Origin of the sequence: Streptomyces sp. NRRL B-1140 (genome assembly GCF_001280065.1) — a bacterium.
GTDB lineage: Bacteria > Actinomycetota > Actinomycetes > Streptomycetales > Streptomycetaceae > Streptomyces.
The window spans coordinates 57,672-112,741 of sequence record NZ_LGEA01000097.1; the positions used below are offsets into that span (position 1 = coordinate 57,672).

A 55,070-nucleotide genomic window follows, 5' to 3' on the forward strand; every position below is an offset into this window, starting at 1 on the left:
TTCTGCCGGCGCGGGTGGCTGTAGTCGATCGGGCCGCCGGCCGGGGGCGCTGACGGCTGGGTGACGGCGTCGGGGCCCGGCGTGGCGCCGGGATAAGACGGCTGCTGAGGACCGGGCTGCAACGGACCGCCGGGCGTCTGACCGCCGTAGGGGGACATCGCAGAGCCGGGACCGGGCTGGGGCGCGGTGCCGCCCTGGTCCGGGCCGAGGGCGGGAGCCGCTGCCTGCCGGGAGCGGTCGCCGTCCGCCGTGCGGGGCGGGGGCGCCTGTACCGAGCGGGCCAGCCCCTGGGCGACCGCGTCGTTGATGCCGCCGGCGAGCTGCCGGGCTTGCGGCAGGCCCTGGTCGGTGAGGAGTTCGGCGAGGCCGCCCGCGTAACCCTGGCCCACGGCGCGCACCTTCCAGGCGCCCTGCCGCCGGTAGAGCTCCAGGGCGACGACGGCCGACTCCGCCTCCAGACCGGTGATGGTGTAGCTGGCGACCTCCCCGCCGTCGAGACCGGTGACGGCGACGAAGGGGGCGGCCACGGCGCCGAAACGGACCGGTCCCGTCCCGCCGAGGGGCAGGGCGAGCAGCACGCCGACCCGGTGGACGGCCTCGGGGACGGCGTCGAGGTCCACCGCGAGGCGGTGGTCGGCGGCTGCCTGCCGGGGGACCTCGAGACCCGGCTGGGCGGGTGCGCCCGGATGGGCCACCCACTCCACACCGTGGATCCGGCCGTTCTCGTCACCGAGTGCGGCCACGGCCACGACCGGCGTACCGGCCGAGATCCGGATCTCGAGACGGGCCTGGGAGAGCGGGTGGTTCTGCCCCCGCACCAGCTCGGCCGTCATCGCCCTTGGTCCCCCTGTGTCGTTGTGCGGAGTCGGGTGCTGCTCCCCGGGCCCCGTGACTGCGGGGCCCGGCTGGGCTCAGAGCACCGGCAGGATCGCCGGCATCAGGTCCTGGAAGGTGCGGCCGTTGGCCGGGTTGCCCAGGGCCGTCATCGTCCAGCCCTGGCCGGAGCGGTGGACCTTGGCCATGATCTGGGCCGTGTACTGGCCGCCGCCGGCGAGCGTGTAGCGGGCGAGCTCCTGGCCGTTGGACTCGTCGACCAGCCGGCAGAACGCGTTCTGCACTTCCTGGAAGGTCTGGCCCGTGAAGGAGTTCACGGTGAAGACGATCTGGTCGATGTGGACCGGGACCCGCGCCAGGTCGACGAGGATCGCCTCGTCGTCGCCGCCCTGGCCGACACCGCCGACGAGGTTGTCACCGGTGTGGCGCACGGAGCCGTCGTCGCTCACCAGGTGACGGAAGAAGACGACGTCGACCGGCTGCTTGTCCGCGAACAGGACGGCGGAGGCGTCGAGGTCGATCTCTCGCGTGCGCGAGCCGAACAGGCCGCGCCGGGGAGCCGCCTGCCAGCCGAGACCCATGCGAACCGCGGTCAGGCTGCCACCGTCGTTCTTCTGCAGACTGATGGCCTGACCCTTGGTCATGTTGACGGTCACGCGCTGATTCCCCTCTCGAACGTCCCCTGTTGCCGCGTGGTCGCGGTTGACCAGCACCTTACGCAGGGGCACTGACCGTGCCGTACCCCGCTCCGCACTTTGTGTCGGTCTTGCAACACTGCGCGTGCGCGGCACGCTGTCAGGCCAGGCCGGCCTCCTTCATCTGGCGCAGTTCCTTCTTCATCTCGGAGACCTCGTCGCGCAGCCGGGCCGCGATCTCGAACTGGAGCTCCGCGGCGGCGGCCCGCATCCGCGCGGTCAGCTCCTCGATCTGCCCGGCCAGTTCGGCCGCGGGACGGTCGGTCGGCATGGTCTCCGCGGCCTTGCCCTTGCCCTTGCCCTTGGCGGACTTGGCATCGCCCGCCGCCTTGCCGAGGGACGGCACGGGCGCCTTGGTGCCCCCTCCGTCCTTCTTGGCCTTGCGGTAACCCGAGCCGAGCAGCTGCTCGGTGTCGATGTCCTCGCGGGCGATCTGGGCGACGATGTCGTTGATCTTCTTGCGGAGCGGCTGCGGGTCGATGCCCCGTTCCGTGTTGTACGCGATCTGCTTCTCGCGGCGCCGGTTGGTCTCCTCGATCGCCTTCTCCATCGCCGGGGTGATCTTGTCGGCGTACATGTGGACCTGACCGGAGACGTTGCGCGCGGCGCGGCCGATGGTCTGGATCAGGGAGGTGCCGGAGCGGAGGAAGCCCTCCTTGTCGGCGTCCAGGATCGCCACCAGGGACACCTCGGGCAGGTCGAGTCCCTCGCGCAGGAGGTTGATGCCGACCAGCACGTCGTACTCGCCGGCGCGCAGTTCACGCAGCAGTTCGACCCGGCGCAGGGTGTCGACGTCGCTGTGCAGATAGCGCACCTGGATGCCCAGTTCCAGGAAGTAGTCCGTGAGGTCCTCGGCCATCTTCTTGGTGAGCGTGGTGACCAGGACGCGCTCGTCCTTCTCGGTGCGCTGCCTGATCTCGTGCACCAGGTCGTCGATCTGGCCCTCGGTGGGCTTGACGACGACCTCGGGGTCGACGAGACCGGTGGGGCGGATGATCTGCTCGACGAAACCGTCCGAGCGGGACATCTCGTAGGTGCCCGGAGTGGCCGACAGGTAGACCGTCTGGCCGATGCGCTCCTGGAACTCCTCCCACTTCAGGGGGCGGTTGTCCAGGGCGGAGGGCAGCCGGAAGCCGTGGTCGACGAGGGTGCGCTTGCGGGAGGCGTCGCCCTCGTACATCGCGCCGATCTGCGGAACGGTGACGTGGGACTCGTCGATGACGAGGAGGAAGTCGTCCGGGAAGTAGTCCAGCAGGGTGTTGGGCGGGGAGCCGGGCGAGCGGCCGTCGAAGTGCATCGAGTAGTTCTCCACGCCGGAGCAGCTGCCGATCTGGCGCAGCATCTCGATGTCGTACGTGGTGCGCATGCGCAGGCGCTGGGCCTCCAGCAGCTTGCCCTGCTTCTCGAGCTCGGTCAGGCGCTCGGCCAGTTCCTTCTCGATGTCGTTGACGGCCCGCTCCAGGCGCTCGGGGCCCGCGACGTAGTGGGAGGCCGGGAAGACGTAGAGCTGCTCGTCGTCGCTGATGATCTCGCCGGTGAGCGGGTGCAGGGTGGACAGCGCCTCGATCTCGTCGCCGAACATCTCGATGCGGACGGCCAGCTCCTCGTAGACCGGGAAGATCTCGATGGTGTCGCCGCGCACGCGGAAGGTGCCGCGGGTGAAGGCCATGTCGTTGCGCGTGTACTGGATGTCCACGAAGCGGCGCAGCAGCTCGTCGCGGTCGATCTCCTCGCCGACCTTGAGGGGGACCATGCGGTCCACGTACTCCTGCGGGGTGCCCAGGCCGTAGATGCAGGAGACCGAGGCGACCACGACGACGTCACGACGGGTGAGCAGCGAGTTCGTCGCGGAGTGTCGGAGGCGCTCGACCTCCTCGTTGATCGAGGAGTCCTTCTCGATGTAGGTGTCCGACTGCGGGACGTAGGCCTCGGGCTGGTAGTAGTCGTAGTACGAGACGAAGTACTCGACGGCGTTGTTCGGCAGCAGCTCGCGGAACTCGTTCGCCAGCTGGGCGGCCAGCGTCTTGTTCGGCGCCATCACGAGCGTGGGGCGCTGGAGCTTCTCGATCATCCACGCGGTGGTGGCGGACTTGCCGGTGCCGGTCGCACCGAGCAGCACGACGTCCTTCTCGCCGGCCTCGATGCGCCGGGCCAGGTCGGCGATGGCTGTCGGCTGGTCGCCGTTCGGCTGGTAGGGGCTGACGACCTCGAAGGGCGCCACCGTGCGTTCGATCTTTGAAACGGGCCGCATGGGTTCCACCGTACGACCCCCCACTGACAACGGGCTCTGATCAGCGGTTCTGCGGGGTGCGGGACCCCCGGTGCTCCACGGTGCGGCGGGGGCGGAAGCGCAGGCGCCGGGCGGAATGGCGGACGTGGATGTGGGCGGGGACGCCGGGTTTGTGCTCGGCGGGGGCGACGGTGGGCTTCCCCATGACCATCAGCGGGTCGAACATCACCACCACGCCCGCGAGGAGCAGGAAGGCGAGCGGGCCGATCAGCATGGGCGCGAGCAGTGTCGCGGGCGAGTCCCCCGTGGCGGGCTCGGCCGTGCCGTGCAGGTGGACTCTGAGGGCGGCCATGCCCGTGTAGTGCATGCCGCTGACGGCGAGCCCCATGACGAGGCTGGCGCCCACGCTCCACAGGAAGCCCCTGATCTGCCCGGCGGCCCACAGGGCGGCGGTGGCGGCGCCCATGGCGATGACGACGGAGATGCCGACGGTGACGGTGTTGTACTCCAGCTTCCCGTCCAGGCTCATGCTGGCCATGCCCAGGTAGTGCATGGAAGCGATGCCCAGGCCGGTGATGGTGCCGCCCGTGAACAGGGCCGTGCCGCGGGCCCCCTTGTAGCCGACGATGAAGATCCCGATGCCCACCATGATGATCGCGACGGCCAGACTCGCGAAGGTCATCGCCTTGTCGTAGTGGATCGGGGTGCCGCGGACGGTGAATCCCATCATGGCGACGAAGTGCATGGTCCATATGCCGGAGCCGATGGCGGCGGAGCCGAGGGCGAGCCAGCCCGGACGCCAGGACTGGGCGACGAGCATGGATCTCGTGGTGCACCGCAGGCCCAGCGCGCCGCCGAGGCAGGCCATGAAGTAGGCCACCAGGGGTGTGACCAGGCCGTAGCTGAATCCGTCGACCGTGCCCTGCATGCGCGGCTGCCCTTCCCGCCCTCGTACGTCCCGGAATTCCTGATGTGCGCCCCCTCCCAGGACCGCACCAGCGGTCAGGGTTGACGCAGAGAGTATGACCCCCACCGGAATGGTCGAACGACTTTCCGGCAAAGAAACACGGCCTTGCCGCAGTTGTGCGGTACCAGTGAGCGGAGTTGAGCCTTCTCCGTTCGGCGTGTGGCCATCTCGCACCCCTCTCGCGTTGACCCTCTGCTGTCACAGTTGTGCTGTCTGTGATGTTGCCGTTCGCTCGTCGCGAGGAGTACGCATGCACGCGCGCGCTGTTGCCGCCTCGACCACCGCACTCCTGGGTACCGCCGCTCTCCTGTTCCCCGTCTCCCCCGCGCAGGCCGCGGGCGGTGACGCGCCCCCGCTGGTCATCGGGCACCGGGGGGCGTCCGCGTACGCGCCCGAGAACACCCTGGCCTCCCTCGACGCAGCCGCGGAGCTGGGCATCCGCTGGGTGGAGAACGACGTGCAGCGGACGCGGGACGGAGAGCTGGTCGTCATCCACGACGACAACCTCCGGCGCACCACCGACGTGGAGGAGGTGTATCCCGACCGGGCTCCCTGGAGGGTGGAGGACTTCACGGCAGCGGAGATCGCCCGTCTGGACGCGGGCAGCTGGTTCGGTCCCGCGTACGCGGGTGTGCGCGTGCCGACGCTGGAGCAGTTCGTGCGCCGCCTGGAGAGTCATCGTCAGAAGCTCCTCCTGGAGATCAAGAATCCGGAGCTGTACCCGGGCATCGAGCGGCAGACGTTGAAGGTCCTCAGCAACGAGGGCTGGCTCGACCGGTCGCATCTGGCGGGCCGGCTGATCGTGCAGAGCTTCAGCGCGGACAGCGTGCGGACGGTGCACGAGCTGAAGCCCGGTGTGAAGACCGGCCTCCTGGGGACGCCACGGTTGCCGGACCTGCTCGACTGCGCCGAGTTCGCCGACCAGATCAACCCCTCCTACGGCTCGCTCACCCCGGCATACGTGTCCTCCGTCCAGGCGTTCGACGGACCGCACGGCAGGCCGATGAAGGTTTTCGCCTGGACGGTCGACGACGCGAAGACGGCCCGGCGGGTCGCCGGTTACGGCGTCGACGGGATCATCACGAACAGGCCGGACGTGGTGCGAAGGGCCGTGGGCGACTGATCGGCGTTCCGCCCCGGAGGGCGTTGTCAGTGGCGGGTCCTACTGTGGGCGCATGGACAGCCGAGAGCAGGTCGAGCCGCACGTCGTGTGGACGGTCGTCGACAGCGGGATCGGGCCGCTGCTGCTGGCCGCGAGCCGGGAGGGGCTGGTCAACGTCGTGTTCCACGCCACGGACGCGGTGCGGGACCGGGCCGTCGAGCGGCTGGCGGCGCGGCTGGGCACCGAGCCCGTCGAGGCGCCCGGCTCGCCGCTGCTGGCCGAGGCGATACGCCAGTTCGAAGCGTACTTCGCGGGTGGGCGGCGCGACTTCGAGCTGCCTCTGGACTGGTCGCTGATCTCCGGCTTCAACCGGGCCGTCCTGCGTGAACTGGCCTCGGGCGTGCCGTACGGCCAGGTCGTCGGATACGGCGACCTGGCCGGACGCGTCGGTCAACCGGGCGCCGCCCAGGCTGTGGGCATGGCGATGGGCGCCAATCCGCTGCCGGTCGTGGTGCCCTGTCACCGGGTGGTGGAGAGCGACGGCGGCATCGGCGGCTTCGGGGGTGGCCTGGAGACCAAGCGGAGGCTGCTCGCCCTGGAGGGTGTGCTTCCCGAGCCGCTCTTCTGAGAGCCGCCGCTCCCGTGCGAGCCGAGGGGCTCGGTCAGTCGTAGTGCCGGGCCTCGAAGACGTTCCCGTCCGGGTCGCGGAAGTAGAAGCTGCGGGCGGCCTTGCCCTGGGCGCCGAAGGAACCGTGCGCGAGGTCCGACATCGGCACGGAGCGTTCTTCGAGGCGGCTGAGGAGGGCGTCGAAGTCGCCGCGGGGCAACGACAGGCAGACGTGGTTGACCGGGTGCCCCGCGCTGTCGGCTGAGCCGGGCAGCATCGTCATGCGTTCCGCGTAGCTCAGCGGCATGAGGTCGAGGATGGTCTCGCCGTTGACGCGCACGGAGGGGAAGGGCGCCTCACCCGCCGCGAATTCCGCGAGCCGGACCGATTCCAGGCCGACGGCCTTCTCGTAGAAGTCCGCGGCGGCGAGCGGGTCGCGCACCCAGAGCACGACGTGGTCGAGACGAGGTGTGTGGTCGGTCATCCCCCCAGGCTCGTGGGGACTCCGGCGGCCCGCAAGGGTTTGGCCCGGTCCGCCGCCCGCCAGAGATGAGGGAAGACGACTGACCGGCTGACAGGAGGCAGGCGCGTGGTGCTGGTGGTGTCCGAAGAAGTACGGGAGGCGATCGACGCGCGCCGGCCCGTGGTGGCCCTGGAATCCACGATCATCGCTCACGGGCTGCCGCGGCCGCGCAATCTCCGGGTGGCGCTGGAGCTGGAGACGGCCGTACGGCAGGAGGGCGCGGTGCCCGCCACGATCGCCGTGCTGGACGGGCGCCCGTGTGTGGGCCTGGACAAGGAGCAGCTGGAACGGGTCGCCAACGAGGACGGGATCCGCAAGCTCGGCCACCGCGACCTGCCGCTCGCGGTGGCGTCCGGGGTGAGCGGGGCGACCACGGTGTCGGCGACGGCGCTGCTGGCGGCGCTGGCGGGTGTGCGGGTCTTCGCGACGGGTGGACTCGGCGGGGTGCACCGGGAGTGGACGGCGACGCAGGACGAGTCGGCCGACCTGGGGCTGCTGGCGCGCACGCGCGTCACGGTGGTGTGTGCCGGGGTGAAGTCGATCCTGGACGTGCCGGCGACCCTGCAGCGGCTGGAGACACTGGGGGTCGCCGTGGCCGGTTACGGCACCGGCCGGTTTCCCGGCTTCTACCTCTCGGACTCCGGGCATCCGGTGGACTGGACGCTGGAGACGCCCGGGCAGGTGGCGGAGGCCATGCGCGCCCAGGACGCGCTCGACGGGCCGGATTCGGCCCTGATCGTCGCCAACCCCGTGCCCGAGGACGAGCAGCTGGACCCGGAACTGCACGCGCGGGTGCTCGCGGAGGCACTGCAGGCGTGCGCGCAGGCGGGCATCACCGGCCAGGCGGTCACTCCCTTCCTGCTCGACCACCTGGTGCGGCACACCGACGGCGCCTCCCTGAGCGCCAATCTGGCGGCGGTCCGGGGGAACGTTCGCCTGGCGGCACGGATCGCGGCGGCCTGGGCCCGGGGATGACGGCGGCCGCCGAAGCGGGGCCGGGAGGCAAGCCGGGCTCCGGGCGCACGGCCGACACGGGGCTGCTGGTCGTGGGCGACGTCATCACGGATGTCGTCGCGCGGCATCGAGGGCCGCTCGCGGCCGGCACGGACACGGCTGCCTCGATCCGCACGGTGGCCGGCGGGGCGGGCGCCAATGTGGCCTGCTGGGCGGCCCACCGGGGAACTGCGGACGTGCGGCTGCTCGGACGCGTCGGGGCGGATGCGGCGGCCTGGCACGAGCGGGAGCTGGTCGCCCAGGGGGTGCGTCCGCGGCTCGTCGTCGACCCGCTGGCGCCGACCGGCACGGTGATCTGCATGGTCGACGGGGGCGCTTCGGCGGAACGGACGTTCCTCACCGACAGCGGCGCGTCGGTACGTCTCGGGCCCGCCGACTGGTCGGACGCGCTCCTCGACGGCGTGGCCCGGCTGCACCTCTCGGGTTACCTGCTGTTCTCCGGCCCGAGCCGGGCCCTGGTGTCGGTGGCTCTCGATGCCGCACGTGCGCGGGGCGTGCCCGTGAGTCTGGACCCGGCGTCGGCCGGCTTCCTGGCGGAGCTGGGCGCCGAGCGGTTCCTCGAGCTCACCGAGGGCGTGGACGTACTGCTTCCCAGCCGTGACGAGGCGTGTCTGCTCACGGGGCTGGCGGATGCGGCCGCGGCGGCGGCCGAGCTGAGCCTGCGGGTGCCGCTGGTCGTCGCCAAACAGGGTCACGAGGGGGCACTCGTGGCCCGCTCGGGGAGGGTGAGCGCCCGCGTCCCGGCCGTCCCCGCGACACCGCGGGACACCACGGGGGCGGGTGACGCCTTCACCGGCGCGTTCCTCGCCGCCCTGCTCGCGGGCGCGGGGCCGGAGGACGCGGCCGCGGAGGGCTGCCGGGCGGGCGCGCGAGCGGTGGAGCAGGTGGGCGGCAGGCCGCCCGTGCCGGGCTGAGGACCGCACCCGCTCCGGCTACTCCTTGCGCCCCCACGCCGAGATCATCGGTGCCGTCGTCAGATCGAGCGCACCGGATGTGACGTTGTCCAGATGGCGGTCGATGTCCTGGTCCGTGGCGAGGCCTGCGGTGACGAGCTGGTCGCGGATCTGGCGGATGGTGACCGACTCCAGGGCCGCGCAGGCGGGCGAGGCGAGCGGGAAGTAGGCATCGGCGTGGACCCGGGTCAGTCCGGCGTTGCGGAGCAGCCGCGGCAGGGTGCGGCCGCAGGGCAGGTCGGTCCCGCGGTCGGCGAGCAGTCGGCGGAAGGCCTGCCGCAGCCGGTTCGCGAGCTGCTGCTCGGGGCCGTGCTCGTCGGGGCAGAGCAGGGGCTGCAGCGCGGGGTCGGCGTCCTCGACGAGGAGGCGTCCGCCTGGGCGCAGTGCCGCCGCCATGGATCGCAACGCCCCTTCCCGGTCGGTCACGTGGACGAGGGCGAGGCGGGCGTGCACCAGGTCGAAGCCCTCCCCCGGTGGCTCCTGCGCGCCGAGGTCGTGGAGCCGCACCTCGACGGGTGGCCGGGCGACGGAGGCGAGCCGGGAGGTGTCGGTATGCGTCGCGACGACGCGTCCCGTCGGGCCGACCTTCTTGGCCAGCCAGGACACCACGGAGGTGCCTGCGCCGACCTCCCAGCACCGCCAGCCGGATCCGATGCCGAGAGCTTCGAGGTGCCGGAACGTGGTGGGGTCGAAGAGGGCGGCGAAGGCACTGAAGTGCTCCGCGGCCTCGGTCTGCCGGTTGGCCAGGAGGTACCCATCGGTTCGCGTCATACGACGATCATCCCATTTGTCCGACTTGCCGTTACTCGTCGACGCTCCGGCACGGAGCACCGCGTCGGCGCGCGGCACGGCGTCGGATGCTGACGGCACGCAGCACGGCTTCTGACGCTGTCGCAGCGGGCACCAGTGACGCTTCCGTTCGAGAACCGTCCGGGCGGGACATGCGTCCCTACGGCAGGACCGCGGCGACTCCGCGGGTCGTCCGTCCACAGGCGGGAACGAAGCGGAATGGGCTTCGCCGACCTTGTCCACAGGCTTACCCGCAGCTCACGCGGGCCTGGCAGACTGGCGCGCCAAGGCGCAGGAACGGCGCGAGAAGTTCCATGCAAGGAGAGCCGGATGTCCATGGCGGGGAATCTGAGGAGGGTCACGGGCCTCGGCGGGGTCGGTGGCCTTCGCAAGGTGGCACGGCTGGCCCGGCGGCGTCCGCGCGTCGATCTGAGTCACCCGGCCCGGTCCCCGCTGGGCTCCTCGGTGGTGAACTGCGTGACGTACCGGGACGGCGTCCGCACCTCCGCGCGCGGCGATCTGGTGGACACCGTGGAGCGGGTGCGCAAGAGCCGGGAGGGTTTCGTCTGGCTCGGTCTGCACGAGCCCACGGACCAGGAGTTCGCGGGCATCGCCGAGCTCTTCGACCTGCATCCGCTGGCCGTCGAGGACGCGATCGAGGCGCATCAGCGGCCCAAGCTGGAGCGCTACGGCGAGACGCTCTTCGCGGTGTTCAAAACCGTCTGCTACGTCGAGCACGAGGAGCTGACGGCCACCAGCGAGGTCGTGAACACCGGCGAGATCATGGTGTTCGTCGGCGCGGACTTCGTGATCACGGTGCGGCACGGCCGGCACGGCTCACTGGGCCCGCTGCGCGAGGAGCTGGAGTCCGATCCCGGCCAGCTCGCCAAGGGCCCGTCGGCGGTGCTGCACGCGCTCGCGGACCACGTGGTGGACGACTACCTGACGGTCACGGACTCGGTGCAGGCGGACATCGACCAGGTCGAGACGGACGTGTTCTCGGAGGCCGGGGCGCGCACCGACCCGGGGCGCATCTACCAGCTCAAGCGGGAACTGCTGGAGCTGAAGCGGGCGGTGGTTCCTCTCAGCCGGCCGCTGGAGGATCTCGCCACCCGGCCGATCCGGGCGGTCGACCCGGAGATACAGGCGTACTTCCGCGACGTGTCGGACCATCTGCTGCGGGTGAAGGAGCAGATCGCCGCCTTCGACGAACTGCTCAACTCCATCCTCCAGGCGCACCTCGCGCAGGTCACGGTCGCGCAGAACGAGGACATGCGGAAGATCACGGCCTGGGCCGCCATCGTCGCGGTGCCGACGATGGTCTGCGGGGTCTACGGCATGAACTTCGACCACATGCCGGAGCTGCACTGGCGGTACGGCTACGGCATGGTCCTCGGCGTGATATCCGTCGCGTGCCTCGCTCTGTACCGGGGGTTCCGGCGCAGCGGCTGGCTCTGACACGGGCCCGGGGCCTGCGAGGGACCCGAGGGCGCGGTGCCCGCGGGGTGGTCCGGGCGGTCAGTGCATGGCGGTCGTGGCGTACACGCTCTCGGCCCAGGAGGCGATCTGGTCCTTCGCGAGATGCCGGGCCAGGTCGGCCTCGCTGATCATGCCGACCAGGCGCTTGTCCCGGATGACGGGCAGCCGGCGGATCTGGTGCTCCTGCATCTCGTGCAGCACCTCGCCGACATCGGCGTCCGCGTCGATCCAGCGGGGCGTGCCCTTGGCCATCTCGCCCGCGGTGATCCGGGCGGGGTCGTGGCCCATGGCGACGCAGCCGACGACGATGTCGCGGTCGGTGAGGATGCCGCAGAGCCGCTCGTTCTCGTCGCTGATGGGCAGGGCGCCGACATTGAGTTCGCGCATGAGCTGTGCGGCACGGTCGAGTGTTTCGTGAGCGGGGATCCACTGGGCGCCGCGGTGCATGATGTCTCCGGCGGTGGTCATGGTGTACCTCCCGGTGCCGGACGGCCGGCGCGGAGCGGGACGCACCGCGAGTCCCGGCGCCCTTCATTCTCGCCGCGCAGCGGGATGCCCGCACATGGAAGCCCGGCGGCCTGCGGCTCGGCTCCGAGCACGACTCGGCACGCCTCAGCCGTTCCACGCCGGATGACGCGGGTCGTCGGCTCGTACCAGGATGTCCGCCGTCTCCGCCGGATCCGTCTCGTGCTCGTAGCGCTCGAAGGCGGGGAGGGTCCAGTGCTCGCCCTCGGGGGTGCGGCGGCGCAGGGCGCCCGGGGACAGCAGGACGTGAACGCTCAGATCGAAGGGGAACCAGTGCCGGAGGAGGAAGGGGCCGTGCAGCAACAGCACACCGCCGGGCGGGAGTTCGACGTAGGGGCTGCGAGTGGCGCGGTCGGCGGCCGGGTCCCACAGGTCGGGCAGGACGCGGCCGTCGCCGTCGGCGTCGAGCGGGCCGAACACCTCGCGCCACAGGGCGCCCGTGTCGTACCAGCCGCCGTAGTAGGCCTCGACGTCCTGGTGGCCGTACTCCAGCCGTACGGAGGCGGGGCGCAGAAAGCCCTCGGTGCCCACGACGAGGGAGGAGCGGCCGCGTATGCGCAGTGCCTCGCCGACGCGGCGGGCGAGGTCGCCCGGGCGGGCGGCCGGGGCGCCGTCGAAGGCGATGCGCGGCCAGGGGCTGCCGTCGGCGGGCTCCAGATCGAGCACGCGATCGGCGAGCAGGTCGCCGAGCCGTTCCCAGGTGATCGCTTCGAGTCGCACACGGCCCATGATGCGTCAGGCGGGGACAGAGGCGCCCCGCCGTCCGTCGCCTCGGCGGAGCAGTGGGGGGATCGCCTGGATCCGTCCTGAAGTGCGCAGTTCGGGCTGCCGCCGCGGGGAATGAAACACGTATGGTCCCCCGCGCCTCGCTCCCGCCCCGCACCGGGCTCCTCGTCTTCCAGCCCCTCAAACGGCGCTCCTGCGCCGAGTGCCGACGGGGACCCCTACCGCTGCTGGTCCTGGAGGACGGCGTCCCGCGCTGCCTGGACTGCGCCGACCTCGCGCACCTGGTGTTCCTCCCGAGTGGCGACACCGCGCTGACCCGCAGATCGCGGGAGGAGAGCGCGCTGTCGGCGGTGGTCGTACGGTTCAACCGGCGCAAGAGCCGGTACGAGCGGCAGGGCGTCCTGGTCGAGGAGGCGGCGCTCGCGCGGGCCGAGCAGCGGTGCCTCGCGGATGCCGAGGCGAGACGGCGGCGCCGGGTGCGGGACGCGCGGCGGCGGGCGGCTCAGGACGCCCTGTTCGCCCAGGCGTTCGCGACGGAGATACTCCGGCTCTTTCCGGGATGCCCGTCCGGTCGAGCGCGGTCCATCGCCCTGCACGCCTCGGAGCGGGGCAGCGGACGGGTGGGCCGCAGCGCGGCGGGCCGTGCGCTCACCGAGGGGGCGGTGACCTCGGCGGTCGCGGCGTCCGTACGGCATCTGGACACGCCGTACGACCGGCTGCTGATGAGTGGTGTGCCGCGCCACGAGGCGCGGCGGCGGATCGCGGCGGCGGTGGCGACGGTGCTGCGGGGGTGGGCCGAGGAGGGACTCGGCTCCGCGGGGTGATGTGGGGCGGTCGGCAGGTCGTGACAGGTACCGCCCGGCGGACAGCGGGGCGGGGGCCGTTCGGCGGACCGTGGGCGTGTGCTCACGGCCCCCTGCGGCCCGGCCATGATCACTGTGCTCGTACGGGATTTCGCTTGTGCTGAGGAAGGGTGCCGGGCAGGATCCCGGCTCGACGGGCGGGAGAAGGACATGATCGACGGACCGTACTTCGTACTGACGGTGCTGGGGGTGCTCGGGACCGGCCTGGTGGCCGGGGTGTTCTGCGGGTTCTCGACCTTCGTGATGCGGGGCCTCGGCACGCTGCCGCCCGCGCAGGGGGTCGCCGCGATGAACGCGATCAACGCGGCCGCGGTGGCTCCGCCGTTCATGATCGTGTTCCTCGGATCCGCGGCGCTGTGCGCGGTGATCGCCGTGGTGACGTTCGTGCTGTGGCCGGACGAGGGCACGGTGGAGCTGCTGGTCGGCAGCGCCCTGTATCTGTTCGGGTCGTTGGGGCTGACCATGGTCGCGAACGTGCCGCGCAACGACGCACTGGCGGGGCTGGAGCCGGACACACCTCCGGCGGCGGCGTACTGGGCGGCGTATCTGCGGGAGTGGACGCTGTGGAACCACATCCGCACGGCCGCCTCGGCAGGGGCGGCCCTGGCGTACGTGCTCGCGCTCACCTGACACCGGCGGCTCACCGGAATCCGGTGTCACACGGCGACAGGCACCGGCCGGGAGGCGGACGTATCGTGGCGAGAAGAGTGCCGCACGACGAGTGAGAAGTGTGCCGCCAGACGCCGTACGGCCCGTCCCCCGCGCACGCAAGGAAGCCGGCCATGGCCGATCCCAAGGGTTTCATGACCACGCCCCGCCAGGACTGGCCGCGCAGGCCGGTCGAGGAACGCGCGCGGGACTGGGACGAGGTCTATGTCCCCGGGGCACTGCTGCCCATCATCAGCGAGCAGGCCGACCGTTGCATGGACTGCGGCATCCCCTTCTGTCACGACGCGTGCCCGCTGGGCAATCTGATCCCCGAGTGGAACGACCTGGTCTCCCGGGAGGACTGGCGGGCGGCCTCCGACCGGCTGCACGCGACGAACAACTTCCCGGAGTTCACCGGCCGGTTGTGCCCGGCTCCGTGCGAGACCGGGTGTGTCCTGGCGATCAACCAGCCGGCCGTCACGATCAAGAACGTCGAGTGTGCCATCGCGGACCGGGCCCAGGAGGAGGGCTTCGCACCGCCGAGGCCACCGGAGCGGCTGTCCGGCAAGACGGTCGCGGTGATCGGCTCGGGCCCGACGGGGCTGGCCGCGGCCCAGCAGCTGACGCGGGCCGGGCACACGGTCGCCGTGTACGAGAGGGACGACCGGCTCGGCGGGCTGCTGCGGTACGGCATCCCGGCGTTCAAGATGGAGAAGCGCCATCTGGAGCGCCGGCTGGAGCAGATGCGGGCCGAGGGGACGAAGTTCCGGACGTCCACCGCGGTCGGGCGGGACATCGGGGCCGAAGAGCTGCGGACCCGTTATGACGCCGTCGTGCTCGCCACCGGGGCGACCGCGTGGCGTGAACTGCAGGTGCCGGGGCGGGAGCTGACGGGGATCCACCAGGCGATGGAGTACCTGCCGCTGGCCAACCGGGTGCGTGAGGGTGATCTGGAGACGTCTCCGCTGTCGGCCGCGGGGAAGCACGTGGTCATCGTCGGCGGTGGCGACACCGGGGCGGACTGCCTGGGCACGGCGGTCCGGGAGGGCGCGGCGTCCGTGACCCAGCTGGACATCTACGCGCTGCCGGGCGCGGAGCGCGACGAGGAGACCGAGCCCTGGCCGACGTACCCGATCCGGGTCTACCGGCTCTCCGCCGCTCATGAAGAGGCCCGCGACCTGCGGACCGCGCCGGTCGCCAACGCGGACGCGCGGCTCTTCGCGGCGTCCACACTGCGCTTCGACGGCGACGCGCAAGGGCATGTGCGATCGCTGCACCTGGTCGAGGTGGACGCGCGGCGCCGCCCGGTGGAGGGCACCGGGCGGACGCTCCCCGCCGACCTCGTCCTGCTCGCCCTCGGCTTCTCCGGGCCCGACCGGGAGGACGGGCTAGTCGACCAGCTGAGGCTGGAGATGGAGCCCCGCGGGACGATCGCGCGGGACTCCCGGTTCGCCACGAACGTGCCCGGGGTGTTCGCCGCGGGCGACGCGGCACGGGGGCAGTCGCTCATCGTGTGGGCGATCGCCGAGGGACGGGCGGTGGCGGCCGCCGTCGACCGTCATCTGACGGGCAGTTCGAGGCTGCCGGCACCGATCGGGCCCCACGACCGGCCCATGGCGGTGTAGTCCGGCATCGATCCGGCCGTACGACCGGCCCATGGCGGTCCGCCCTGCTCGGCGGACGATCATCGCCCGCCTGCCCGAGGAGCGCTGCCCTTCCGACGCACGATCACCACCCGTCCCACGGACGCTCCGCCCCCGCCCCAGCCAGCCCCGCCCACGGAAGGATCACCGCTCGTCCGTCCCCGCGACCTTCGCCGTCGACAGCGCCACCCGGTTCCACGTGTTGATCGTGCAGATCAGGGCGATGACCTGGGCCAGTTCCCGTTCGTCGAAGAGCGTGGCCGCCTCCGCGTAGACGTCGTCCGGGACGCCGGCGTCGGCGACGAGCGTCAGCGCGTCCGTGAGGGCGAGGGCCGCCTGCTCCCGCTCGGAGAAGAAGTGACGGGCCTCGCGCCACACGGCGACCATGTGCAGCCGGTCCTCGCTCTCACCGGCCTTGCGGGCGTCGTTGGTGTGCATGTGGAGGCAGTACGCGCAGTGGTTGAGGTGCGAGGAACGGATCTGGAGCAGCTCCACCAGAGCCGGGTCGAGGCCGTCGCGGGCTGCGGCGTCGAAGGCGATGAGGGCCCGGAAGGCCTTCGGGGCGGACGCGCCGAAGTCCAGCCGGTTCGCCGTCCCGAAGATGCTCCTCGTGCTCGTGTTCGTCGTCATGCCCTTCAACCTACGAGCCGTAAAGACCCGTTGTAGGGTGCATTTCCGTGGGAGATTCGTGGGTCAATGTGGCGGAGCGCATCGGCTCCGACCTGCATCTGGAGCTGACCGGGCCGGGCGGCCGCCGGGCGGCGCTGATCCGGGCCCTGCGCGAGGCCGTCCGCAGCGGGCGGCTCGCCCCGGGCATGCGGCTGCCGCCGTACCGCTCGCTCGCGGCGGACCTCGGTGTCGCCCGCAACACGGTGGCGGACGCCTACGCGGAACTCGTCGCGGAGGGCTGGCTCACCGCCCGGCAGGGCTCGGGCACCCGGGTCGCGGAACGGGCCCAGCCGCTGCGGCCCGCCGCCCGTGTGCCGAAGAAGGCGCCTGCACGCGAGCGTGGTCCGCGGCACGACCTGCGGCAGGGCACGCCGGACGCCTCGGCCTTCCCGCGCACCGCCTGGCTGACCTCCTACCGGCGGGCCCTCCAGCAGGCGCCCCACGAGGTGTTCGGGCCGGGCGACCCCGCGGGGCGGCGGGAACTGCGGGAGGCACTCACGGAGTACCTGGCACGCGCCCGGGGCGTGCGGACCGCGCCGGACCGGATCGTGGTCTGCTCCGGTTTCGCGCACGCGCTACGGCTGCTGTTCGGCGGCGGCGTCCTGCGCGGGCCCCTGGCGGTGGAGGCGTACGGACTCGGGTTCCACCGGGAGGTCCTGGCCGCGGCCGGTGTGCGGACCGTGCCCCTCCCCCTCGACCAAGACGGCGCACAGGTCGGCCGGTTGGGGCGCGAACGAGCCGTACTGCTCACGCCGGCGCACCAGTTCCCGACCGGCGGCCCGCTGCACCCCGCGCGCCGGGCCGCCGTGACCGACTGGGCACGCGCGCGAGGCGGGCTGGTCCTGGAGGACGACTACGACGGGGAGTTCCGCTACGACCGCAAGCCGGTCGGCGCGGTCCAGGGGCTCGGCCCCGAGCAGGTGATCTACATCGGCTCGGTGAGCAAGAGCCTGTCGCCGGCGGTGCGGCTGGGCTGGATGGTACTCCCGGAGCGGTACGTCGGCGCCGTGCTGGAGGCCAAGGGCGAGCGGGAGGCGTGGGCGAGCGTCCTCGACCAGCTGAGCCTGGCGGACTTCCTCACCTCGGGGGCGTACGACCGGCACGTGCGGCGGATGCGGCAGCGCTACCGCGGCCGCCGGGACCGGCTCGTCGCCGCGCTCGCCGAGTACGCGCCGCACATCGAGGCCACCGGCATCGCGGCCGGCCTGCACGCGGTGCTGCGGCTGCCGCCCGGCACCGAGGCGTCCGCGGTCAAGGCCGCCGCCTGGCAGGGCATCGCCCTCGACGGCCTCGCCGCCTTCCGGCACCCGGAGACCCGCATGGCCGAAGGGGACGGGCTCGTCGTGGGGTACGCGACCCCCTCCGAGCACGCCTACGGGCCGGCCCTGGAGGCGCTGTGCGGTGTGCTGCCGCCGCCGTGACCGCTGCCGCCGCCGTGACCGGCCCCTGGGCGGAAGTCCGGAAGCCCCGGGATACCTAGGACTTGCGTCCGACCGCCCCGTAGCCGGGGATCACCCCGTCGTCCTGCCCGGGCACGGGCTCGCCCAGCTCGGGGTGCCAGTGGTGGGGCACCTCGACGCCGGGCTCGACGAGGTCGAGGCCGTCGAAGAAGCGGGCGAACTCCTGGCGGGAGCGCAGGGCCAGGGTGACGCCGGCGGCGCGCAGCTTGTCGGTGGCCGCCTTCGACTCCTTCGGGGTGAAGTCGGCGGTCGCGTGGGTCATCACCAGGTAGCTGCCGGAGGGCAGTTCGGCGAGCAGGCGGTTCACCAGGTCGTGGGCGCCGTCCTCGTCGGAGACGAAGTGCAGCAGCGCGACCAGCGACAGCGCGACGGGCCGGGTGAAGTCCAGGACCTTCCTCGCGCCCTCCAAAATGGCGTCCGGGTCGCGCACGTCGGCCTGGAGGTACTCGGTCACGCCCTCGTCCGTGCCGCGCAGCAGGGCCGCGGCATGGGCCAGGACGATGGGGTCGTTGTCGCAGTAGACGACCCGGGCGCCGGGCGCCGTCTCCTGGGCGACCTGGTGGAGGTTGGGCTCGGTCGGGATGCCGGTGCCGATGTCGAGGAACTGCCGTACGCCGTTGCGGGCCAGCCAGCGTGTGGCGCGGTGCATGAAGGCGCGGTTGACCCGGGCCATCACCGGCACTCTGGGGTCGAGGGTGAGCATCTGCCGGCCCATCTCCTCGTCGACCGGGTAGTTGTCCTTGCCGCCGAGGTACCAGTCGTACATCCGCGCGGGATGGGGTCTGGTCGTGTCGATCTGGACGGCCGAGGTGGGGTCCTGCCCGGTCATGAGGCACTCCGTAAGGCGCAAGGGACGGTCGATTCAGCACCAGCGTAGGAAGGTTGAGGACAGAAAATGGCACGTACGCATCAGGAGAGCAGGAAGTCCGCCTCCCCCGACTTCGCCCCCTCGATGAAGGCCGTCATCTCGTCGGTGGTGTAGATCAGCGCCGGCCCGTCCGGGTCGGTGGACTGACGGAGGGCGATCCGGCCGTCGGCGAGCTTCATCGCCTCCAGGCAGTTGCCTCCGTTGCCGCCGCTCCACGGCTTGTGCCAGCCTTCGCTGCCCAAGTCGCGCGCGGGCATACCGTTGTAGACGTGTTTGCGCGGCTTGATGCGATCCATTCACAGCTCCTTGCGGAGATCCCGGAGGATCTCCTTCGTGCGATGTGCCGTAGCGGCCTGCGCCGCCATGCGGTCCATGACCTCGAGGTGGGTCGCCACCTCGGTGCGCGCGTCGAGGTAGACGGCGCCGGTCAGGTACTCGCTGTAGACCATGTCCGGCAGTTCGGGCATGGCGAATCGGAACAGCACGAACGGCCCGTACGTGCCCGGGTGCGGGCCATTGGCGAACGGGGCGATCTGCAGCGTCACGTTGGGCAGCTTCGTGGCGTCGAGCAGTTTGTCGATCTGGGCCCGCATCACTTCCGGGCCGCCGGCCGGGCGCCGCAGCGCGGTTTCGTCCATCACGACCCACAGCCGCGGAGCGTCCTCGCGGGTGAGCAGGTCTTGGCGCTGCATGCGCAGGGCGACATGGCGCTCGATGTCATCGGGCCGGGTCTGGCCGATGGCGCCCGACCGGAGCACCCCGCGCGCGTAGTCCTCGGTCTGCAGCAGTCCGGGGACGAAATGGGGCTCGTAACTGCGGATGACGCTGGCCGCGCCCTCCAGGCTCACGTACATCGAGAACCAGCCGGGCAGGATGTCGTGGAAACGCTGCCACCAACCGGGCCTGTTGGCCTCCTCGGCCAGCAGAACGAAGGCCTCGGCCTCCTCCTCGGGGATCCCGTAGGCCTTGAGGAGCAGTTGCAGGTACGGGATTTTGAGCGCGACCTCGGCCATTTCCATGCGGCGGACCGTTGCGGGGGCGACGCGGAGGATGCGCGCGGCCTCCTCGCGCTTCATTCCGGCGCGTTCCCTCAGGTCCAACAGGCGTCGGCCGAGAACGACCTGACCGACCGTCGGCGCGGACCGCGGTTCACTCACGCTCCACCTCCAGGAAGAGTTCTGACGAGCCGGTCACACCAAACGCTGACAGCCCGGCGGCGCCATTCGAGGACCCTTCCGAAGAACTGATTCGAACAAAGGTTTCGAACGCATCTTCGATGATCTCAACTGGCGCCGCGCGGGGTGCTGTTGCGAGCAGTGTGCCACGGCCTTTCAGACCGTCACACAGCACTCTGCAATTTTCAGAGTGACACTTGCCAAGTGTTCACGGCGCGGCGATAGTGGCAAGCGTGATTCCGTCCGCGCCCTTAGGAACAGACGCCGCCGCAGGCCCTCCCGGGCTTCGCGCCGCCACGGAAGAGGTCCCCCTCGGGGCCGCTGCCGAGCGCCGGTTCCGTTTCGAGCTGGCCGCACACCCGGGTTCTCCGGCGCAGGCCAGACGCCTGACCCGAGCCCGGCTGACGGGCTGGTCGGTGTGCGAGGACACGTGCGACAGCGCGGCCCTGGTGGTTTCCGAACTGGTCACCAACGCCATCGTGCACACGGCGAGCACCCACATAGTGTGCGAGCTGCACGACGGTGACGACCTGGTGCGGATAGCCGTGCGCGACGAGGGCTGCGCCCCTGGCCAGCCCCGCGCCGCCGGCCGGACACGGCCCGAGGAGGAGCACGGGAGGGGGCTGCTCCTCGTCGACGCCCTCTGTCATTCCTGGGGCGCCCACGAGAACGGCCCCGGGCTGCTGGTCTGGGCCGAGCTGCCACGCACGGCGGACCCGTCGGGCGATCCGGCCGAGCCCTGTGACGACCTGGGCTGGGGCGCCCGCCCCAAGCGCGGACCCTCCGACGACCAGGACGACGGAGAGGGAACCCACCAGGAGGCCCGCCACCCGCGCGGAGTCCCGGAGGTCCCCCCGCAGAAGAACCGCCGAGAGACGGGGCGCGCATGAGCCCCGCACGGGGAGACCGCGTGCTGAACCTGGACACGCTGCTGCGCGTGCGCCGCGAGCTGCGGGCACCGGGTCCGGCCCTGCGGCTGCCCGTGCCCGAAGGCATGACGGCCCCGCTGGGCTGTGACGCGGTCGCCGTCCCCGCCGCCCTCGGCCCGCTGGTCATGCCGCGGCTGCCCCGCGTGGGCTGCGTCTACGCCGACGAGAGGCACTGGTGGTGGCTGGTGCCGTCCGACTCCGACCACGCCCTGGAGTGGCCCAAACCGGCGCGGTACGTCACCGGCGCGGCCGTCCCGGACCTGCCGGAGATTCCGGACCTGATCCACCGCCCGGACGGCACCCTCCCGTACACCCCGCCGATACCCCTCTATTTGGCGCTGTGCCGCACGACGGGCACGGCACCCTCCTGGTCCCGTCCGGTCAGCGCGTAGACGCCCCCGCCGGATCACCCCGCAGACGACCTCCCCGGTCCCCGCACGACCGGCCTTGTCACCCGACCCGATACGGACGGCACGGCCGGCCCGCGCACCGCCGACGCCCCTCCCTTCCGGCGCCCCCTTCATGCCGGCGCATGCCCCCCTCCCCTCACCACTCCACACCCCCGCGCCGCCCCGCACCTCCCGCGGCCGGGTCGTGCGCCCGCGCGCATCCGGCGCCCCGGGCTACGCCCTGCCCCAGGCGGAGTCCGCCCGGCGATAGTGGCCGTTCATGCAGGAGCGGGCCCGAGCGGAGGAGGTCGGTCAACCGTGGCGAAGAAGCGGACCGCGCCGGAGGTGTCCGAGTCGGAGCGGCTGCTCTTCGGCGGGCCGCTGCGCTACGACATGGGCTGGAACAGCCACGCCGAGGCGTTCCTGGAGCTGAACTTCCGCGCCATGATCACCCGGCTGCCGTCCCTGCTCGCGGCCAGCCTCCGGCTCGCCCGGCAGGCCGACCGGGGCGCCGCGCGCATCGTGCTGGCCGCCGAGGCGGGCCGGGGTGTGGCGCAGGCGGTGAGCCTGCTCGCGGTGAACAGCGCGCTGGGCCGGCTGATGGGCGGCGGCGGAATCGACGACCGGTTGCGCGGAGCCGTCCCCGCCCTGGTCACGGTGGCCGTCGTGATGTTCCTCGCGGCCCTGCTGCGCGCCGCGAGCACCTACGCCACCGGCAGGCTGGAGCCCAAGGTCGAACGTGTGGCGACGGAGCAGTACCTGGAGCGGGCCGCGGCCGTGGAGCTGGCCGCGATCGAGGACCACGCCTTCCACAAGCTGCTGGACACCGCGCAGTACGGCGCCGCCTCCGCGCGCCGGATGATCTCCTACGGGACGCGCGTGATCAACGCGATGATCTCGCTCGTCGCAGCGGCGGGCGTGCTGACCGTGCTGCACCCGGCCCTGCTGCCGCTGCTGGTCACCATGACCCTGCCGAGCGCCTGGAGCGCGCTGACCGTCGCCCGGCGCCGCTACGAGTCCTTCCACGCCTGGGTGCAGCACGCCCGCGCGGGCCGGCTGCTCGGCAGCCTGCTGATCGAACCCGAGGCGGCCCCCGAGATCCGGGTGCACGGGGTGGGCTCCTTCCTGCTGCGGCACTTCCGCGCGATGTCGGAGACGGCCGAGGCCGAGCAGGCCCGCCTGGCGAGGCTCGCCGCGCGCACCGGCCTGATCGCGGCGGCGTGGACGGGCCTGGCGACCGTGGCCACGTATGCGACGCTGGGCGGGCTGCTGCTGGCGGGCGCGATGGCCCTGTCGGTGGCGGGTACGGCCGTGATCGCGATCCGGACCGGCTCGCAGAGCCTCGACACGCTGGTGGTGGAGGTCAACGCGCTGCACGAGGAGGCGCTCTTCGTCGGCGATCTGCACCGGCTGTACACCGAGGCGGACCAGTGGGCGATCCCGGCGGGCGGCACACGGCTGCCGGAGGACCCGCGCGAGATCCGCTTCGAGAACGTCACCTTCCGCTACCCGGGCGAGTCCGCCCGCCCCGCCCTCGACGACGTGACGCTCAGCCTGCCGCTGGGCCGGATCGTGGCCCTGGTCGGCGAGAACGGCTCGGGCAAGACCACCTTGGTCAAGCTGCTCGCCGGGCTCTACACCCCGGAGCGGGGGCGCATCCTGTGGGACGGCGTCGACGCGTCGACCGCGGACCGGCACCTGCTGGCCGAGCGGATCGCGATGGTGGCGCAGGACTTCAAGCGGTGGCCGTTCACGGCCCGGGTGAACGTCGCCCTGGGGCGTACGTCGGTGCCCGTGTGCGAGGACCGGCTGGCCGCGTCGATCGCCGAGGCCGGGGCGGAAACGGTGGTCGCGGACCTGCCGCGCGGGCTGGACACGCTGCTCGCCCGCAACTTCAGCGGCGGGCACGAGCTGTCGGGCGGCCAGTGGCAGCGGCTGGGCATCGCCCGGGCGGCCTATCGCCGGGGCCGCATCCTGATCGTGGACGAGCCGACGGCGGCCCTGGACGCCCGCGCCGAGCTGGAGGTCTTCGAGCGGATCCGCGCCCTGGCCGACAGCGGCCAGACGGTCGTACTGATCACGCACCGGCTGGCGTCCGTGCGGCACGCGGATCTGGTGCACGTCCTGGACCAGGGCCGGCTCGTGGAGTCGGGGACGCCGGACGAGCTGCTGGCGACCGGCGGGCTCTACGCCGAGCTGTACGCGCTCCAGGCGGAGCAGTTCGCCTCGTCACCCGCGCCGGTCGGGAAGGTGCCGGCGCCGAAGGCGGGCTGACGGCAACGCGTCAGGCCGTGGCGTCGGCCGCGTCCCCGCTGCGCACGATCACCAGGAACATGTCCGTGGCGAGGTCCATGACGACCTCGGCAGGCAGGCCCTCGCTGCGCCGCGCCTGCGCGAATTCCTCCGCAGGCCAGGAGCCGCGCGGCCCACCGGCGGGAAAGCGCTCGAGCACCGTTCGCCCGTTCACCCTGCACCTCCATGTAGCGCTGTACTCGTAGAGTTAAACGCCAACGATGGGGTGAACGGCTCGGGAAGTGACGGTTCTGAGACGTACTTGACACGCGTTCACCGCTAAGTGTGACCAACTTCTCAGCCTCTTGGCGCATGTGTTCACTTTCCGCACCAGTCGTCGCACTCGTCGTGACGACACTCGTTTCTCACTTCCCGCAGACGCCCCAAAGCCCTCAGTGGGCCCCTTCGCCGCCTGGGAGGGGGCATCGATGCTCTTGATCGTCGTGCGTGAGGACGGCGGATGCGCTGATGATGAGCTCGGCGGGACCCGTCCGCGGCGGAAGGCGAGGCGTCACCACGCCGACGTGCGGCGGCGCAGCAGGGCGGCATGAGCCGAACCGCACATCCCGTCACCACTGCGTCGTGGGGCGGGCCGGGCGAGGGCCCTGGCCTCACCACCCCGACTGTCGGCTTCTGAAAGGAGCCCGGCATGCTCCTCGGCACCTGGAACCTGGAGAATCTCTACGAGCCCGGCGGGCCGTACGGCCCACAGGACGAGGCGGGGTACGAGGCGAAGCTCGCCGCGCTCGCCGCCGTGATCACGGAACTCGATCCGGTCCTGCTCGGCGTGCAGGAGGTCGGGGACCCGCAAGCCCTGAAGGACCTGGCCGGGATGCTCGACGACGACTGGCATGTCGCCGTGTCCGAGCACGCGGACAGCCGGGGCACACGGGTCGGCTTTCTCAGCCGTACCGCGATGACGGTGGTGGCCGACACGCGGGCGTTCCCGGGGGAGGTCCGCCCCGTGCAGGCGGACGACTCCGGACTGACGGCAGGGGAGGCAGGGCGGGGCGTCCTGGCGGTCGAGGTCGAGGGCGGGAACGGGCCGCTGTGGGTGGCGGTCTGCCATCTGAAGTCCAAGCTGCTGTCTTACCCGGACGGTCGTTTCCAGCCCCGCGACGAGGGTGAACGTGCCCGCTACGGCGCCTACGCCCTCTACCGGCGGGCCGCCGAGGCGACGGCCCTGCGCGCCCTCGCCGACCAACTGCTGGCCGGGGACGGGCAGGAGCGGGACGTGGCGGTGCTGGGCGATTTGAACGACGAGGTGCAGGCGGCGACCACACAGATCCTGCTCGGCCCGCCCGGCTCCGAGCTCGGCACACCGGGCTTCGACCGGCCCGACCGGGGCGACGCGACACGCCTGTGGGACGTGGCCCCGCTCATCCCGCCGGGTCAGCGCTGGTCCCGGGTCAACTCCGGGCGGCGCGAGCTGATCGACCACGTTCTGCTGAGCCACCGTCTGGTGCGCCGGGTGACGGCGGCGGGCACGGGTCTGCCGGGCGAGGGCCCGCCCGGCCTGCCGTCGGTCGGCCCGGACCCGGTGGAGCGGCGGGGCGAGCCCGGATCGGACCACGCTCCGGTGTGGGTGCGGGTCGGCGGCTGAGCACCTTGACGTCACGGCGATTAGCCGGTGACGTGCCGGGCGTGCCGGCCGGCGAGGGGTGTCCGCGGTGGCCGCAGGCCCAGGCCTTCCGCTCGTCCGGCGAGTTCGGTGAGGACGGCCGTGAGGCGCTCTTGGTGCAGGGGCCCGATCCGGCCCGTGTCGTCGAGGTGCACGGCGCAGGCGGTCGTGGTGTCGACGAGGCGTTCGAGGAGGTCGGCCACCTCGTCCGCGCCTTCGGTGTGCCGGGCGAGGGAGGGCAGTTCGTGGGCCGCGCGCGAGATGGCCGCACGGGCCTCGGCCAGGGTGCGGTAGGCCTCGCGGCGCAGGGTCCAGCGGGTGGCCCGGTTTTCGGAGGGGGTGCCGGGAGTCCCGATGCGCGGGGCGTCGGCTTCGTCGAGCACGTGCGTGAGGTAGGCGTACACGGCCTCGTTCGCCGCCACGAGCCGGGCGCGCACTCCCCCGCCGCGCTGGCCGGGCATCGGCAGGTGCCCCACGATCAGCACGATCGCGCAGGCCAGCAGCGTCTCGCCGATCCGGCCGGCGGAGGCCTGGGGCTCGCCGCCGACCATGACGAGCGCGAGGACCAGGACGGTGACGACGGCGGTCTGGGCGGCGAAGTGCCGGGTGGCCACGGGTATCAGCGCTCCGCTGAGGGCGACGAGCGCGATGAGCCCTTCGGGGTGCGGCAGGACGGCGGCGAGCCCGGCGAAGAGCAATGCCCCGAGGACGGTCCCGGCGGCCCGGTTCAGCACGCGCGAGGCCAGCGGGCCGAGGTCGGGCTTGACCAGGAAGACGACCGTGGCAGGCAGCCAGTACCAGTGCTCGTGCTGCCCGTACCACTGGCCTCGGTGCAGTGCCTGGGCGACCGCCGAGCCGGCGCCGAAGCAGAGCGCGACGCGCAGCCCGTACTCGCGTCCGGCACTGCCGAAGACGGTGCGCAGCCGGTCCCGGGCGCTGCGGGACCGGGTGTGCAGATCGCCGCCCCGGCCCTGGTCGAACGCCTCGGCGGCGTGCAGCAGGGCGTCGTCGAGGGCGCGCAGGGCGGGCGCCGAGCGGGAGGGCGCGGGCAGCGGCCCGGTGTGGGTGTTGCCGCGCACGGCGGCGGCGAGACGCCGGGGGCCTTCGGAGGCCCGCTCGGCGACGGCCTCCCCGGCCCAGGCGAGGGCGGTGGCGGCCTCGGCGAGGGGCAGCGCCGCGGCGTACTGCGCGTGCAGCCGCCGTTCGGCGGAGGAAGAGGCATACCTGCGCAGCCGGGGCCCGGCGAGGGCGTCCTGTGCGTGGTCGAGGGCGGCGGTGAGCGCGGCGCGGCGGCGGATGGCGTCCGGACCGCCGACGGCGTCGAGCAGTTCGGCGACGGCCTCGTACACACCGGCCACGGCCTGCCGCTCCCCGTCGAAACGGAAGTCACCGGCGAGGGAGCCGGGCGTGGGCAGGGCGAGCCGCAGCACGAGCAGCCACCCCGCGCCGACGAGGAAGGCGAGCGCCCGCAGCCATCCGGGCTCGGGCAGGGGCATTCCGGCACCGATCGCCGAGCCGACCAGCAGTTGCGTTCCGGCGGCGGACGCGACGGGCCCGACGGCGCTCATCCCTCCGGCGACGAGCCCGATCACCGTGAGCACGACGGTGAGGAGGACCGCCCCGGTCTCCTGCCCGGTGTAGGTCCCGGCCACGAGGCCCGTCGCACCGGCCAGGGCGGGCACTCCGATCCGCTTGACCGACAGGCGTCGGCTCCCGGGCCGGTCGTTGATCCCGGCGAGCATGGCGGCGATGGCGGCGACGACTCCGAGGGAGGTGAGACCGGTCCGCACGGCCACGAGCAGAAGGGGCCCGGCGGACAGGGCTCCCCGGGTCACCGCGTTCCAGGGCACCGGTCCCCGCTGGGCACGCAGGGCGTGCGCGAGCCAGGGCGGAAGCTGTGGGGCGATGCGGCGGGGCACGGAGCTCCTGTCGTCTCGGCGAGGGCAGGGGGGAGCCTTCGGGCGACGGCGGCCGGGGCGGGGTGTGGCTGTCCACGGTAGGCGGGGTTCCTGGAGGGCAGGTTTCCGGAACGTGTCGGACGGCCCGGAACCGGTGTTCTTTATGTACGCAATCAAGAGGTACGCCAACGAAGACGGGCCACGGCAACCTTTTCGTGCCCGGTGACCACCGGTGGGTCGAGAGCGCGTGTTCTCCCGAACCACGCAAGGACCCGAAGGACTCATCCGTGGCATCCCCCTCCCACCGCCGTCCCGTCCGCACGCGGCGCACGGCCCTCGTCTTCGCGGTCAGCGCGGCAGCCGTGGGCCTCCTCGTCTCCCTCGTGATCGCCCTGCGCCCCGGCGGCGAACCGGACACGGTGCGCACCGCGTCCCAGGCCACCGCCGGCGCCCGGCCGGCCGCTCCGCCGACGCCCCACAGGGCCACACCGGCCGCGAAGCCCCCCAAAGCACGCAAGGCATCCAAAACCCCCAAGGCTCCGAAGCCCGCCGCGAACACCCCCTCGGCGCGGCCCTCGCCCACCGCCACCCGGCCCGCCGCACCCCGTCCGGTGTCCGGCACGGCGCCCCTGGCGGGGAGGATCAAGCCGGGCACCACCTACGACGGCGTAGCCACCCACTACGACGCCAAGGACGGCGACGGGGCCTGCCTCTACGGCCCGAGTCCCGACCTCATGGTCGCGGCGATGAACCACACGGACTACGAGACGTCCCAGGCGTGCGGGGCGTACATCCTGGTCCGCGCGGCGAACGGCGCCTCCGTCACCGTCCGGATCACCAACGAGTGCCCCCTGCCCTGCGCTCCCGGGCAGATCGACCTCAGCAAGGAGGCGTTCGCGAAGCTCGCCGGGCTCTCCGCGGGCCGGATACCGATCACCTGGAGCCTGCAGAGCCCCGCCACCTCCCAGACGCTCTCGATCCGCTACAAGACCGGCTCCAGCCCCCACTGGTGCGGCATCCAGGTACTGGGCCACCGCAATCCGCTGGCCCGGCTGGAGGTCAGGACCGGCAGCGGCTGGACGCGGCTGACCCGTACCGACTACAACTACTTCCTCTCCCCCGGCGGCACCGGCTGCGGCGGCTCGCTCAGGCTCACCGACATCTACGGCGAGCAGCTCACCGTCGACGGCATCGCCATCCGCCCGGACGCCGTGCAGCCGACCCGCGTGCAGTTCACCCGGCGGTGACGGCTGCCACGGCCCGGGCGAGGAGGGTCTCCGTGGCGGTGACCGCCCGGGTGAGCACGGCCGGATCGTCCGTCAGGCCTCCGAGAACCGCGTCCACCTGACCCAACCCGGCCCGCGCGACCAGCCCCTTCTCGTTGGTGACCCACTCCCCGCGCGCGGCCAGCACCGCGTGCGCGGCCTGGGTCGTGGCGAGGGCGATCGCGCCCGCGACCTGGGTGACGGCGCTCTTCGGGGCGTGGCCCGCCTTGGCGTAGGCGAGGGCGGCAGCGGCCATGCCGTGCCAGTGCGCGGGGGCGCTCTCGCGCAGGGCCCGCGGATAGGCGGCCGGGCGGGTCAGTTCACCGCGCAGCACCCGGTTGACCGCGAGTTCGGCGACGAGCAGGTACGTCGGGATGCCCGCCAGGTGAAACATGAGGGGCTCGACGCGGAAGCGGCCCGCCTCCGCTTCCGCCGTCTCGCGTTCGACCACGTCCAGGTCGCGGTAGTGGACGTCCACGGAACGGCCCTCGATCGTCAGCCAGGCACCCGAGTTGAAGACGCCGCCGCCCCAGGCACCGAGCTCGAAGACCTCACCCTCCCAGCCGGCCGCGCGGAGGTCGCCGGGGTCGAAGGCGCCCCGGTAATAGACCGCCAGGTCCCAGTCGCTGTCGTGCCGTTCGGTGCCCTGGGCCCGGGAGCCGCCGAGGGTGACGGCCTCGACGGCGGGCAGGGCGGCGAGGCGGTCGGCGGTTGCGGTGAGGAAGGCGTGGTCCGTGAGGGCGGGCACGGCGGCTCCTGGGCAGAGGGGACCTGGACGGAACGGGCCCTGGGCCAACGGGACTCGGACGGCCGCGGCCGGGAACCTGGGGAGCGTAGAGGGAAGGCCCGGCCGCCGGGTACCGAAATACGGGTGCGCGCACGCGCCCCTCCCCGCATGATCGGTGGGTCGTGCCGCCGCCCGCAGATCGGAGCCCTCACGTGATCCGCCGCGTCACCGTCCCGAGCCTCTTCCCGCCGCCCGCCTACTCCCACGCGTCCGTCGTGGAGGCCGGAACACGGCTGGCGTTCCTCGCGGGATCCGTACCGCTGGGCCCGGACGGCACGCTCGTGGGACCCGGCGATCCCGTGCGGCAGGCCGGACAGGTCATCGACAACCTGCGCGAGCAACTGGCCGCCGTCGGCAGCGACCTGGAGCACGTGGTGGCGACCGACGTGTACGTGGTGAGCGACGAGCCGGCCGTGCTGTCCGCCGTCTGGAGTGTGGTCGAGGCGTCCGGCCTCAGTACGGGTCCCCACTCGTCGACGCTGATCGGCGTGGCGTGTCTCGGGTACACGGGCCAGCTGGTGGAGATCACGGCGACAGCCGTCGTACCCGAGTAGGCCGACAGCCGTCGTGACGCGGTGCTCGTCGGCCCGGCATGAGTCACCGCCCCGGGGGCCTCCCCCACACCCTCCCTTTGGGCAGTGGTCCGGCGTAGCTCCCCGCCCGGCTCGTCGTCAAGCCCAGTGCCACGAGCGACTCCGCCAGTCTGACCGCCGCTGCGACCCCGTCGACGACGGGCAGGCCGAGCTTCCGGCCGACGGCCCGCTGCAGCCCCGTCATGCCGGCGCAGCCCAGGACGAGCACCTCCGCCCCGGCCGCGCAGGCCCGTTCGGCGGCGGCCAGGAACGCCGTCTCGGTCCGCTCCGCGTCACCGAGGTCGAGCACGTTCAGGCCCGTACCGACGATCGCCGCGCAGTTGCGCGCCACACCGGCCGTCTCCAGGCTGTCCTCGATCTGGCCGCGCGAGCGCTCCAGAGTGGTCACGACGCCGTAGCGGCGGCCCAGAAGGCAGGCGAGGTGCGCCGCGGCCTCGGTGATGTCGACGACGGGCACGTCGACCAGTTCCCGCGCGCCCTCCCTCCCGTGCTCTCCGAATCCGGCCATGACCACGGCGTCGTACGGCGGCCCGTCGTAGGCGCGCAGTGTGTCCAGTACGGCGGCGGCGGACAGAAAGCTGTCGAGCCAGCCCTCCGCGGACTCCGGCCCCCAGGCCGGGGTCAGTCCGGTCACGGTGGTGCCCGGGCCTGCGGCGGCCCGGGCACCTCGTACGATCTCCTCGGTCATCTCCTGCGTGGTGTTGCAGTTGGTGACGACGATCCGCACGTCTCTCAGACCTCCGCGGTCGCGCGCTCGGGACGGCACAGGGCCGCGTACAGCCCGGCGGCGAGCGCCGTGCCGATGAACCAGGAGTACGGAGCCACGTCGCTGAAGGTCTTCACCAGCGCGAGCACCGCGGCGACACCGGCGGCCGGCAGGAACGCCCACAGCGCCTTGGGGTTGAAGCCCTTGCGGTAGTGGTAGCGGGCGCCGGGAGAGGCGTCGAACAGCTCGTCGACGTTCACCCGGCCGCGCTTGACCCAGTAGTAGTCGACCATGATCACGCCGAACAGCGGTCCGAGGAAGGCGCCGAGACCGCCGAGGAAGTAGTTCACGACGGTCGGGTTGGAGAAGAGGTTCCAGGGGGTGACGAGCAGCGCGGCGACGGTGCTGATCATGCCGCCGACCTTGAAAGTGATCTTCTGCGGCCACACGTTGGCCAGGTCGTACGCCGGCGAGACGAAGTTGGCGACGATGTTGACGCCCATGGTGGCGACGGCGAAGGTCAGCGCGCCCACGACCAGCACCCAGGTGTTGCCGATCTCGGCGACGAGGTAGGCGGGGTCGGTGATCTCCTTGCCGAAGACCTCGAAGGCGCCCGCGGTGACGATGACCGACACGATCACGAAGGCCGTGGAGTTGACGGGCAGGCCCCAGAAGTTGCCGCGCTTGACGGACCGGTAGTCGGGCGCGAAGCGGGAGAAGTCGCAGAAGTTGAGCATCAGGGTGCCGTAGGTGGCGAGGACCAGGCCGATCGCACCGAACCACTGGCGCCACTGCTCGCCGACGGAGACCGGGTGCGGGGTCGAGGTCAGCGAGATCGTCCAGTCCGCCTTGGCGAGGATCCACACGGCCAGCGCGATCATCACGAGCCAGATCGCGGGGCCGCAGAAGTCCTGGAACTTGCGGACCGATTCCATGCCCCGGCTGATGATCGCCGCCTGGACCAGCCACAGGGCGATGAAGGAGACCCAGCCGAGCGCGTCCAGGCCGAGGAAGGAGTTGTGCGTCCACGACTCCAGGCCGGGCCAGGCCGCCAGCAGCATCACGTTGACGGCGACCGAGGCGAGGTAGGTCTGGATGCCGTACCACATGATGGCGATCACGGCCCTGATCAGCGCCGGGATGTTGGCGCCCCAGATGCCGAAGGCGATCCGGCTGACGACCGGGAAGGGCACGCCGTGGCGCTGGCCGATCTTCCCCATCCAGTTCATGCCGATGTAGATGATCACGAACCCGACGAGCAGGGACGTGAAGATCTGCCAGACGTTCATGCCCAGGAAGAGCAGCCCGGCGGCGAAGGTGTAGTTGCCGAGGTTGTGGACGTCGGACATCCACATGGCGAAGAGGTCGAAGACCTTCCAGTTGCGTTTCCCGGCGGGCGCGAGGTCTTCGTTGGTGAGCCGGGGATCGGGGACGGACACGGGGGTGCCGGTGGTCACGGCACGATCGGCGAGGGACACGGGGCCTCCAGAGCAAGGGGACGGCGGAGGACTGCGCTGCGGGGGGGCTGCGGCGTGTTTGGTATACCAAACTGCGGTCATGGTCTCGCCGTCAACCGTTCCGACGGATATCGCTCCTGTTAACGCTCCGTAAAAGACCCCTCGCGTCGGCGAGGATGGCTGCATGACGAAGATCGAACCCCTGGGAGCGGTGCGCGAACGCGTCACGTCCGAGCTGCGGCAGCAGATCATCGCGGGCAGCCTGCTTCCCGGCGACCGCCTGGTCGAGCGCGAGCTGGCGGAGCGCTTCGGCGTCTCGCGCGTGCCGGTCCGCGAGGCGATCCGGGCCCTGGTGGCCGAGGGCTTCGTCCACTTCGAGACGCCCCGCCGCACGGTGGTCCGCCGTCTCACCCCGACCGACGTGAAGGAACTGTTCGAACTGCGAGAAGCCCTGGAGGTCTACGCCGCCGGACTGGCCGCCTCCCGCGCGACACCGCGGGACCTGGCCGAGGTCCGGGAGCTGATCGACCGCGCCGCCGCCGCCACCGAGGCCGGTGACGCCGAGACGATCACCGACGTGAACAGCCGGCTGCACGACCGCATCGTGGCCATGGCCGGCAACAGCCTGCTGACCGAGGCCCTGGAGCCGGTCGCCGGGCGGCTGCGCTGGATGACCCGGCGCAACGAGGAGTGGCCCCAGCTCCTCGTGGAACACCGCGAGCTGTACGAGGCCATCGCCTCGGGCGACCCGGACCGGGCCCGCGCGCACGCGCTGACGCACGTGCGGACCAATTACCGCTCCACCGTCCGCCACCTGTTCGGCGAGGAGGCGGCTCCCTACCCGCCCGGGGAAGCGGCCGCTCCCTGAACGCCACGGGTCGGCAGCCCCGCCGCCCGCCCGGCCGTCCGCAGGACGTCGCGCAACATGGCGGGGGTGAGCCGGCCGGTGAAGGTGTTGCGCTGGCTGACGTGGAAGCAGCCGAAGAGTTCCAGCCCGTCGAGGCGGAACCGGGCTCCGTGGGAGAAGGCGGGGCGTGGCCGGGGCAGGGGCCAGCCGGCCTCGGCGAACGCGGGCAGCGCGGCCTGCCAGCCGAAACCGCCGAGCACCACCACGGCCCGCAGCGTCGGGCGCAGCAGCCGCAGTTCCTGCACGAGCCAGGGACGGCAGGTGTCGCGCTCCTCGGGGGTGGGTTTGTTGGCCGGCGGGGCGCAGTGCACGGGCGAGGTGACGCGCACGCCGTGCAGTTCCAGACCGTCGTGGGCGTGCACGGCGGTCGGCTGGGAGGCGAGACCCACGTCGTACAGCGCCTCGTAGAGCACGTCCCCGGATCGGTCTCCGGTGAACATCCGGCCGGTGCGGTTGCCGCCGTGCGCTGCGGGGGCGAGTCCGACGATCAGCAGCCGGGCGTCCGCCGGCCCGAAACCGGGCACCGGCCGACCCCAGTAGGTCCAGTCCGCGAAGGCGGCCCGCTTGACCCGGGCCACCTCCTCGCGCCAGGAGACCAGCCGCGGGCAGGCCCTGCAGTCAGCGATGCGCCGGTCGAGGAGGGGAAGGCCGCTGGCGTCCATCACTCCACGGTAGGGGCGGCGGGGGCCACCTCCCTCATCGGGGGCGGAGCGCTCAGGACATGCCGGCAGGCGTGCCCGGGGCGACGGCCGCGCCCGGCGCGGGCTGTGCGCCGACGCGGCGCAGCCAGAGCAGCGCCCCGGCCAGCAGCAGCGCTCCGGTCAGCAACCACGGCAGCGGGCCCGGCCGCAACGCCCCGACGACGAGGCCGGCGAGCGCGCCGGCCAGCTGCAGGGCGAGCGACTGGACGGACAGGGCGGTGGCGCGGCCCGCACCCGCGACGCGGCGGTGCAGGAGATCGTTCTGGTTCGGGGACGCGGCACCGAGGCCGAGGTAGAGCAGGCAGAAGCCGACGACCGCCAAGGCCGTGGCCACCGGGCATACCGAGGTCGCGGTGACGGCGAGCAGCAACAGGCCCGTCGCCCCCGTCCCGAGACAGACCAGCACGGCCCGCTCCCCACTGCCCGCGACCCGGGCGGTGAGCGGCGCGAGGTGGCTGCCGACGCCGTTGCACACGAACCCCACACAAGCGAACGCGGCGTACACCATCGCTCCGGAGCCGGGCGCTCCGGTCAGCTCGACGGTACGGCCCGGTACAAGGAGTTCGATGGTGGCCACGGCACTGCCGACGGCCGCGGCGGTGAGCAGGATCCGGCGTACCAGCGCGTCGCGGCCACCCGTCCGCAGTCCGTCCAGGACGGTGACCGGGACGCCGCGCAGCACCGAGCGCAGGGTGGTCCGCGGCCGCGGCGGCTCCCGCAGGGAGGCCAGCGCGTAACAGACGAGGGCGACCCTGACGGCGGCTCCCAGCAGCATCGGAACGGACAGGGGCAGCACCGCGCCGGACGTCGCCTCGCTCAGCCTGGCCCCGAGGCCGGGCCCCAGCCCGAGGAGCCAGGGCAGGCCACCGCCGAGCAGCATGCCGACCGCGAGCGCGGCGGAGGTCGCGGAGCCGCCCCTTGCCAGGCCCGTGCGCAGATCTGCGCCCGGACCGGAACACTCCTGGACGGTGTCGACGTACCAGGCCTCGGCGGTGCCGCTGGACAGGGCCCGGGCCGCGCCCATGAGCACCATGCCGGCGGCGAGCACCCACGCGGTGGTGCCGAGGCCGACCAGGACGCAGGCGACCCCGTTGAGCGCCCCGGCCACGGCCAGTACCGGGCGGCGCCCGAGCACATCGGAGAGCCCGCCCGTGGGCAGCTCCAGCGCGGCCACGGTGAGCGAGTGGGCGGCGAAGAGCCCCGCGACCGTGGCCAGGGACATGCCGCGCTCGCCGAGCAGCAGGACCATCGAGGCCAGGCCCAGGCCCGACGGCAGCCACAGCAGGGCGCAGACGGTGACGTAGCGCCGACGAGCCGTTCGTGCCTGCGGCAGCTCGGTCATGAGGGACCCTGGCGGTCCGCGTCCGCGGGGTCGTGCGGGGCGAGTGGCAGCCCGGCGGTGAGGAGGACCACGTGTTCGGCACGCGGGTCGTCCGCGTCCCGGGCCGTCAGCTCCTCCAGCTTCCCGGCCAGGGTGTCCCAGAGCTCCGTGAGGGACTGGGCCGTCAGGCGGGGCATGACGTCGCTGACCCCGGACGGCTCCACCCACTCCTGGCCGAGGCGCCCGGCCGCCAGGTCCGCCTCGTGCCGGGCGAGGGACCTCTCCAGATGCTCGATCTGCTGCCGCCGCGAGAGGCTGACGAAGGCGCGGCCCGCGGCGGTGGACTCCATCGTCTCGTTGCTCCAGGACGTGAGGGTGTGCAGCGCCCGCCAGCGCCGCTCCCGCCCGTCGCGGTGCTCGGCCTCGGCGATGAACGCGTACTTCGCCAGCACCCGCAGGTGGTAGCTGGTCGACGCCGACGACTCCCGCGTCCGGGCGGCCAGCTCACTCGCCGTGGCTGGCCCGTCCTGCCGCAACAGCCCGAGCAGCCGGATGCGCAGGGGATGGGTCAGGGCCTTCAACGCGGCGGTGTCGCGCTCGGGATCGAGGAGGCGTTTGCGCTCGTCGCTGTCCATGCCGGGAGAGTAGGGCGCCGGGACATTTGGCAAAAGAGTTTTTGCAAAATTTGTTTGGGGGAAGCGGGCGCCAGGGCCAAATCAACCCGTCGGGGTGGTGCGGAGGACTAAGGTCGAGGACATGGCTTCTGAGGGTGCGCAGCACGACCCGAGGGACGGGACGCAGGATTCGGCGTCCGGGTCCCCCACCCCCGTCGGCACCTCCACGGGAGGCGATGCCCAGCAGCTGGATCCGAAGGTCGCCGCGGCGATCACCACTGCCGAGGCCGCGGGCCCGCAGACGGGTACGGCCGTCCGCGTCGACAGCTGGATCTGGTCCGTACGCCTCGTCAAGAGCCGCTCCATGGGAGCCACCGCCTGCCGGGGCGGCCACGTGCGCGTCAACGGCGAGCGCGTGAAGCCCGCACACGCCGTCCGCGTCGGTGACGAGGTGCGCCTGCGGCACGAAGGCCGCGAACGGGTCGTCATCGTCACGCGGCTGATCCGCAAGCGGGTCGGCGCTCCCGTGGCCACCCAGTGCTACATCGACAACTCCCCGCCCCCTCCGCCACGCGAGGCCGTCGCCCCCGCCGGTGTCCGCGACCGCGGCGCAGGCCGCCCCACCAAGCGGGACCGCCGCGAAATGGACCGCCTCCGCGGCTCGACGGGCCCCGGCAGCGTGTCCGGCCCCGGGCCCGTTCCCGGCGGCGGAGCGTTCGGCAGCGGCTCGGGCCGACGCGCGCCCTGAGCGAGTGTCACGGGCCGGCCGACCCGGGGAGGGACCCCGGGCAGGGGGCCGTGGGCCGGTAAAGACGCGGCCGGTCACGTCCGACGCCGCAGCAGCCGGAGCAGATCCGCGTTGTGACGCCGCCGCGCCCACGCTATGAGGGTGAGCGGAACGATCAGAATCACCGGCGTCGCCGCGTACTGCCCGTCGAAGACGGCTGTCTGCACGATGAACGCGCCCACCATCAACGCGCTCAGCGCCATCGCCGCCACGGACTGCAGCACCGGGATCAACAGTGCGACCGCCCCGGCCAGTTCGAGCGCGCCGATGGTGTACATCCCCGCGCTGCCCCAGCCGAGCCGCTCGAACGACTCGGCAGCCGAGGCGTGCCCGATCAGCTTGGGCAGGGCGCTCGCGATCGCGTAGAAGAGGGCGAGCAGCACCTGCACAGCACGCAGGGCGATGCGCGCACGCCGCCCTCGAGCGGTCGCGGACTCGGCGACGACGACGCCGACAGGGGTGGTGTCGGCCGGGACGGCAGCGGTGGTCTCGGACATGAGGGTCTCCTGGTCACAGTGGTCCGTGGTGGTGTCGGAGAGGTAGACCGGCTCCCGCTTCGGAACTCATCGCTGCCCGGAGCGTGAAGTGAACGGGTGACCGCGGCGCTGTCCGCCCCGTCCTGCCGGTCACGGACGAAGCAGGTGGAGCCTCTCCCTCGGGTAGGGGGTCGTCCGGCTTTCCTCCTGGAGGGTGCGGTAGAAGTCGGTCATCACAGCCGCGACCGGGGCGTTGCGTGTGAGGATCTCGGCTGCCCCTGGCGGCGCTCCGGCCGTTCGCCTCCCCCGGGCCCACGCTCGTATCAGCTCCTCACGGGTTTCCAAATCCCCGCCGTACAGGGCGGTGATCAGCCAGTTCACGAGGTAACTGGCCGTGTAGCAGCGGTCGTAGGCGTCGTGCTCCTCGTAGAAGCCGGCCTCGGCGGGTGTCAGACCGGCGTGCCGGAAACCTCCAGCCGGACCGATCTCCCCCCCCGATGCCGACACCCAACGGCTCGGCTGTGCCGACCAGGTCGCGCAGTTCGGCGTCCCCGAGCAGCGCCAGGGAGGTCGCGACCGTGTCGTACCGGCTCAGGCGCCCGGCCTCCGCTCCCCCGGGCCGGTTTTCACGCACTTCCGGCGGCCTCGGCCGTCGGCACCGCCCGTACCCATGTCCGGTCCTCCGTCAGACATCGGTCGACCGTCAGGCCCGCTTCCTCCAGCGCTTTCTCGAACTGCTTCTCCGTCAGAGGGCGCGCGCGGAAGGTCTGGGTCCAGACCGCGTCCGGGAACTCGTACTCCGCGCGCACCGAACGGACTCCATCGCCGACCGGCTCCGACGAGGTGATCCGCACAGTGAAGCCGCTGGGGTCCTTGCGTTCGCGCGGAACGTTGTCGTGGTAGTCCTCCCCCTCCCGCTGGATCAGCACGCAGCCGCCCTCCGCGACATGGCGCACGCAGGTGCGGAGCAAGCCGCGCCGCACCTCGGCGTCTCCCGCGTGCACGAGGAACGACGCGAGCAGCACCACGTCGAACGTCTCGCCCAGTGCCAGCTCCTCGATCGGGGCGCATATCGTCCGCGCGCCCCGCACCCGCTCCAGCATGGCCGCGGACTCGTCCACGGCGGTGACCGTGAATCCCCGCTCCAGCAGGGCGTGGGTCATGCGCCCCACCCCGCTCCCGAGCTCCAGAATGCGAGCGCCCTCGGGGACCGCGGCCGCGATGACATCCGGTTCCTCCCCGATGGGCAGCCGGGTGTACAGCTCCACCGCGCAGCCGTCCGGGGTGATGGCCCCGGGCCCGGTCCCCGCGTATCCCTCACGCATTGTCGTCTCCATGCCCGCACAACGGACGGCGTCCGCACACCCGTTCCACAAACCTCCACCTTCACCCGACCGGGTGAAAGAGACGGCGAGGGCGTCCACATGCGCCTCGCCGGAGCGTCCACCGGCACCTTTGCCGCCCTTGGTGCACCCTCGCCACGAGGAGTAGGTTGCAAGAAGGAGTGGTGATCGACGATGCGTACCGGCAGTGAGCCGAGGACCGCGCGCAGTGCCCTGCGGGCGCGCTTCTGGCTGAGCCTGTGGGGGCTGGTGTGGGCGCTCTTCGGGACCGTGGCGTTCGCCATCGCCGGGCGGAGCGGGTGGGCGATCGCCTGCGGAGTGCTGCTGCTGATCGTCACGGTCGATCTGGCCGTCGTCCTGCGGCACATCCGCCAGGGCCCGCACTACCAGCCGGGCCCCGACATCCCGCCCTACCAGCCGCCGGACGACCGCGCCTGAGAGCACCCTCCGAGCAGGCCTCTCACGCCCCAGGAGCGGGGCGCACCGGGCAGGCCCCTCACGAGTCGAAGCGCGCCGCCCTCAGGAACTCCGGATTCGGGTCGAGCGCCGCCGCCAGGCGGAAGTGGCGCTTCGCCTGGTCCGGGCGACCCTGGCGCTCATACGTACGAGCGAGCGCGAAGTGCGCGAACGCGTTGTCCGGCTCCCGCTCCAGAACGATCTGGAACTCCAGCTCCGCCGGCCTCAGCTGCGCCGCCGCGAAGAAGGCACGCGCCCGCAGCAGTCGGGCCGCGGTGTTCTCCGGGTGCGTGGCGATGACGCCGTCGAGCAGCTTCACCGCGCCCCTGGGATCCCGCGCTGCGAGCAGTTGCTCGGCGGCACGGAAGTCGATGACATGCGTCTCCGGGGTACGTCCGGTCGGACCGCTGGTCTCGGGCACGGCTGAGTCCTTCCCTCACTGCACGGGTTCAACGCCCCCGCGCGGTGCCGCTATTCCTCAGGTGACGGCCGGGACGCGCGTGACCTGCGCACCAGCTCGGCCCACACGTCCTTCACCCGCTGCTCCAGCCGCTCCAGCGGGACGTCGTTGTCGATCACGATGTCGGCGATCCGGCGGCGCTGCTCGCGCGTCGCCTGGGCGGCCATGCGCGCGCGGGCGTCCTCCTCGGTCATGCCGCGCAGGCGTACGAGCCGGTCGAGCTGGGTCCCGGGGTCCGCATCGACGACGATCACCAGGTCGTACAGCGGGGCCAGGCCGTTCTCCGTGAGGAGCGGGACGTCGTGGAGGACGACCGCGTCCTCGGCGGCGGCCTCCTCGAGCTCGCGGGAGCGGGCGCCCACCAGAGGGTGCACGATCGAGTTCAGCACGGCGAGTTTCTCCGGGTCGCCGAAGACGATGGCACCAAGGCGGGGCCGGTCCAGGCTGCCGTCGGCGGCGAGGATCTCCTCCCCGAAGGCCTCGACGACCGAGGCGAGCCCCGGCGTCCCGGGGGCGACGACCTCACGCGCGATGCGGTCCGCGTCGATCAGCACGGCCCCGCACGCGACGAGCAGCCGGGACACCTCGCTCTTGCCGGCGCCGATCCCGCCGGTCAGGCCCACCTTCAGCATGCCCGCAGCTTAGGCCCTGCCATGGACAAGCCCCTCGCCCGGGCAGGGCGTCGGTCGTCGCCTTCCCGGCCATCCGACGCCCGCCCGTTCAGTCACCGGCCCGGTCAGCGGTCATCCGCCCGTTCAACGGCCGCCGTCCCGTTCAGCCTTCGCCTTCTCGCTCCGCCAGGAACTTCTCGAACTCCTGGCCGATCTCGTCCGCCGAGGGGATGTCCACCGGCTCGGCGAGCATGTTGCCCCGGGTCTCGGCGCCCGCGACGGCGTCGTACTGGTGCTCCAGGCCGTCGATGAGCGCGGTGAGGTCCTCGTCGCCCTCGCGGATCTGCCGGTCGATCTCCGTCTGGGTGCGGTGGGCGTCCGAACGCAGGGAGTGGGCGATACCGGGCAGGACCAGTCCGGTCGCCGCCGTGATGGCCTCCAGGACCGTCAGGGCCGCGTCCGGGTACGGGGAGCGGGCGATGTAGTGCGGGACGTGCGCGGCGACGCCCAGGACGTCGTGCCCGGCCTGGAGCAGGCGGTACTCGATGAGGGACTCGGCGCTGCCGGGCACCTGCGCCTCCTCGAAGGGGCTCGGGTGTCCCGGAACGAGGTCGGTGCGGTTGCCGTGCGGGGTGAGGCCGACGGGCCGGGTGTGCGGGACGCCCATGGGAATGCCGTGGAAGTTCACGGAGAGGCGGACACCGAGCCGCTCCACGATCTGCTTCACGGCGGCGGCGAAGCGCTCCCACTCCACGTCCGGCTCGGGGCCGGACAGCAGCAGGAAGGGCGCACCGGTGGCGTCCTGCACGAGCCTCACCTCGAGAGCGGGGTCCTCGTAATCGCTCCAGCGGTCGCGCTTGAACGTCAGAAGCGGGCGGCGGGCGCGGTAGTCGACGAGCCGGTCGTGATCGAAGCGGGCGACGACCTGATGAGGCAGGGAGCCGAGCACCCGGTCCACGATCTGGTCACCCGTCTCACCCGCGTCGATGTATCCGTCGAAGTGGTAGAGCATGACAAGTCCGGCCGACTCCTGGGCCAGCGCCATGTCGACGACGGCCAGCCCCTTCGGCTCCCAGGCGTACAAATCCTGCGGATCAAGCACAGTGACCGCTCCTCCTCGTGTTCGTACTCGACAACGCCGTCGCGGGCGCGGGCATTCCCGCGGGAGGAGATTCATGATCTTGGCGGCGGGGACGACGCCCTGCCTGAGGGGCGCGGGGAACTGCGCGACAAGCCCCGGCCGGTCCGCAGTCGACCGACAGGCCTGCTCACAGCAACACCAAGGGGCCGCACCTCGAAAGGTACGGCCCCTCGGCTATCGGCTATGCCTCAGCGGCGAGCGTTCAGCTCTGCCCGCCGGCCAGCTTCTCGCGCAGCGCGGCCAGCGCCTCGTCCGAGGCCAACGCGCCGGAGTTGTCCGGGCCCTCGGAGGAGTACGAACCGCCACCGGACGCGGCCGGAGCGGCGGCTTCGCCACCCTCGGCAGCGGCCTTCTCGTCCGCCTCGCGGGACTTGATGACCTGCGCCTGGTGCTGCTCGAAGCGCTGCTGCGCCTCGGCGTACTGGGTCTCCCACGCCTCGCGCTGGGTCTCGTAGCCCTCGAGCCAGTCGTTGGTCTCGGGGTCGAAGCCCTCGGGGTAGATGTAGTTGCCCTGGTCGTCGTAGGACGCGGCCATGCCGTACAGGGTCGGGTCGAACTCGACCGCGGCCGGGTCGGCACCGAAGGACTCGTTGGCCTGCTTCAGCGAGAGGCTGATGCGACGGCGCTCGAGGTCGATGTCGATGACCTTGACGAAGATCTCGTCGTTGACCTGGACGACCTGCTCCGGGATCTCCACGTGACGCTCGGCCAGCTCGGAGATGTGGACCAGACCCTCGATGCCCTCGTCCACGCGGACGAACGCACCGAACGGAACCAGCTTCGTGACCTTGCCGGGCACGACCTGGCCGATCTGGTGGGTGCGGGCGAACTGCTGCCACGGGTCTTCCTGGGTCGCCTTCAGCGACAGGGAGACACGCTCGCGGTCCATGTCCACGTCGAGAACCTCGACGGTGACTTCCTGGCCGACCTCGACAACCTCGGACGGGTGGTCGATGTGCTTCCAGGAGAGCTCGGAGACGTGGACCAGACCGTCGACGCCACCCAGGTCCACGAAGGCACCGAAGTTGACGATCGAGGAGACGACGCCGGAACGGACCTGACCCTTCTGGAGGGTGGTGAGGAACGTCTGGCGGACCTCGGACTGGGTCTGCTCCAGCCAGGCACGGCGGGACAGGACCACGTTGTTGCGGTTCTTGTCCAGCTCGATGATCTTCGCCTCGAGCTCCTTGCCCACGTAGGGCTGGAGGTCGCGGACGCGGCGCATCTCGACCAGGGAGGCCGGGAGGAAGCCACGGAGGCCGATGTCGAGGATGAGACCACCCTTGACGACCTCGATGACGGTACCGGTGACGATCCCGTCCTCTTCCTTGATCTTCTCGATGGTGCCCCAGGCACGCTCGTACTGGGCGCGCTTCTTCGAGAGGATCAGGCGGCCTTCCTTGTCCTCCTTCTGAAGGACGAGGGCCTCGATCTCGTCACCGACGGCGACGACCTCGTTGGGGTCGACGTCGTGCTTGATCGAGAGCTCGCGGCTCGGGATCACACCTTCGGTCTTGTAACCGATGTCGAGCAGGACCTCGTCCCGGTCGACCTTCACGATGACGCCGTCGACGATGTCGCCGTCGTTGAAGTACTTGATCGTCTCGTCGATCGCGGCGAGGAAGGCTTCCTCGTTACCGATGTCGTTGACCGCTACCTGCGGGGTGGTGGCGGTGGTCTCGGTGCTGCTCGTCATGTGGGAAAGGGCTCCGGTACGGACATTGAAGTCGTAGGTACTGCTACGCCGGGAGCCCGTTTCGCTCTGCAGAAGCCGGACAGCCAAGGAAGCGCCACTCAGAAACGGCGGCGCCTCGACAACCGAGGGGACATACATACAGATGCGAGCGCAGCCTGCTACGTCTGAGGTGCGCAGGCCCGCAGCGCAACTTGTAGCATACGGGGGCAGCCGGGCGGGGTCAATGCGCGAAGCCGCCCACGCGGGGCGAACGCCGCATATCCGGCACAAGTCGTGTCGTCCGAGGCCACGCGCGGCGCGCGACGCCCCCCTTACGACACCGCCGGGACCGGCCGGACGGCAGTGCCCGCACACTAGTACGAGGGAGCCGATCATCCAAGAGTCCGAAGCGTCCGAACCCGAGGCCACCCGGCGCGATGCCGATGTCACGGAAAGCTCCCGGGCCAATCGTGGCTGGTGGGACCGCAACGCGGACGAGTACCAGACCGAGCACGGCACCTTCCTCGGCGACGACCGCTTCGTGTGGGGTCCCGAGGGGCTGGACGAGGTGGAGGCCGAGCTGCTCGGCCCGCCGGAGGAGCTGAAGGGCCGGGACGTCCTGGAGATCGGCGCCGGCGCCGCCCAGTGCTCGCGCTGGCTGACCGCCCAGGGGGCGCGCCCCGTCGCCCTTGACATCTCGCACCGGCAGCTCCAGCACGCGCTGCGCATCGGCGGTTCCTTCCCCCTGGTGTGCGCCGACGCGGGCGCGCTCCCCTTCGCCGACGCCTCGTTCGACCTGGCCTGCTCGGCGTACGGGGCACTGCCCTTCGTCGCCGATCCGCGTCAGGTCCTGCGCGAGGTGCGCCGGGTGCTCCGGCCCGGGGGACGTCTGGTCTTCTCGGTGACGCACCCGATCCGCTGGGCCTTCCCGGACGAGCCGGGGCCCGAGGGTCTCTCGATCTCGGCCTCGTACTTCGACCGCACGCCGTACGTCGAGCAGGACGAGGAGGGCCGGGCGGTCTACGTCGAGCACCACCGCACGATCGGCGACCGCGTCCGGGACGTCGTCGCCTCGGGCTTCCGCCTGGTCGACCTGGTGGAGCCGGAGTGGCCCGCGTGGAACACCTCGGAGTGGGGCGGCTGGTCACCGCTGCGCGGGAACCTGATCCCCGGCACGGCGATCTTCGTCTGCGAGCGGGACTGAGCGGGACCGGAGCACGCGCGCGTGGGACCTCTTCCCGCGCGTACGACACTGAGGGCGTGATCCGTTACGACGCCCTGGAAGCCCTGCCCGTACGCGGTGCCCTGCCCGCCCTGGCCGACGCCCTGGAGGGGCACGGCACCGCCGTCCTGGTGGCGCCGCCCGGCACCGGCAAGACGACCCTGGTGCCACTGGCCCTCGCAGGGCTGCTCGGGGAGGGGCCCGGGCGGCGGGTGGTCGTCGCCGAGCCGCGGCGGATCGCGGCCCGGGCGGCGGCGCGGCGGATGGCGTGGCTGCTGGGTGAGAAGCCCGGCGAGAGCGTCGGCTACACCGTGCGCGGGGAGCGTGCCGTCGGGCGGCACACGCGCGTGGAGGTCGTGACCACCGGTGTGCTGGTGCAGCGGCTGCAACGGGACCAGGAGCTGGCCGGTGCCGACGTGGTGGTGCTCGACGAGTGCCACGAGCGGCACCTGGACGCGGACACCGCGGCGGCGTTCCTGTGGGACGTGCGGCAGACGCTGCGGCCGGAGCTGCGGCTGGTGGCCGCCTCGGCGACGACCGACGCGCAGGGGTGGGCGCGGCTGCTGGGCGGAGCGCCGGTGGTCGAGGCACAGGGGACCGCTCACCCGGTCGAGACCGTGTGGGCGCCTCCGGCGCGGCCCGTCCGCCCGCCGCACGGGATGCGGGTCGATCCGGCGTTGCTGACGCATGTGGCGGCCGTGGTCCGCCGGGCCCTGACCGAGCGGGACGGGGACGTGCTGTGTTTCCTGCCGGGCGTGGGGGAGATCGCCCGGGTCGCCGGGCAGCTCGGCGGTCTCGGGGACCTGGAGGTGCTCCAGGTGCACCGGAGGGCGCCGGCTGCCGTGCAGGACGCGGTGCTGGTGCCCGGGGAGCGGCGGCGGGTCGTGCTGGCCACGTCCGTCGCGGAGTCGTCGCTGACCGTGCCCGGGGTGCGGGTGGTGGTGGATTCGGGGCTGGCGCGCGAGCCGAGGGTGGACCACGCGCGCGGGCTGAGCGCGCTGACGACGGTACGGGCGTCGCAGGCCGCCGGGTGGCAACGGGCGGGGCGGGCCGGACGTGAGGCGCCCGGGGCGGTGTACCGGTGCTGGGCGGAGGCCGAGGACGCGCGGCTGCCGCGGTATCCGTCGCCGGAGATCAAGGTGGCCGACCTGACGGCGTTCGCGCTGCAGGTGGCGTGCTGGGGGGATCCGGACGCGTCCGGGCTCGCGCTGCTGGACGGGCCGCCGAGTGGGGCGATGGCGGCGGCGCGGGACGTCCTGACGGCGGTGGGTGCGGTCGACTCCTCCGGACGGGCCACGGAGCGGGGAGTCCGGCTGAGCCGGGTGGGGGCGCATCCCCGACTGGGGCGGGCGCTGCTCGACTCCGCCCCCCTTGTCGGGGCCGAGCGGGCCGCTGAGGTGGTCGCCCTGCTGAGCGAGGAGGCTCCGCGGGAGTACGGCGATGATCTGGCGGGCGCCTTGCGTCGTGCTCGGCATGGGGGCGACGCCTATGCCGCGCGGTGGCGCAGTGAGGTCCGGCGGCTGCGGGCCGCCGTCGGGGAGATCTCCCACCCACCCGTCCGCGACCGGCGTCCGGAGGCCGGGACAGAGGTTCTCGGGAAACTCACCGAGGAGCGCCGAGTGGGCCTCGTCGCCGCGCTCGCCTTTCCCGAGCGGGTCGCCAGGGCCGATGGCGGCTCGCACCTGATGGTGTCCGGAACGCGGGCGGAGGCCGGCGCGGGGAGTGCGCTGCGGGGTGCGGAGTGGGTGGCCGTCGCCGTGGCGGACCGGCCCGTCGGCCGGGGGCACGCGCGCGTGCAGTCGGGGGCGGTGGTGGACGAGGACGTGGCCCGGTTCGCCGCGGGGGCGCTGCTGGAGGAGCGGGACGAGGTCGGGTGGGACGGCGGGGACGTCGTGGCGCGGCGGGTGGAGCGGCTGGGAGCCGTGGAGCTGACCGTGCGGGCGCTGCGGGACGCCGACGCGGGCCTCGTGCGCGGTGCGTTGCTCGACGGGCTGCGGCGGGAGGGGTTCGGGTTGCTGCGGTGGTCGGCGGAGGCCGGCGTCCTGCGGCAGCGGCTCGCGTTCCTGCGGCTGCATCTCGGTGAGCCCTGGCCGGACGTGTCCGACGAGGCGCTCCACGCGCGCGTGGAGGAGTGGCTGGAGCCGGAGCTGGGCCGGGCCCGGCGGCGGGCCGATCTGGCGCGGATCGACGCCGGGGAGGCACTCGCCCGGCTGCTGCCGTGGGCTTCCGGTCAGGCGGGACGGCTCGACGAGCTGGCGCCTGAGCGGTGGACGGTGCCGAGCGGGTCGAGGGTCCGGATCGACTGGTCGCGGCCCGAGCAGCCCGTCCTGGCGGTGAAGCTGCAGGAGATGTTCGGGCTCCAGGAGTCGCCCCGGGTGGCCGGGGTGCCGCTGCTCGTGCATCTGCTGTCCCCGGCCGGGCGGCCTGCCGCCGTCACCGCCGACCTCGCCTCGTTCTGGCGGGACGGCTACAAGGGGGTGCGGGCGGAGCTGCGGGGGCGGTATCCGAAGCATCCGTGGCCCGAGGACCCGGCGGGCGCCGAGCCGACGCGGCACACCAACGCGCGGCTCAGGCGCTGACCGACGAGGGTCTCCCGGCCGCCGTGGAGGCCGGGCCGGAGGGGCGGCGGCCGCGGGCCTCCAGGTACAGGGCGAGGATCAGCAGGAGTACGCCGAGAGCCAGGAAGCCCCACGGCAGGTAGGAGGTCATGAGCAGGACGAGCAGCCGCTGGGACTTCACCAGGTCGACGGTGTGCGCGATGTAGTCCTCACGCATCTTCACGTGTCCGGCGAACGCGGTCACCTTTTCGCGGTCGCCGAGGAGGCTGCCTCCGCGCAGTTCCTCCCGGTGGATCTCCTCCCCGTAGACGGGCGCGCCGGTGAGGGGTTCGACCCAGAACCTGCGGACCGTGGTGTACCAGCGGGTCGTGCCGGTCTGCGCCACCGCCTCGGGGGTGAGGCCCTTGACGGGCAGGCTCCTGGGGATCTTCACCTTGGTCCAGGGGATGGTCTGCTCGAAGTAGTAGACCTCCAGGCCCCGGAAGTCACGGGTGCCCTGGTAGGCGATGGGCGCGGTGACGCGGGCCTGGGCGTCGAAGTACTCGTAGTCCCGTTTCTCTGTCAGGAAGGGCCACTTGAACTCGATGCCCCGGCGGCGCACCGGGTCGCCGTCGACCATCTCGCCGGTGGCGTGGACGGGCTCCTGGGTGTGGGCGTCGAAGATGTAGCGCTCGGGGATCTTGGAGACCATCGCCCCGTCGGGGCCGACGACGTAGGACAGGCCGTCCCAGACGACGACGTCCCGGCCCGCCGACTCCTCGATCCGCTCGGAGGCCTCCACGTCGCCTTTGAGGGTCTGGACGATCGTGACCTTGGAGACCTTCTTCGCCTTCATCGTGCCGTAGTCGAGGAGGGTGGCGTCCTTCGCCTCCAGGACCATGTCCTGGTACTGGTTCGCGGGAACCTTGGCGAGGCGCGGGAAGGCGTACCAGCGCAACAGCGGGGACAGCGCCGCGAAGAACACGGCGAGGGCGAGCAGGACCAGGCCGGCCTTGCGGCGCATCTCGGCCTCCCTCCCGGGCGGGCGGTCAGGGGTGTGCGGGCACGGTCGTCAGCAGCGGCTTCGGGGACGTCCCGCCGGACGGGGAGCCGAGGGCGGTCAGCGTCAGGATCACGGCGAACGCGAGGGCCAGACCGGTGGCGGCGGCGATGAGAGCGCGCATGCGGAACCTCCCCACGGGTCGGAACGGGGGGAACTGATGCCCCGTCAGGTTCCTCGGCACCGTAGCAACGCGCGACGGAGATGAGAACACGTTGCACACACAACAACGCCCCTCCTTGTAAGGAGGGGCGTCGTCTGTCGTACCTGAGAGCTACGCGCTCGGGCTGGCCGACGGGCTCGGCGAGGACGTCTCGGCAGCGGCCACGGTCAGTTCGACCGTGAGCGTCGCCCCGCCTGCCGTGGTGACGCGGAGCAGGAACGTGCCGGTGGTGTCGTCGGCGTACAGCCCGGGCAGTTTCAGCAGGCCCTTCGCGTCCGTCTTCAGACCCGTGAGGGTGCGGACGGTCTTGCCGTCGGCGTCCTTGAAGTAGGGGCCCTTGTCGGCGACGGTCGGGTCGTCCGCCGACTTGATCAGCGTGGCGGTGGCCGCGACGCCGTCGGCGACGGCGCCCTTGTAGGTCGCCTTCACCTCGACCCGGCTAGCGAACTCCCCGCCGGGGGCGCAGGTCAGTGCGGCGTCACCGGTACGGACGAGGGCGTCTGCCGCGCGCTCGGTCACGGTGGCCTTGTAGTCGAGGCCCGGGACGGTCCGCCCCACCACCGTGGCGCGGATGGTGACGGCGCCGGTCTCCTCCCCCGCTACGAGGGCGGGCGCCACGGCCACACCGGAGCTGTTGGTGGCGACCGTGGCCACGCTCTCGCCGCCGGTGAACGTGGTGTCCGTGTCGCCGACGATGGTGAAGCGGACCCTGACCTTGGCGACGGCCTTGCCCGCCTCGGTCTCGGCGCGGGTGCTGATCCGCCGGTCGAACGCGTCGCCGGCCATGGCCGCGAGCTTTCCGGTACCGGCGTCCTCCAGGTGGTCCACCGTGTCGGTGGGGGTGGGCGGCGTCGCGGGAGGCGACGACGGGGTGCCGGCGGGCGGCGAGGTGGGCGGCTTCGGGGTCGTCGTACCGCCGCCGCCGGGCTTCTCGGGCCTGCCGGGGCCCGAGACGGGCGGCTTGGGCTTCGAGCCGCCCGGAGAGGTCACACCCGGTGGGGTGACGCCCGGCGTGGTGGGCGCCGGGCTCGCGCCCGCGCCGTCGTCGCTGCGGTTGTCGGGCAGGGTGCCGGTGCCGTCCGGGACCTCGTGGGTGCCCTTGCGGTAGTAATCCAGCCACCTCATGACGAGGCTGAGGTAGTCGCGCGAGTTGTTGTAGCTGAGGATCGCCCGGTCCAGGTCGTCCTGCCGGGACAGGTCCCAGTTGTTGCGGCACAGGTAGTGGCCGGCGGCGAGCGCTGCGTCGTAGATGTTGTTCGGGTCCTTCTTGCCGTCGGCGTTGCCGTCGCGGCCGGCCCAGGCCCAGGTGGAGGGGATGAACTGCATGGGGCCGACGGCCTGGTCGTACGAGCTGTTGCCGTCGTACGCGCCGTCGTCGGTGTCCTTGATGAGGGCGAAGCCGTTGCCGTCGAGCTGCGGCCCGAGGATCTTCTTGATGGTGGTGCCGTCGGCGTCGACGCGGCCGCCGCGCGCCTGCCCCGACTCCACCCGGCCGATGGCCGCGAGGAGTTGCCAGGGCAGGTTGCAGCCGGGCTTGGACTCGCGCAGCGAGGCCTCCGCCTTCTTGTAGGCGTCGAGGACGGTCGCGGGGATGCCGGCTTCCGTCGTGCCCGTGCCGCCGGGGCCGGGGCCCGTGGTCGGCGACGGGTTCGGGCTCTTCAGCGGGGGCAGGTCCGTGTAGTACGGCGAGTTGCCGGTGGCGCTGCCGCGGGAGGCATTCACTTCGGGGGAGGGTGTGGCGTCGGCGGCGGTCTGTCTGCCGTGGTCGTTCACGCCCGGAGCCTGAGAGGCGGACAGGGCCGCGACCGCTACCGCGGCCACGGCGGTCGTCGCCGCCCCTTTGCAGAGCCTCCTGCCGAATTGCGCCGCCATAGAGTGAACCCCTCCCGTGGACGCCCGAGCGTCCGTCTACGTCTGCAGTGTCCGCCCTGTTGTGACGATCCAACCGCCCGAGGGGTTGCCCTCCGACAGCCACAACTCTGTTCTCGTGCGTGCTTTCCTCTTTACCGCCGTCGCGCATTCGACGCGCTCCCCGCGCGGCGACTCTGGCGACCCTACGGCAACTTCTTTTGACCGGGCACCCGTTCGTGACCGTTTTTCACCAGGTGGTCATGTGCGGTGGTGACGCCGGTCGGCAGGGCGACATCCCGCATACTGGGCCACTGACCGCCGGGCGCTCCGGCCCGGTGCAACGACCGTCGCGAGGAGCCGAGTTGCCGTTCACGCTGAGCCATGCGGCAGCCGTGCTGCCCGCCGTCCGCGCCGACGGCACCGGCCGGGGCCCGCTGGTGCCCGCCGTGCTCGTGGCGGGTTCCTTCGCGCCCGACATGACCTACTACGCGGCGAGTGTCCTTCCCGAGGCCATGGAGTTCGGCGACGTCACGCACGGGTTCCCCGGTGTGTTCACGGTCGATGTGCTCATCGCCTGGGCGCTGGTGGGGTTGTGGCTGCTGGTGCGTGAACCGCTCGTCGCGTTGCTGCCGCGGACCCGGCAGGCGCGGGTTGCGGCCCTGCTGCGGTGCGGGGCGCCGCGCGCGCGGGTGCGGCCGTCGCTGGTGGCGCGGTGGTACGCCTCCGCGGTGCTCGGGGCGTCGACCCATGTGGTCTGGGACGCGTTCACGCATCTCGACCGGTGGGGGATGCGGCTGTTCCCGGTGCTGGGCCGGGAGGTGGCGGGCTCACCGCTGTACTGGTACCTGCAGTACGGCGGTTCGGCGGTGGCCGCGGTGGTGATCGCCGTGTTCGTGGTGCACGCGCTGCGGCGGGCGCCGGGGGGCGAGCCGGTGGGGATCCCCGTGCTGGCGTACCGGGACCGGTGGGCGGCCGCGGCCGTGATCTGCGGCTTCGCCGTGGTGGGTGCGGTGCAGCGGGCGTCACGGTGGTGGGCGTACTGGGGCTCGGCCGCGAAACCGTGGGAGATCATTCCGACGGTGTGCTTCGGCGCGGGCGCGGGGCTCGTCCCCGCGCTGCTGCTCTACGCCATGGCGGTCCGGGTGCGGCGTCCGGTTCCGGTTCCCGTCGATCCCGCCCCCGCCGCGGCTACGGAGCCGAGCCGCCCGGCCGCTCGCTGACGGCGCCGCCGTTCGTCGTGATGTACACGGTGATGGTGGTGTGCGCGGGGCGGGGACGCGGGAGCAGCGTGAGAACGAGGGTGAGGTAGCCGCGGGCCAACCGGACCCAGGGGCGGGAGGGTTTGCCCTGGCCGCCGGGTATGCCGGGCGTGCCGGGGAACCGGATCTCGACGGGAGCGGGGCCGGTGACGGGCTGTGGACCGCTCCTGGCCGGCGTGGTCGCGCCGGCGACGAGACCGGCCAGGGCGGCGGGATCGACGACGCCGGCGAGGTCCACCACGGCCTTGGTGCCGACGAGAGCGGTCAGAGCGACCAGGGCGTCGGTGCCGACGAGACCGGTCGGAGCGGCCGGATCGTCGGCCCCGGCGAGGGCAGGAGCGGCGGTCGGGCCGACTGCACCGGGGAGAGCCGTGCCGGCAACAGGACCGGCACCGCCGAAGGGGCGCCGTCCGCCGACGGCCAGACGCTGTCGGAGGTCCGCCGTCGCGCGGCGCAGGGCCGTGCCGAAGGTGACGGGGACACGAACCGTACTCGCGGCGGCCTCGAACGCCGGGACCGGCTGCGATGCCACGCCTGGGCCCGTGCGGCTGAGGAACGTGCGTATACCCATGCCCCGCATCTTTGCGACCCCCCGGGGAGGGGGCGCCTTCTCGGGGGCCACGCGAGTGACGGTTCACGTGGGGAGGGGCAGGGCCGGTGGGCGGCTGGGGCATCCTGCTCCCCCGGGCCCGGCCGGGACCCCGGCGCGTTGCCCGCACGGGGAACCCGAGCGCCCCGGCCGAGGCGCAGGAGCACCCCGGCCGGGCACCGGACTGCGGGAGCGACCCGGCCCTGCCGCGCGGCGGCTAGTGGGCTGCCGACTCCCAGTCCGCGCCCGAACCCACCGAGACGCCCAGGGGGACACGGAGGTCGACGGCGTTCGCCATCTCCCTGCGGACCAGTTCCTCGGCGGACGCCCGCTCCCCGGGGGCGACCTCCAGCACGATCTCGTCGTGGACCTGGAGGAGCATGCGGGAGGCGAGGCCGGCTTCCCGCAGCGCGTCGTCCACCTTGAGCATGGCGATCTTGACGATGTCGGCCGCCGTGCCCTGGATCGGCGCGTTGAGGGCCATGCGCTCGGCGGCCTCGCGGCGCTGGCGGTTGTCGCTGTTGAGGTCGGGCAGGTAGCGGCGGCGTCCGAAGAGCGTCGCCGTGTAGCCCGTCGCCCGGGCCTCGTCGACCGCCCGCCGCAGATAGTCCCGTACGCCGCCGAACCGCTCGAAGTAGGCGTCCATCAGGGCGCGGGCCTCCGCCGCCTCGATGTTCAGCTGCTGGGAGAGGCCGAAGGCGGAGAGGCCGTACGCCAGGCCGTACGACATGGCCTTGATCTTGCGGCGCATCTCGGCGTCGACGGCGGTCGGCTCGACCGCGAAGACCTGGGAGGCGGCCGTGGTGTGCAGGTCCTCGCCGGAGGTGAACGCCTCGATCAGGCCCTCGTCCTCGGAGAGGTGCGCCATCACGCGCAGTTCGATCTGGCTGTAATCGGCCGTCATCAGCGACTCGAAGCCCTCGCCGACGACGAAGCCGCGGCGGATGGCGCGGCCCTCGTCGGTGCGGACCGGAATGTTCTGCAGGTTCGGGTCGGTGGAGGAGAGGCGGCCGGTGGCGGCGACGGTCTGGTTGAAGGTCGTGTGGATGCGGCCGTCCGCGGCGATCGTCTTGATCAGGCCCTCGACGGTGACGCGGAGCTTGGCCTGCTCGCGGTGCCGGAGCATGATCACCGGCAGTTCGCTGTCCGTCTGCGTGGCGAGCCAGGCGAGAGCGTCGGCGTCCGTGGTGTAGCCGGTCTTGGTCCGCTTGGTCTTGGGCAGCGCCAGCTCGCCGAACAGGACTTCCTGGAGCTGCTTGGGCGAGCCCAGGTTGAACTCGTGCCCGGCCGCCGCGTGGGCCTCCTTGACCGCCTGCTGGACGGCGCCGGCGAACATCTGCTCCATGGCCTCCAGGTGGGACCGGTCCGCCGCGATGCCGTGCCGCTCCATGCGGGCGAGCAGCACGGACGTGGGCAGCTCCATGTCGCGCAGCAGGTCGGCGGCGCCGACCTCCTCCAGACGGCTCTCGAAGGCCTGGCCCAGGTCGAGGACGGCCCGGGCCTGGATCATCAGGGCCTCGGCCTCGGCGGCGTCGTCCGCGCCGAAGGCGAGCTGGCCGTCGGCCGCGGCGGCCGGGGTCAGCTCACGGTGCAGGTACTCCAGGGACAGCGCGTCCAGGTCGAAGGAGCGGCGGCCCGGCTTGACCAGGTACGCGGCGAGCGCGGTGTCCATGCGCACGCCCTCGACGCTCCAGCCGTGCTCGGCGAAGACCCGCATGGCGCCCTTGGCGTTGTGGAAGACCTTCGGCCGCTCGGCGTCGGAGAGCCAGGCCGCGAAGGCCCGCTCGTCTGCCTCGTCCAGCTGGGAGGGGTCGAACCAGGCGGCGGGCCCTCCGGGCGCGGCGAGGGCGACCTCGGCGACGGAGCCGGTGCCGAGGGCCCAGGTGTCGACCGTGGCGATGCCGAGGGGCTGCGTGCCGTGCTCGGTGAGCCAGGCGGACAGCTCGCCGGTGCCGAGCACCGTGCCGTCCAGCTCCACGCCCTCGGCGCTGATCGGGGTGGTCTCGGCCTCCTCGGCGCCGGGGTCGACGGCGAAGAGCCGCTCGCGCAGCGACGGGTTGCGGATCTCCAGGGTGTCCAGGACCATCGCGACGGCCTTGCGGTCGTACGGCGCGCGCTCCAGCTCGGTGACCCCCTTGGGCAGCTCGACGCGGCGCTCCAGTTCGGTGAGCCGGCGGTTGAGCTTGACGGACTCCAGGTGGTCGCGGAGGTTCTGGCCGGCCTTGCCCTTGACCTCCTCGACGCGCTCGACGAGCTCCGCGAAGGAACCGAACTGGTTGATCCACTTCGCGGCGGTCTTCTCACCGACGCCGGGGATGCCGGGCAGGTTGTCCGAGGGGTCGCCGCGCAGGGCCGCGAAGTCGGGGTACTGCGCGGGCGTCAGTCCGTACTTCTCGAACACCTTCTCCGGGGTGAACCGGGTCAGCTCGGAGACGCCCTTGGTCGGGTACAGCACCGTGGTGTGCTCGCTGACCAGCTGGAACGAGTCGCGGTCGCCTGTGACGATCAGCACCTCGAAGCCCTCGGCCTCGGCCTGGGTGGCGAGCGTTGCGATGACGTCGTCCGCCTCGAAGCCGTCCACCGCGAAGCGGGCGGCACCCATCGCGTCCAGCAGCTCGCAGATCAGATCGACCTGGCCCTTGAACTCGTCCGGGGTCTTGGAGCGGTTCGCCTTGTACTCCGTGAACTCCTGGGACCGCCAGGTCTTGCGGGAGACGTCGAAGGCGACCGCGAAGTGCGTGGGCGCCTCGTCGCGCAGCGTGTTGGCGAGCATCGACGCGAAGCCGTAGATCGCGTTCGTCGGCTGGCCCGTCGCGGTGGTGAAGTTCTCCGCGGGCAGCGCGAAGAACGCGCGGTAGGCCAGCGAGTGCCCGTCCATGAGCATCAGTCGCGGCCGGCTGCCGCCGGAGGTCTGGTCGGTCGTCTTCGATGCTGTCTCTGCCACGCCCCCGATCCTGCCACGCCCCACTGACACTCGGTCCCGCCCCCGCGGGTGCCGGGCTCGGGCACGCCCCACTCGCCCCCGCGCGCGACTGCCGGGCCCGGGCACGCCCGCGAGTGCCGCGCTCGGGCATGCCCCCCATGGTGGGCCCCGGGCTCCCCCGCTTCCCCCCCGGCCCGCCCGTATCCGCTGTCACCGGGGCGTGGGAGGATTCGGAGGCTTGTCTCACAGCGCAGTCGAAGGGGAGTGTGCGATGGCGTCGAAGCCGCCCACGAGCGATCCGGTCCAGGACGCGCCGCAGGTCGCCGGCCCGAAGCACGCGGCCGCCGGGCTCCCGGCGATCGGGCACACCCTGCGGATCGCCCAGCAGCAGATGGGTGTGCGGCGCACCGCGCTGACGCTGCTGAGCGTGAACCAGAAGGACGGCTTCGACTGCCCCGGCTGCGCCTGGCCCGAGCCGGAGCACCGGCACAAGGCGGAGTTCTGCGAGAACGGCGCCAAGGCCGTGGCCGAGGAGGCCACCCTGCGCCGGGTCACGCCCGAGTTCTTCGCCGCGCACCCGGTCGCCGGTCTGGCCGGTCGCAGCGGCTACTGGCTCGGGCAGCAGGGCCGGCTCACCCACCCCATGTACCTGCCCGAGGGCGGCTCGCACTACGAGCCGGTCACCTGGGAGCGCGCCTTCGACATCATCGGTGAGGAGATCGAGGCGCTGGCCTCCCCGGACGAGGCCGTCTTCTACACCTCCGGCCGTACCAGCAACGAAGCCGCGTTCCTCTACCAGCTGTTCGCGCGCGAGCTCGGCACGAACAACCTGCCCGACTGCTCGAACATGTGCCACGAGTCGTCCGGCTCGGCCCTGTCGGAGACGATCGGCATCGGCAAGGGCAGCGTCCTGCTGGAGGACCTCCACAAGGCCGATCTGATCATCGTCGCCGGGCAGAACCCGGGGACGAACCACCCGCGCATGCTGTCCGCGCTGGAGAAGGCCAAGGCCGGAGGCGCGAAGATCATCAGCGTCAATCCGCTGCCCGAGGCGGGCCTGGAGCGCTTCAAGAATCCGCAGACCCCGCAGGGCATGCTCAAGGGCGCGGCGCTCACCGACCTCTTCCTGCAGATCCGCATCGGCGGCGACCAGGCGCTGTTCCGGCTGCTGAACAAGCTGATCCTCCAGACGGACGGCGCGGTCGACGAGACGTTCGTGCGGGAGCACACGCACGGCTACGAGGAGTTCGCCGAGGCCGCCCGCGCC

At 72.3% G+C, this 55,070-nt stretch carries 54 protein-coding genes (2 of these 54 cut by a window edge); 22 read left to right on the forward strand and 32 right to left on the reverse strand.

Annotated elements, in window-relative coordinates:
• From ADK65_RS18105 to ADK65_RS18120, 4 genes are all read right to left on the reverse strand, one after another.
• Positions 1 to 833, reverse strand: partial view of a TerD family protein gene (locus ADK65_RS18105; protein ID WP_053671215.1) — the beginning only. The gene continues 1,183 nt to the left of window position 1, outside the view; only the first 833 of its 2,016 coding nucleotides appear in the window; its start codon is at positions 831 to 833; the stop codon falls past the left edge of the window.
• 78 nt (positions 834 to 911) lie between these two features.
• Positions 912 to 1,490, reverse strand: a complete 579-nt coding sequence (locus ADK65_RS18110; RefSeq protein ID WP_053671216.1) for a TerD family protein — start codon at positions 1,488 to 1,490, stop codon at positions 912 to 914.
• A 139-nt stretch (positions 1,491 to 1,629) separates the two neighbouring features.
• Positions 1,630 to 3,780 (reverse strand): excinuclease ABC subunit UvrB, encoded by a 2,151-nt coding sequence (uvrB, locus tag ADK65_RS18115; protein WP_053671217.1) that lies wholly within the window; start codon positions 3,778 to 3,780, stop codon positions 1,630 to 1,632.
• Positions 3,781 to 3,820: 40 nt separating this feature from the next.
• Positions 3,821 to 4,687 (reverse strand): MHYT domain-containing protein, encoded by an 867-nt coding sequence (locus ADK65_RS18120; RefSeq protein ID WP_053671218.1) that lies wholly within the window; start codon positions 4,685 to 4,687, stop codon positions 3,821 to 3,823.
• 289 nt (positions 4,688 to 4,976) lie between these two features.
• On the opposite strand from ADK65_RS18120, the gene ADK65_RS18125 reads away from it, so the two are divergent.
• Both ADK65_RS18125 and ADK65_RS18130 read left to right on the forward strand, forming a co-directional pair.
• A complete protein-coding gene (locus ADK65_RS18125) occupies positions 4,977 to 5,849 on the forward strand; it encodes a glycerophosphodiester phosphodiesterase (protein ID WP_053671219.1) in 873 nt (290 codons plus the stop codon).
• Positions 5,850 to 5,901: 52 nt separating this feature from the next.
• Positions 5,902 to 6,456, forward strand: coding sequence for a methylated-DNA--[protein]-cysteine S-methyltransferase (locus ADK65_RS18130; protein ID WP_053671220.1), 555 nt, complete (start codon positions 5,902 to 5,904; stop codon positions 6,454 to 6,456).
• 34 nt (positions 6,457 to 6,490) lie between these two features.
• Here the strand turns inward: ADK65_RS18130 and ADK65_RS18135 are convergent, their stop codons facing one another.
• Positions 6,491 to 6,919, reverse strand: coding sequence for a VOC family protein (locus tag ADK65_RS18135; RefSeq protein ID WP_053671221.1), 429 nt, complete (start codon positions 6,917 to 6,919; stop codon positions 6,491 to 6,493).
• 105 nt (positions 6,920 to 7,024) lie between these two features.
• On the opposite strand from ADK65_RS18135, the gene ADK65_RS18140 reads away from it, so the two are divergent.
• The gene (locus ADK65_RS18140; protein WP_053671222.1) at positions 7,025 to 7,933 is read left to right on the forward strand and encodes a pseudouridine-5'-phosphate glycosidase; all 909 of its coding nucleotides are present in this window, start codon (positions 7,025 to 7,027) and stop codon (positions 7,931 to 7,933) included.
• Positions 7,930 to 8,886, forward strand: coding sequence for a carbohydrate kinase family protein (locus ADK65_RS18145; RefSeq protein WP_078956031.1), 957 nt, complete (start codon positions 7,930 to 7,932; stop codon positions 8,884 to 8,886). The genes ADK65_RS18140 and ADK65_RS18145 overlap by 4 nt, the downstream gene beginning before the upstream one ends.
• Positions 8,887 to 8,904: 18 nt before the next feature.
• Here ADK65_RS18145 and ADK65_RS18150 read toward each other — a convergent pair whose 3' ends face one another.
• Positions 8,905 to 9,696 carry a methyltransferase domain-containing protein gene (locus tag ADK65_RS18150; protein WP_053671223.1) on the reverse strand — a complete coding sequence of 264 codons (792 nt, stop codon included), beginning with the start codon at positions 9,694 to 9,696 and terminating at the stop codon, positions 8,905 to 8,907.
• 348 nt (positions 9,697 to 10,044) lie between these two features.
• On the opposite strand from ADK65_RS18150, the gene ADK65_RS18155 reads away from it, so the two are divergent.
• On the forward strand, positions 10,045 to 11,172 hold the full coding sequence (locus ADK65_RS18155; RefSeq protein ID WP_053671224.1) for a magnesium and cobalt transport protein CorA: 1,128 nt from the start codon (positions 10,045 to 10,047) through the stop codon (positions 11,170 to 11,172).
• 60 nt (positions 11,173 to 11,232) lie between these two features.
• Here the strand turns inward: ADK65_RS18155 and ADK65_RS18160 are convergent, their stop codons facing one another.
• Positions 11,233 to 11,661, reverse strand: coding sequence for a CBS domain-containing protein (locus tag ADK65_RS18160; protein WP_053671225.1), 429 nt, complete (start codon positions 11,659 to 11,661; stop codon positions 11,233 to 11,235).
• Between the two features lie 144 nt (positions 11,662 to 11,805).
• A complete protein-coding gene (locus ADK65_RS18165; protein ID WP_053671226.1) occupies positions 11,806 to 12,447 on the reverse strand; it encodes a uridine kinase in 642 nt (213 codons plus the stop codon).
• Between the two features lie 122 nt (positions 12,448 to 12,569).
• Between ADK65_RS18165 and ADK65_RS18170 the strand changes: the two genes are divergently transcribed.
• The 3 genes from ADK65_RS18170 to ADK65_RS18180 all read left to right on the forward strand — a co-directional run bounded on the left by ADK65_RS18170 (position 12,570) and on the right by ADK65_RS18180 (position 15,580).
• Entirely contained in the window at positions 12,570 to 13,268 is a 699-nt protein-coding gene (locus tag ADK65_RS18170; protein WP_053671227.1) for a DUF2293 domain-containing protein, read from the forward strand.
• A gap of 189 nt (positions 13,269 to 13,457) precedes the next feature.
• Positions 13,458 to 13,937, forward strand: a complete 480-nt coding sequence (locus ADK65_RS18175) for a DUF1772 domain-containing protein (RefSeq protein WP_053671228.1) — start codon at positions 13,458 to 13,460, stop codon at positions 13,935 to 13,937.
• Positions 13,938 to 14,089: 152 nt separating this feature from the next.
• On the forward strand, positions 14,090 to 15,580 hold the full coding sequence (locus tag ADK65_RS18180) for a glutamate synthase subunit beta (protein WP_053671229.1): 1,491 nt from the start codon (positions 14,090 to 14,092) through the stop codon (positions 15,578 to 15,580).
• A 162-nt stretch (positions 15,581 to 15,742) separates the two neighbouring features.
• Here the strand turns inward: ADK65_RS18180 and ADK65_RS18185 are convergent, their stop codons facing one another.
• A complete protein-coding gene (locus tag ADK65_RS18185; protein ID WP_053671230.1) occupies positions 15,743 to 16,228 on the reverse strand; it encodes a carboxymuconolactone decarboxylase family protein in 486 nt (161 codons plus the stop codon).
• A 47-nt stretch (positions 16,229 to 16,275) separates the two neighbouring features.
• Here ADK65_RS18185 and ADK65_RS18190 point away from each other — a divergent pair, with 47 nt between their 5' ends.
• Positions 16,276 to 17,688, forward strand: coding sequence for a PLP-dependent aminotransferase family protein (locus tag ADK65_RS18190; RefSeq protein WP_053671231.1), 1,413 nt, complete (start codon positions 16,276 to 16,278; stop codon positions 17,686 to 17,688).
• A 55-nt stretch (positions 17,689 to 17,743) separates the two neighbouring features.
• Here the strand turns inward: ADK65_RS18190 and ADK65_RS18195 are convergent, their stop codons facing one another.
• The 3 genes from ADK65_RS18195 to ADK65_RS18205 all read right to left on the reverse strand — a co-directional run bounded on the left by ADK65_RS18195 (position 17,744) and on the right by ADK65_RS18205 (position 19,752).
• Entirely contained in the window at positions 17,744 to 18,556 is an 813-nt protein-coding gene (locus ADK65_RS18195; protein ID WP_053671232.1) for an SAM-dependent methyltransferase, read from the reverse strand.
• An 80-nt stretch (positions 18,557 to 18,636) separates the two neighbouring features.
• Positions 18,637 to 18,891 carry a DUF397 domain-containing protein gene (locus tag ADK65_RS18200; RefSeq protein ID WP_033310663.1) on the reverse strand — a complete coding sequence of 85 codons (255 nt, stop codon included), beginning with the start codon at positions 18,889 to 18,891 and terminating at the stop codon, positions 18,637 to 18,639.
• The gene (locus ADK65_RS18205; protein WP_053671233.1) at positions 18,892 to 19,752 is read right to left on the reverse strand and encodes a helix-turn-helix domain-containing protein; all 861 of its coding nucleotides are present in this window, start codon (positions 19,750 to 19,752) and stop codon (positions 18,892 to 18,894) included.
• 215 nt (positions 19,753 to 19,967) lie between these two features.
• On the opposite strand from ADK65_RS18205, the gene ADK65_RS18210 reads away from it, so the two are divergent.
• The 3 genes from ADK65_RS18210 to ADK65_RS18220 all read left to right on the forward strand — a co-directional run bounded on the left by ADK65_RS18210 (position 19,968) and on the right by ADK65_RS18220 (position 23,362).
• On the forward strand, positions 19,968 to 20,660 hold the full coding sequence (locus ADK65_RS18210; RefSeq protein WP_078956032.1) for an ATP-binding protein: 693 nt from the start codon (positions 19,968 to 19,970) through the stop codon (positions 20,658 to 20,660).
• Entirely contained in the window at positions 20,657 to 21,091 is a 435-nt protein-coding gene (locus ADK65_RS18215) for a hypothetical protein (protein WP_053671236.1), read from the forward strand. Before ADK65_RS18210 ends, ADK65_RS18215 begins: the two co-directional genes overlap by 4 nt.
• A 315-nt stretch (positions 21,092 to 21,406) precedes the next feature.
• Positions 21,407 to 23,362, forward strand: a complete 1,956-nt coding sequence (locus tag ADK65_RS18220; protein WP_053671238.1) for an ABC transporter ATP-binding protein — start codon at positions 21,407 to 21,409, stop codon at positions 23,360 to 23,362.
• Positions 23,363 to 23,372: 10 nt separating this feature from the next.
• Here ADK65_RS18220 and ADK65_RS18225 read toward each other — a convergent pair whose 3' ends face one another.
• Positions 23,373 to 23,555, reverse strand: coding sequence for a hypothetical protein (locus ADK65_RS18225; RefSeq protein ID WP_053671240.1), 183 nt, complete (start codon positions 23,553 to 23,555; stop codon positions 23,373 to 23,375).
• Between the two features lie 474 nt (positions 23,556 to 24,029).
• Here ADK65_RS18225 and ADK65_RS18230 point away from each other — a divergent pair, with 474 nt between their 5' ends.
• The gene (locus ADK65_RS18230) at positions 24,030 to 24,983 is read left to right on the forward strand and encodes an endonuclease/exonuclease/phosphatase family protein (protein WP_053671241.1); all 954 of its coding nucleotides are present in this window, start codon (positions 24,030 to 24,032) and stop codon (positions 24,981 to 24,983) included.
• Between the two features lie 20 nt (positions 24,984 to 25,003).
• Here ADK65_RS18230 and ADK65_RS18235 read toward each other — a convergent pair whose 3' ends face one another.
• On the reverse strand, positions 25,004 to 26,920 hold the full coding sequence (locus ADK65_RS18235) for an FUSC family protein (RefSeq protein WP_053671244.1): 1,917 nt from the start codon (positions 26,918 to 26,920) through the stop codon (positions 25,004 to 25,006).
• A 266-nt stretch (positions 26,921 to 27,186) separates the two neighbouring features.
• Here ADK65_RS18235 and ADK65_RS18240 point away from each other — a divergent pair, with 266 nt between their 5' ends.
• Positions 27,187 to 28,146 (forward strand): expansin EXLX1 family cellulose-binding protein, encoded by a 960-nt coding sequence (locus ADK65_RS18240; protein WP_053671246.1) that lies wholly within the window; start codon positions 27,187 to 27,189, stop codon positions 28,144 to 28,146.
• Here the strand turns inward: ADK65_RS18240 and ADK65_RS18245 are convergent.
• Positions 28,133 to 28,912 (reverse strand): nucleotidyltransferase domain-containing protein, encoded by a 780-nt coding sequence (locus ADK65_RS18245; RefSeq protein ID WP_053671248.1) that lies wholly within the window; start codon positions 28,910 to 28,912, stop codon positions 28,133 to 28,135. The two genes, ADK65_RS18240 and ADK65_RS18245, sit on opposite strands and share 14 nt — an antisense overlap.
• Positions 28,913 to 29,103: 191 nt before the next feature.
• Here ADK65_RS18245 and ADK65_RS18250 point away from each other — a divergent pair, with 191 nt between their 5' ends.
• Complete coding sequence (locus ADK65_RS18250) at positions 29,104 to 29,505, forward strand: RidA family protein (RefSeq protein WP_053671250.1); 402 nt, start codon at positions 29,104 to 29,106, stop codon at positions 29,503 to 29,505.
• A 43-nt stretch (positions 29,506 to 29,548) separates the two neighbouring features.
• Here ADK65_RS18250 and ADK65_RS18255 read toward each other — a convergent pair whose 3' ends face one another.
• A complete protein-coding gene (locus ADK65_RS18255) occupies positions 29,549 to 30,271 on the reverse strand; it encodes an aspartate/glutamate racemase family protein (RefSeq protein ID WP_053671252.1) in 723 nt (240 codons plus the stop codon).
• Positions 30,272 to 30,276: 5 nt separating this feature from the next.
• Positions 30,277 to 31,728: an NCS1 family nucleobase:cation symporter-1 gene (locus ADK65_RS18260; protein WP_053671254.1), complete on the reverse strand. Its 1,452-nt coding sequence runs from the start codon at positions 31,726 to 31,728 to the stop codon at positions 30,277 to 30,279.
• Between the two features lie 163 nt (positions 31,729 to 31,891).
• Here ADK65_RS18260 and ADK65_RS18265 point away from each other — a divergent pair, with 163 nt between their 5' ends.
• Positions 31,892 to 32,575: a GntR family transcriptional regulator gene (locus tag ADK65_RS18265; protein WP_053671256.1), complete on the forward strand. Its 684-nt coding sequence runs from the start codon at positions 31,892 to 31,894 to the stop codon at positions 32,573 to 32,575.
• Here the strand turns inward: ADK65_RS18265 and ADK65_RS18270 are convergent.
• From ADK65_RS18270 to ADK65_RS18280, 3 genes are read right to left on the reverse strand one after another with little or no spacing between them, the layout of a single operon-like run.
• Entirely contained in the window at positions 32,545 to 33,276 is a 732-nt protein-coding gene (locus ADK65_RS18270; protein WP_053671257.1) for a uracil-DNA glycosylase, read from the reverse strand. The two genes, ADK65_RS18265 and ADK65_RS18270, sit on opposite strands and share 31 nt — an antisense overlap.
• 52 nt (positions 33,277 to 33,328) lie before the next feature.
• Positions 33,329 to 34,657 (reverse strand): MFS transporter, encoded by a 1,329-nt coding sequence (locus tag ADK65_RS18275; protein WP_053671259.1) that lies wholly within the window; start codon positions 34,655 to 34,657, stop codon positions 33,329 to 33,331.
• Entirely contained in the window at positions 34,654 to 35,271 is a 618-nt protein-coding gene (locus ADK65_RS18280) for a winged helix-turn-helix domain-containing protein (RefSeq protein ID WP_053671261.1), read from the reverse strand. The genes ADK65_RS18275 and ADK65_RS18280 overlap by 4 nt, the downstream gene beginning before the upstream one ends.
• 121 nt (positions 35,272 to 35,392) lie before the next feature.
• Here ADK65_RS18280 and ADK65_RS18285 point away from each other — a divergent pair, with 121 nt between their 5' ends.
• Positions 35,393 to 35,998, forward strand: a complete 606-nt coding sequence (locus tag ADK65_RS18285) for an RNA-binding S4 domain-containing protein (protein WP_053671263.1) — start codon at positions 35,393 to 35,395, stop codon at positions 35,996 to 35,998.
• Between the two features lie 74 nt (positions 35,999 to 36,072).
• Here the strand turns inward: ADK65_RS18285 and ADK65_RS18290 are convergent, their stop codons facing one another.
• The 3 genes from ADK65_RS18290 to ADK65_RS18300 form a co-directional block, all read right to left on the reverse strand.
• Positions 36,073 to 36,534, reverse strand: a complete 462-nt coding sequence (locus ADK65_RS18290) for a DoxX family protein (protein ID WP_053671265.1) — start codon at positions 36,532 to 36,534, stop codon at positions 36,073 to 36,075.
• A 129-nt stretch (positions 36,535 to 36,663) separates the two neighbouring features.
• A complete protein-coding gene (locus tag ADK65_RS18295) occupies positions 36,664 to 37,020 on the reverse strand; it encodes a hypothetical protein (protein WP_053671267.1) in 357 nt (118 codons plus the stop codon).
• A 119-nt stretch (positions 37,021 to 37,139) separates the two neighbouring features.
• Positions 37,140 to 37,838 carry a class I SAM-dependent methyltransferase gene (locus ADK65_RS18300; RefSeq protein WP_053671269.1) on the reverse strand — a complete coding sequence of 233 codons (699 nt, stop codon included), beginning with the start codon at positions 37,836 to 37,838 and terminating at the stop codon, positions 37,140 to 37,142.
• Between the two features lie 192 nt (positions 37,839 to 38,030).
• Here ADK65_RS18300 and ADK65_RS18305 point away from each other — a divergent pair, with 192 nt between their 5' ends.
• Positions 38,031 to 38,294, forward strand: a complete 264-nt coding sequence (locus ADK65_RS18305) for a DUF6343 family protein (protein WP_053671271.1) — start codon at positions 38,031 to 38,033, stop codon at positions 38,292 to 38,294.
• Between the two features lie 58 nt (positions 38,295 to 38,352).
• On the opposite strand, the gene ADK65_RS18310 is transcribed toward ADK65_RS18305, so the two are convergent.
• The 4 genes from ADK65_RS18310 to rpsA all read right to left on the reverse strand — a co-directional run bounded on the left by ADK65_RS18310 (position 38,353) and on the right by rpsA (position 42,220).
• The gene (locus ADK65_RS18310) at positions 38,353 to 38,733 is read right to left on the reverse strand and encodes a tetratricopeptide repeat protein (protein WP_053671273.1); all 381 of its coding nucleotides are present in this window, start codon (positions 38,731 to 38,733) and stop codon (positions 38,353 to 38,355) included.
• Positions 38,734 to 38,783: 50 nt separating this feature from the next.
• Entirely contained in the window at positions 38,784 to 39,404 is a 621-nt protein-coding gene (gene coaE, locus ADK65_RS18315; protein WP_053671275.1) for a dephospho-CoA kinase, read from the reverse strand.
• A gap of 142 nt (positions 39,405 to 39,546) precedes the next feature.
• Positions 39,547 to 40,485 carry a PAC2 family protein gene (locus tag ADK65_RS18320; RefSeq protein ID WP_053671277.1) on the reverse strand — a complete coding sequence of 313 codons (939 nt, stop codon included), beginning with the start codon at positions 40,483 to 40,485 and terminating at the stop codon, positions 39,547 to 39,549.
• Positions 40,486 to 40,726: 241 nt separating this feature from the next.
• Positions 40,727 to 42,220 (reverse strand): 30S ribosomal protein S1, encoded by a 1,494-nt coding sequence (rpsA, locus tag ADK65_RS18325; RefSeq protein ID WP_053671279.1) that lies wholly within the window; start codon positions 42,218 to 42,220, stop codon positions 40,727 to 40,729.
• A gap of 223 nt (positions 42,221 to 42,443) precedes the next feature.
• On the opposite strand from rpsA, the gene ADK65_RS18330 reads away from it, so the two are divergent.
• On the forward strand, positions 42,444 to 43,403 hold the full coding sequence (locus tag ADK65_RS18330; RefSeq protein ID WP_324614283.1) for a class I SAM-dependent methyltransferase: 960 nt from the start codon (positions 42,444 to 42,446) through the stop codon (positions 43,401 to 43,403).
• A gap of 56 nt (positions 43,404 to 43,459) precedes the next feature.
• Entirely contained in the window at positions 43,460 to 46,000 is a 2,541-nt protein-coding gene (gene hrpB, locus ADK65_RS18335) for an ATP-dependent helicase HrpB (protein ID WP_053671281.1), read from the forward strand.
• Here the strand turns inward: hrpB and ADK65_RS18340 are convergent.
• The 3 genes from ADK65_RS18340 to ADK65_RS18345 form a co-directional block, all read right to left on the reverse strand.
• Complete coding sequence (locus ADK65_RS18340; RefSeq protein WP_053671283.1) at positions 45,990 to 46,982, reverse strand: DUF3068 domain-containing protein; 993 nt, start codon at positions 46,980 to 46,982, stop codon at positions 45,990 to 45,992. The genes hrpB and ADK65_RS18340 overlap by 11 nt on opposite strands.
• A gap of 25 nt (positions 46,983 to 47,007) precedes the next feature.
• On the reverse strand, positions 47,008 to 47,142 hold the full coding sequence (locus ADK65_RS38090) for an SPW_0924 family protein (RefSeq protein WP_107092318.1): 135 nt from the start codon (positions 47,140 to 47,142) through the stop codon (positions 47,008 to 47,010).
• Positions 47,143 to 47,292: 150 nt separating this feature from the next.
• Positions 47,293 to 49,053, reverse strand: coding sequence for a lytic transglycosylase domain-containing protein (locus tag ADK65_RS18345; protein ID WP_053671285.1), 1,761 nt, complete (start codon positions 49,051 to 49,053; stop codon positions 47,293 to 47,295).
• A 341-nt stretch (positions 49,054 to 49,394) separates the two neighbouring features.
• Here ADK65_RS18345 and ADK65_RS18350 point away from each other — a divergent pair, with 341 nt between their 5' ends.
• The gene (locus tag ADK65_RS18350) at positions 49,395 to 50,252 is read left to right on the forward strand and encodes a DUF4184 family protein (RefSeq protein ID WP_053671287.1); all 858 of its coding nucleotides are present in this window, start codon (positions 49,395 to 49,397) and stop codon (positions 50,250 to 50,252) included.
• On the opposite strand, the gene ADK65_RS18355 is transcribed toward ADK65_RS18350, so the two are convergent.
• Positions 50,221 to 50,862, reverse strand: coding sequence for a hypothetical protein (locus ADK65_RS18355; protein ID WP_053671289.1), 642 nt, complete (start codon positions 50,860 to 50,862; stop codon positions 50,221 to 50,223). The genes ADK65_RS18350 and ADK65_RS18355 overlap by 32 nt on opposite strands.
• 235 nt (positions 50,863 to 51,097) lie before the next feature.
• Complete coding sequence (polA, locus tag ADK65_RS18360) at positions 51,098 to 53,824, reverse strand: DNA polymerase I (protein ID WP_053671291.1); 2,727 nt, start codon at positions 53,822 to 53,824, stop codon at positions 51,098 to 51,100.
• A gap of 250 nt (positions 53,825 to 54,074) precedes the next feature.
• Here polA and ADK65_RS18365 point away from each other — a divergent pair, with 250 nt between their 5' ends.
• Positions 54,075 to 55,070, forward strand: partial view of an FdhF/YdeP family oxidoreductase gene (locus ADK65_RS18365; RefSeq protein ID WP_053671293.1) — the 5' portion only. Its footprint extends 1,284 nt past the window's final position; 996 of the gene's 2,280 nt are visible here — the first part of the coding sequence; its start codon is at positions 54,075 to 54,077; the stop codon falls past the right edge of the window.

What these genes read in the sequence shown, in the direction of transcription:
- ADK65_RS18125 (WP_053671219.1), top strand. Translation starts at nt 4,977, where the DNA reads ATGCACGCGCGCGCTGTTGCCGCCTCGACCACCGCACTCCTGGGTACC.
- ADK65_RS18300 (WP_053671269.1), bottom strand. Translation starts at nt 37,838, where the DNA reads ATGCGTGAGGGATACGCGGGGACCGGGCCCGGGGCCATCACCCCGGAC.
- ADK65_RS18165 (WP_053671226.1), bottom strand. Translation starts at nt 12,447, where the DNA reads ATGGGCCGTGTGCGACTCGAAGCGATCACCTGGGAACGGCTCGGCGAC.
- ADK65_RS18170 (WP_053671227.1), top strand. Translation starts at nt 12,570, where the DNA reads ATGGTCCCCCGCGCCTCGCTCCCGCCCCGCACCGGGCTCCTCGTCTTC.
- ADK65_RS18290 (WP_053671265.1), bottom strand. Translation starts at nt 36,534, where the DNA reads ATGTCCGAGACCACCGCTGCCGTCCCGGCCGACACCACCCCTGTCGGC.
- ADK65_RS18355 (WP_053671289.1), bottom strand. Translation starts at nt 50,862, where the DNA reads ATGGGTATACGCACGTTCCTCAGCCGCACGGGCCCAGGCGTGGCATCG.
- coaE (WP_053671275.1), bottom strand. Translation starts at nt 39,404, where the DNA reads ATGCTGAAGGTGGGCCTGACCGGCGGGATCGGCGCCGGCAAGAGCGAG.
- ADK65_RS18285 (WP_053671263.1), top strand. Translation starts at nt 35,393, where the DNA reads ATGGCTTCTGAGGGTGCGCAGCACGACCCGAGGGACGGGACGCAGGAT.
- ADK65_RS18135 (WP_053671221.1), bottom strand. Translation starts at nt 6,919, where the DNA reads ATGACCGACCACACACCTCGTCTCGACCACGTCGTGCTCTGGGTGCGC.
- ADK65_RS18275 (WP_053671259.1), bottom strand. Translation starts at nt 34,657, where the DNA reads ATGACCGAGCTGCCGCAGGCACGAACGGCTCGTCGGCGCTACGTCACC.
- ADK65_RS38090 (WP_107092318.1), bottom strand. Translation starts at nt 47,142, where the DNA reads ATGCGCGCTCTCATCGCCGCCGCCACCGGTCTGGCCCTCGCGTTCGCC.
- ADK65_RS18270 (WP_053671257.1), bottom strand. Translation starts at nt 33,276, where the DNA reads ATGGACGCCAGCGGCCTTCCCCTCCTCGACCGGCGCATCGCTGACTGC.
- ADK65_RS18265 (WP_053671256.1), top strand. Translation starts at nt 31,892, where the DNA reads ATGACGAAGATCGAACCCCTGGGAGCGGTGCGCGAACGCGTCACGTCC.
- ADK65_RS18180 (WP_053671229.1), top strand. Translation starts at nt 14,090, where the DNA reads ATGGCCGATCCCAAGGGTTTCATGACCACGCCCCGCCAGGACTGGCCG.
- ADK65_RS18340 (WP_053671283.1), bottom strand. Translation starts at nt 46,982, where the DNA reads ATGCGCCGCAAGGCCGGCCTGGTCCTGCTCGCCCTCGCCGTGTTCTTC.
- ADK65_RS18130 (WP_053671220.1), top strand. Translation starts at nt 5,902, where the DNA reads ATGGACAGCCGAGAGCAGGTCGAGCCGCACGTCGTGTGGACGGTCGTC.
- ADK65_RS18175 (WP_053671228.1), top strand. Translation starts at nt 13,458, where the DNA reads ATGATCGACGGACCGTACTTCGTACTGACGGTGCTGGGGGTGCTCGGG.
- ADK65_RS18195 (WP_053671232.1), bottom strand. Translation starts at nt 18,556, where the DNA reads ATGACCGGGCAGGACCCCACCTCGGCCGTCCAGATCGACACGACCAGA.
- ADK65_RS18150 (WP_053671223.1), bottom strand. Translation starts at nt 9,696, where the DNA reads ATGACGCGAACCGATGGGTACCTCCTGGCCAACCGGCAGACCGAGGCC.
- ADK65_RS18215 (WP_053671236.1), top strand. Translation starts at nt 20,657, where the DNA reads ATGAGCCCCGCACGGGGAGACCGCGTGCTGAACCTGGACACGCTGCTG.
- ADK65_RS18200 (WP_033310663.1), bottom strand. Translation starts at nt 18,891, where the DNA reads ATGGATCGCATCAAGCCGCGCAAACACGTCTACAACGGTATGCCCGCG.
- ADK65_RS18120 (WP_053671218.1), bottom strand. Translation starts at nt 4,687, where the DNA reads ATGCAGGGCACGGTCGACGGATTCAGCTACGGCCTGGTCACACCCCTG.
- ADK65_RS18305 (WP_053671271.1), top strand. Translation starts at nt 38,031, where the DNA reads ATGCGTACCGGCAGTGAGCCGAGGACCGCGCGCAGTGCCCTGCGGGCG.
- ADK65_RS18160 (WP_053671225.1), bottom strand. Translation starts at nt 11,661, where the DNA reads ATGACCACCGCCGGAGACATCATGCACCGCGGCGCCCAGTGGATCCCC.
- ADK65_RS18155 (WP_053671224.1), top strand. Translation starts at nt 10,045, where the DNA reads ATGTCCATGGCGGGGAATCTGAGGAGGGTCACGGGCCTCGGCGGGGTC.
- uvrB (WP_053671217.1), bottom strand. Translation starts at nt 3,780, where the DNA reads ATGCGGCCCGTTTCAAAGATCGAACGCACGGTGGCGCCCTTCGAGGTC.
- ADK65_RS18145 (WP_078956031.1), top strand. Translation starts at nt 7,930, where the DNA reads ATGACGGCGGCCGCCGAAGCGGGGCCGGGAGGCAAGCCGGGCTCCGGG.
- ADK65_RS18280 (WP_053671261.1), bottom strand. Translation starts at nt 35,271, where the DNA reads ATGGACAGCGACGAGCGCAAACGCCTCCTCGATCCCGAGCGCGACACC.
- ADK65_RS18185 (WP_053671230.1), bottom strand. Translation starts at nt 16,228, where the DNA reads ATGACGACGAACACGAGCACGAGGAGCATCTTCGGGACGGCGAACCGG.
- ADK65_RS18330 (WP_324614283.1), top strand. Translation starts at nt 42,444, where the DNA reads ATGCGCGAAGCCGCCCACGCGGGGCGAACGCCGCATATCCGGCACAAG.
- rpsA (WP_053671279.1), bottom strand. Translation starts at nt 42,220, where the DNA reads ATGACGAGCAGCACCGAGACCACCGCCACCACCCCGCAGGTAGCGGTC.
- ADK65_RS18230 (WP_053671241.1), top strand. Translation starts at nt 24,030, where the DNA reads ATGCTCCTCGGCACCTGGAACCTGGAGAATCTCTACGAGCCCGGCGGG.
- ADK65_RS18345 (WP_053671285.1), bottom strand. Translation starts at nt 49,053, where the DNA reads ATGGCGGCGCAATTCGGCAGGAGGCTCTGCAAAGGGGCGGCGACGACC.